Annotated in this window: 50 protein-coding genes (2 of these 50 only partly in view); 32 read left to right on the top strand and 18 right to left on the bottom strand. The window is 57.5% G+C overall.

Translation table 11 applies throughout. From position 1 onward, the window contains the following. The 17 genes from mtnA to AB4N53_RS11645 form a co-directional block, all read left to right on the top strand. On the top strand, positions 1 to 87 hold the end of the coding sequence (mtnA, locus tag AB4N53_RS11725; RefSeq protein ID WP_016770927.1) for an S-methyl-5-thioribose-1-phosphate isomerase. Its footprint begins 990 nt before the window's first position; only the last 87 of its 1,077 coding nucleotides appear in the window; its start codon lies off the left edge, out of view; it ends in the stop codon at positions 85 to 87. Between the two features lie 423 nt (positions 88 to 510). Beyond that, positions 511 to 3,165, top strand: a complete 2,655-nt coding sequence (gyrA, locus tag AB4N53_RS11720) for a DNA gyrase subunit A (RefSeq protein ID WP_095182243.1) — start codon at positions 511 to 513, stop codon at positions 3,163 to 3,165. Between the two features lie 254 nt (positions 3,166 to 3,419). Continuing rightward, positions 3,420 to 4,505, top strand: a complete 1,086-nt coding sequence (gene serC / locus AB4N53_RS11715; RefSeq protein ID WP_460120638.1) for a 3-phosphoserine/phosphohydroxythreonine transaminase — start codon at positions 3,420 to 3,422, stop codon at positions 4,503 to 4,505. Then, positions 4,505 to 5,599 carry a prephenate dehydratase gene (pheA, locus tag AB4N53_RS11710; RefSeq protein WP_016770924.1) on the top strand — a complete coding sequence of 365 codons (1,095 nt, stop codon included), beginning with the start codon at positions 4,505 to 4,507 and terminating at the stop codon, positions 5,597 to 5,599. Before serC ends, pheA begins: the two co-directional genes overlap by 1 nt. Before the next feature lie 13 nt (positions 5,600 to 5,612). Beyond that, positions 5,613 to 6,725 (top strand): histidinol-phosphate transaminase, encoded by a 1,113-nt coding sequence (gene hisC / locus AB4N53_RS11705; protein WP_207807778.1) that lies wholly within the window; start codon positions 5,613 to 5,615, stop codon positions 6,723 to 6,725. A gap of 28 nt (positions 6,726 to 6,753) precedes the next feature. Next, the gene (locus AB4N53_RS11700; protein ID WP_460125434.1) at positions 6,754 to 8,961 is read left to right on the top strand and encodes a bifunctional prephenate dehydrogenase/3-phosphoshikimate 1-carboxyvinyltransferase; all 2,208 of its coding nucleotides are present in this window, start codon (positions 6,754 to 6,756) and stop codon (positions 8,959 to 8,961) included. Next, complete coding sequence (gene cmk / locus AB4N53_RS11695) at positions 8,958 to 9,647, top strand: (d)CMP kinase (RefSeq protein WP_024013869.1); 690 nt, start codon at positions 8,958 to 8,960, stop codon at positions 9,645 to 9,647. Before AB4N53_RS11700 ends, cmk begins: the two co-directional genes overlap by 4 nt. A 119-nt stretch (positions 9,648 to 9,766) precedes the next feature. Next, on the top strand, positions 9,767 to 11,452 hold the full coding sequence (gene rpsA, locus AB4N53_RS11690; RefSeq protein WP_460120635.1) for a 30S ribosomal protein S1: 1,686 nt from the start codon (positions 9,767 to 9,769) through the stop codon (positions 11,450 to 11,452). Positions 11,453 to 11,644: 192 nt separating this feature from the next. Continuing rightward, positions 11,645 to 11,923 (top strand): hypothetical protein, encoded by a 279-nt coding sequence (locus tag AB4N53_RS11685; protein ID WP_110646032.1) that lies wholly within the window; start codon positions 11,645 to 11,647, stop codon positions 11,921 to 11,923. Between the two features lie 153 nt (positions 11,924 to 12,076). Further along, on the top strand, positions 12,077 to 12,373 hold the full coding sequence (ihfB, locus tag AB4N53_RS11680; RefSeq protein ID WP_007950920.1) for an integration host factor subunit beta: 297 nt from the start codon (positions 12,077 to 12,079) through the stop codon (positions 12,371 to 12,373). A 30-nt stretch (positions 12,374 to 12,403) separates the two neighbouring features. Further along, on the top strand, positions 12,404 to 12,643 hold the full coding sequence (locus AB4N53_RS11675) for a lipopolysaccharide assembly protein LapA domain-containing protein (protein ID WP_460120633.1): 240 nt from the start codon (positions 12,404 to 12,406) through the stop codon (positions 12,641 to 12,643). 223 nt (positions 12,644 to 12,866) lie between these two features. Then, positions 12,867 to 13,943 carry a dTDP-glucose 4,6-dehydratase gene (gene rfbB / locus AB4N53_RS11670; protein ID WP_460120631.1) on the top strand — a complete coding sequence of 359 codons (1,077 nt, stop codon included), beginning with the start codon at positions 12,867 to 12,869 and terminating at the stop codon, positions 13,941 to 13,943. After that, on the top strand, positions 13,940 to 14,833 hold the full coding sequence (rfbD, locus tag AB4N53_RS11665; protein WP_460120629.1) for a dTDP-4-dehydrorhamnose reductase: 894 nt from the start codon (positions 13,940 to 13,942) through the stop codon (positions 14,831 to 14,833). Before rfbB ends, rfbD begins: the two co-directional genes overlap by 4 nt. Beyond that, positions 14,830 to 15,720, top strand: a complete 891-nt coding sequence (gene rfbA, locus AB4N53_RS11660; RefSeq protein WP_460120627.1) for a glucose-1-phosphate thymidylyltransferase RfbA — start codon at positions 14,830 to 14,832, stop codon at positions 15,718 to 15,720. Before rfbD ends, rfbA begins: the two co-directional genes overlap by 4 nt. Before the next feature lie 50 nt (positions 15,721 to 15,770). Beyond that, entirely contained in the window at positions 15,771 to 16,694 is a 924-nt protein-coding gene (locus tag AB4N53_RS11655; RefSeq protein WP_460120625.1) for a glycosyltransferase, read from the top strand. Beyond that, positions 16,691 to 17,653: a UDP-glucose 4-epimerase family protein gene (locus AB4N53_RS11650; protein ID WP_460120623.1), complete on the top strand. Its 963-nt coding sequence runs from the start codon at positions 16,691 to 16,693 to the stop codon at positions 17,651 to 17,653. The genes AB4N53_RS11655 and AB4N53_RS11650 overlap by 4 nt, the downstream gene beginning before the upstream one ends. Next, the gene (locus tag AB4N53_RS11645) at positions 17,650 to 18,660 is read left to right on the top strand and encodes an MraY family glycosyltransferase (protein ID WP_460120621.1); all 1,011 of its coding nucleotides are present in this window, start codon (positions 17,650 to 17,652) and stop codon (positions 18,658 to 18,660) included. Before AB4N53_RS11650 ends, AB4N53_RS11645 begins: the two co-directional genes overlap by 4 nt. 81 nt (positions 18,661 to 18,741) lie before the next feature. Here AB4N53_RS11645 and AB4N53_RS11640 read toward each other — a convergent pair whose 3' ends face one another. The 10 genes from AB4N53_RS11640 to AB4N53_RS11595 form a co-directional block, all read right to left on the bottom strand. After that, positions 18,742 to 19,134, bottom strand: coding sequence for a GtrA family protein (locus AB4N53_RS11640; protein WP_460120619.1), 393 nt, complete (start codon positions 19,132 to 19,134; stop codon positions 18,742 to 18,744). 8 nt (positions 19,135 to 19,142) lie between these two features. Further along, positions 19,143 to 20,090: a WxcM-like domain-containing protein gene (locus AB4N53_RS11635; protein WP_460120617.1), complete on the bottom strand. Its 948-nt coding sequence runs from the start codon at positions 20,088 to 20,090 to the stop codon at positions 19,143 to 19,145. A 1-nt stretch (position 20,091) separates the two neighbouring features. Continuing rightward, the gene (locus tag AB4N53_RS11630; RefSeq protein WP_460125430.1) at positions 20,092 to 21,027 is read right to left on the bottom strand and encodes a glycosyltransferase family 2 protein; all 936 of its coding nucleotides are present in this window, start codon (positions 21,025 to 21,027) and stop codon (positions 20,092 to 20,094) included. After that, positions 21,024 to 22,130, bottom strand: a complete 1,107-nt coding sequence (locus AB4N53_RS11625) for a DegT/DnrJ/EryC1/StrS family aminotransferase (protein WP_460120615.1) — start codon at positions 22,128 to 22,130, stop codon at positions 21,024 to 21,026. Before AB4N53_RS11625 ends, AB4N53_RS11630 begins: the two co-directional genes overlap by 4 nt. Positions 22,131 to 22,149: 19 nt before the next feature. Beyond that, positions 22,150 to 24,042: a glycosyltransferase family protein gene (locus AB4N53_RS11620; RefSeq protein ID WP_460120613.1), complete on the bottom strand. Its 1,893-nt coding sequence runs from the start codon at positions 24,040 to 24,042 to the stop codon at positions 22,150 to 22,152. A gap of 26 nt (positions 24,043 to 24,068) precedes the next feature. Beyond that, a complete protein-coding gene (locus tag AB4N53_RS11615; RefSeq protein ID WP_460120611.1) occupies positions 24,069 to 28,358 on the bottom strand; it encodes a glycosyltransferase in 4,290 nt (1,429 codons plus the stop codon). After that, positions 28,345 to 29,715 (bottom strand): ABC transporter ATP-binding protein, encoded by a 1,371-nt coding sequence (locus AB4N53_RS11610; RefSeq protein ID WP_460120609.1) that lies wholly within the window; start codon positions 29,713 to 29,715, stop codon positions 28,345 to 28,347. The genes AB4N53_RS11615 and AB4N53_RS11610 overlap by 14 nt, the downstream gene beginning before the upstream one ends. Beyond that, positions 29,705 to 30,532, bottom strand: coding sequence for an ABC transporter permease (locus tag AB4N53_RS11605; protein ID WP_460120607.1), 828 nt, complete (start codon positions 30,530 to 30,532; stop codon positions 29,705 to 29,707). The genes AB4N53_RS11610 and AB4N53_RS11605 overlap by 11 nt, the downstream gene beginning before the upstream one ends. Continuing rightward, complete coding sequence (locus tag AB4N53_RS11600; RefSeq protein WP_460120605.1) at positions 30,532 to 30,960, bottom strand: cupin domain-containing protein; 429 nt, start codon at positions 30,958 to 30,960, stop codon at positions 30,532 to 30,534. The genes AB4N53_RS11605 and AB4N53_RS11600 overlap by 1 nt, the downstream gene beginning before the upstream one ends. Positions 30,961 to 31,456: 496 nt before the next feature. Continuing rightward, on the bottom strand, positions 31,457 to 32,443 hold the full coding sequence (locus AB4N53_RS11595; RefSeq protein WP_460120603.1) for a glycosyltransferase family 2 protein: 987 nt from the start codon (positions 32,441 to 32,443) through the stop codon (positions 31,457 to 31,459). Between the two features lie 534 nt (positions 32,444 to 32,977). Here AB4N53_RS11595 and AB4N53_RS11590 point away from each other — a divergent pair. From AB4N53_RS11590 to fabF, 3 genes are all read left to right on the top strand, one after another. Beyond that, positions 32,978 to 34,972 carry a polysaccharide biosynthesis protein gene (locus AB4N53_RS11590; RefSeq protein WP_460125427.1) on the top strand — a complete coding sequence of 665 codons (1,995 nt, stop codon included), beginning with the start codon at positions 32,978 to 32,980 and terminating at the stop codon, positions 34,970 to 34,972. 110 nt (positions 34,973 to 35,082) lie between these two features. Further along, complete coding sequence (locus AB4N53_RS11585) at positions 35,083 to 35,418, top strand: helix-hairpin-helix domain-containing protein (RefSeq protein ID WP_122603623.1); 336 nt, start codon at positions 35,083 to 35,085, stop codon at positions 35,416 to 35,418. Positions 35,419 to 35,623: 205 nt separating this feature from the next. Continuing rightward, positions 35,624 to 36,898: a beta-ketoacyl-ACP synthase II gene (gene fabF / locus AB4N53_RS11580; protein ID WP_460120601.1), complete on the top strand. Its 1,275-nt coding sequence runs from the start codon at positions 35,624 to 35,626 to the stop codon at positions 36,896 to 36,898. Here the strand turns inward: fabF and AB4N53_RS11575 are convergent. The 3 genes from AB4N53_RS11575 to eat all read right to left on the bottom strand — a co-directional run bounded on the left by AB4N53_RS11575 (position 36,895) and on the right by eat (position 39,341). Then, positions 36,895 to 37,452 carry a TetR/AcrR family transcriptional regulator gene (locus AB4N53_RS11575; protein WP_460120599.1) on the bottom strand — a complete coding sequence of 186 codons (558 nt, stop codon included), beginning with the start codon at positions 37,450 to 37,452 and terminating at the stop codon, positions 36,895 to 36,897. The genes fabF and AB4N53_RS11575 overlap by 4 nt on opposite strands. Before the next feature lie 137 nt (positions 37,453 to 37,589). Next, entirely contained in the window at positions 37,590 to 37,757 is a 168-nt protein-coding gene (locus AB4N53_RS11570) for a DUF2897 family protein (protein ID WP_016770901.1), read from the bottom strand. 219 nt (positions 37,758 to 37,976) lie between these two features. Further along, positions 37,977 to 39,341, bottom strand: a complete 1,365-nt coding sequence (eat, locus tag AB4N53_RS11565) for an ethanolamine permease (RefSeq protein ID WP_460120597.1) — start codon at positions 39,339 to 39,341, stop codon at positions 37,977 to 37,979. A 562-nt stretch (positions 39,342 to 39,903) separates the two neighbouring features. Here eat and kdpF point away from each other — a divergent pair. The 6 genes from kdpF (at position 39,904) to AB4N53_RS11535 (ending at position 47,965) form a co-directional block, all read left to right on the top strand. Then, positions 39,904 to 39,993 carry a K(+)-transporting ATPase subunit F gene (kdpF, locus tag AB4N53_RS11560; protein ID WP_007899818.1) on the top strand — a complete coding sequence of 30 codons (90 nt, stop codon included), beginning with the start codon at positions 39,904 to 39,906 and terminating at the stop codon, positions 39,991 to 39,993. An 8-nt stretch (positions 39,994 to 40,001) separates the two neighbouring features. After that, complete coding sequence (gene kdpA, locus AB4N53_RS11555) at positions 40,002 to 41,696, top strand: potassium-transporting ATPase subunit KdpA (RefSeq protein ID WP_460120595.1); 1,695 nt, start codon at positions 40,002 to 40,004, stop codon at positions 41,694 to 41,696. A gap of 10 nt (positions 41,697 to 41,706) precedes the next feature. Next, a complete protein-coding gene (gene kdpB, locus AB4N53_RS11550) occupies positions 41,707 to 43,764 on the top strand; it encodes a potassium-transporting ATPase subunit KdpB (protein WP_460120593.1) in 2,058 nt (685 codons plus the stop codon). A 127-nt stretch (positions 43,765 to 43,891) separates the two neighbouring features. Continuing rightward, positions 43,892 to 44,437 (top strand): potassium-transporting ATPase subunit KdpC, encoded by a 546-nt coding sequence (kdpC, locus tag AB4N53_RS11545; RefSeq protein WP_460120592.1) that lies wholly within the window; start codon positions 43,892 to 43,894, stop codon positions 44,435 to 44,437. 132 nt (positions 44,438 to 44,569) lie between these two features. Continuing rightward, positions 44,570 to 47,221 (top strand): DUF4118 domain-containing protein, encoded by a 2,652-nt coding sequence (locus tag AB4N53_RS11540; RefSeq protein ID WP_460120590.1) that lies wholly within the window; start codon positions 44,570 to 44,572, stop codon positions 47,219 to 47,221. 48 nt (positions 47,222 to 47,269) lie between these two features. Continuing rightward, the gene (locus tag AB4N53_RS11535; protein ID WP_460120588.1) at positions 47,270 to 47,965 is read left to right on the top strand and encodes a response regulator; all 696 of its coding nucleotides are present in this window, start codon (positions 47,270 to 47,272) and stop codon (positions 47,963 to 47,965) included. Positions 47,966 to 48,074: 109 nt separating this feature from the next. Here AB4N53_RS11535 and AB4N53_RS11530 read toward each other — a convergent pair whose 3' ends face one another. Further along, positions 48,075 to 49,112, bottom strand: a complete 1,038-nt coding sequence (locus AB4N53_RS11530; protein WP_039759961.1) for a patatin-like phospholipase family protein — start codon at positions 49,110 to 49,112, stop codon at positions 48,075 to 48,077. Positions 49,113 to 49,326: 214 nt separating this feature from the next. Here AB4N53_RS11530 and AB4N53_RS11525 point away from each other — a divergent pair, with 214 nt between their 5' ends. From AB4N53_RS11525 to AB4N53_RS11515, 3 genes are all read left to right on the top strand, one after another. Then, positions 49,327 to 49,605 (top strand): hypothetical protein, encoded by a 279-nt coding sequence (locus AB4N53_RS11525; protein WP_016770894.1) that lies wholly within the window; start codon positions 49,327 to 49,329, stop codon positions 49,603 to 49,605. A gap of 106 nt (positions 49,606 to 49,711) precedes the next feature. Then, positions 49,712 to 50,470, top strand: coding sequence for a CHAD domain-containing protein (locus AB4N53_RS11520; protein WP_460120585.1), 759 nt, complete (start codon positions 49,712 to 49,714; stop codon positions 50,468 to 50,470). A 234-nt stretch (positions 50,471 to 50,704) separates the two neighbouring features. Then, positions 50,705 to 51,499, top strand: a complete 795-nt coding sequence (locus tag AB4N53_RS11515) for an acyl-CoA thioesterase (protein ID WP_460120583.1) — start codon at positions 50,705 to 50,707, stop codon at positions 51,497 to 51,499. Between the two features lies 1 nt (position 51,500). On the opposite strand, the gene AB4N53_RS11510 is transcribed toward AB4N53_RS11515, so the two are convergent. The 3 genes from AB4N53_RS11510 to AB4N53_RS11500 form a co-directional block, all read right to left on the bottom strand. After that, positions 51,501 to 51,866: a DUF962 domain-containing protein gene (locus AB4N53_RS11510; RefSeq protein WP_201230886.1), complete on the bottom strand. Its 366-nt coding sequence runs from the start codon at positions 51,864 to 51,866 to the stop codon at positions 51,501 to 51,503. Between the two features lie 228 nt (positions 51,867 to 52,094). Continuing rightward, positions 52,095 to 53,576 carry a methyl-accepting chemotaxis protein gene (locus AB4N53_RS11505; protein ID WP_460120581.1) on the bottom strand — a complete coding sequence of 494 codons (1,482 nt, stop codon included), beginning with the start codon at positions 53,574 to 53,576 and terminating at the stop codon, positions 52,095 to 52,097. A 207-nt stretch (positions 53,577 to 53,783) separates the two neighbouring features. Continuing rightward, positions 53,784 to 54,590 carry a TatD family hydrolase gene (locus AB4N53_RS11500; protein ID WP_460120579.1) on the bottom strand — a complete coding sequence of 269 codons (807 nt, stop codon included), beginning with the start codon at positions 54,588 to 54,590 and terminating at the stop codon, positions 53,784 to 53,786. A 234-nt stretch (positions 54,591 to 54,824) separates the two neighbouring features. Here AB4N53_RS11500 and AB4N53_RS11495 point away from each other — a divergent pair, with 234 nt between their 5' ends. From AB4N53_RS11495 to AB4N53_RS11485, 3 genes are all read left to right on the top strand, one after another. Beyond that, positions 54,825 to 56,246 (top strand): MltF family protein, encoded by a 1,422-nt coding sequence (locus tag AB4N53_RS11495; protein WP_460120577.1) that lies wholly within the window; start codon positions 54,825 to 54,827, stop codon positions 56,244 to 56,246. Between the two features lie 113 nt (positions 56,247 to 56,359). Then, on the top strand, positions 56,360 to 56,794 hold the full coding sequence (locus AB4N53_RS11490; RefSeq protein WP_039759946.1) for a DoxX family protein: 435 nt from the start codon (positions 56,360 to 56,362) through the stop codon (positions 56,792 to 56,794). 249 nt (positions 56,795 to 57,043) lie between these two features. Continuing rightward, positions 57,044 to 57,352: a hypothetical protein gene (locus tag AB4N53_RS11485; RefSeq protein WP_041478394.1), complete on the top strand. Its 309-nt coding sequence runs from the start codon at positions 57,044 to 57,046 to the stop codon at positions 57,350 to 57,352. 6 nt (positions 57,353 to 57,358) lie between these two features. Here the strand turns inward: AB4N53_RS11485 and greB are convergent, their stop codons facing one another. Continuing rightward, positions 57,359 to 57,671 carry the 3' portion of a transcription elongation factor GreB gene (gene greB / locus AB4N53_RS11480; protein ID WP_016770885.1) on the bottom strand. The gene runs 185 nt beyond the window's last position, so only the last 313 of its 498 coding nucleotides appear in the window; the start codon falls outside the window, past its right edge; it ends in the stop codon at positions 57,359 to 57,361.

Raw genomic sequence — 57,671 nt, 5'->3', positions numbered from 1 at the left:
GATGCGATCGTCACCGAGAAAGGCATCGTCGAACGCCCGGATACCGCGAAAATGGCCCAGCTGATGTGTCGCAAGCGCCTGCATTGACAGGCTTTGGTCTTGCAGCGAGCCCTTCGCGAGCAGGCTCGCTCCCACAGGTTTTGTGATCGCCGCAGACCCGTGTGGGAGCGAGCCTGCTCGCGAAGAGGTCGGTAATGTCAATAAACATCGCTAATTCAGCCCCAGATTTCACATTCAAAGAAGCTCAGAGCTTCTGTCGTCCCCCTCAAGCCTGTCATCAGTCAACTAACTATGCTCCATGCGCATCTGGGGGATAGGTGCGTGGCGGCCTTTGTGATAACATCCGGCGTTTTCCGAGGCGGCTCCACGGAGCTGTCTTTACTGCGCAAATCCGCGATCCAATGTTGATTTGTCGTAAGTCGGCGCATGGCACTCGGCCGGCCCCGACGAGCTTCGTTGCTCCCACATGGATATGACGAAGTTTCACCAGAAAAAGGAATCAGGCTTCTCATGGGCGAACTGGCCAAAGAAATCCTCCCGGTCAATATCGAAGACGAGCTGAAACAGTCCTACCTCGACTACGCAATGAGCGTGATCGTCGGCCGTGCACTGCCGGATGCGCGCGATGGCCTCAAGCCCGTGCACCGTCGCGTACTGTTCGCGATGAGCGAGCTGGGCAACGACTACAACAAGCCGTACAAGAAATCTGCCCGTGTCGTCGGCGACGTGATCGGTAAGTATCACCCGCACGGTGACACTGCCGTGTACGACACCATCGTTCGTATGGCCCAGCCTTTCTCCCTGCGCTACCTGCTGGTCGACGGCCAGGGCAACTTCGGTTCGGTCGACGGCGACAACGCTGCGGCCATGCGATACACCGAAGTGCGCATGACCAAGCTGGCGCACGAGCTGCTGGCTGACCTTCACAAGGAAACCGTGGACTGGGTGCCGAACTACGACGGCACCGAACTGATCCCGGCGGTCATGCCGACCCGTGTACCGAACCTGCTGGTCAACGGTTCCAGCGGTATCGCCGTAGGCATGGCGACCAACATTCCGCCGCACAACCTCGGTGAAGTCATCGACGGTTGCCTGGCCCTCATCGACAATCCCGAGCTGACCGTCGATGAGCTGATGCAATACATTCCCGGTCCGGACTTCCCGACTGCCGCGATCATCAACGGTCGCGCCGGCATCATCGAAGCCTACCGCACCGGTCGCGGACGCATTTACATGCGTGCCCGCTCGATCATCGAAGACATCGACAAGGTCGGTGGCCGTCAGCAGATCGTCATCACCGAACTGCCTTACCAACTGAACAAGGCACGCCTGATCGAGAAGATCGCCGAGCTGGTCAAAGAGAAGAAGCTCGAAGGCATCACCGAGCTGCGCGACGAGTCCGACAAGGACGGTATGCGTGTCGTGATCGAGCTGCGTCGCGGCGAAGTGCCAGAGGTGATCCTCAACAACCTCTACGCCCAGACCCAGCTGCAATCGGTGTTCGGTATCAACATCGTCGCGCTGATCGACGGCCGCCCACGTATCCTCAACCTCAAGGATCTGCTGGAAGCCTTCGTCCGTCACCGTCGCGAAGTGGTCACCCGCCGTACCGTGTTCGAACTGCGCAAGGCGCGCGAGCGTGGGCACATTCTCGAAGGCCAGGCCGTTGCCCTGTCGAACATCGACCCGGTCATCGCCCTGATCAAGGCCTCGCCAACGCCGTCGGAAGCCAAGGAAGCGCTGATCAGCACGCCTTGGGAATCCTCGGCTGTGGTGGCGATGGTTGAGCGCGCCGGTGCCGATTCGTGCCGTCCGGAAAACCTCGATCCGCAATATGGCCTGCGCGAAGGCAAGTACTTCCTCTCGCCAGAACAGGCGCAAGCCATTCTGGAACTGCGCCTGCACCGCCTGACCGGTCTGGAGCACGAGAAGCTGCTGGCCGAGTATCAAGAGATCCTCAACCAGATCGGCGAGCTGATCCGCATCCTCAACAGCGCTGTGCGCCTGATGGAAGTGATCCGCGAAGAACTGGAAGTGATCCGCGCCGAATACGGCGACGTGCGTCGCACCGAAATTCTCGACGCCCGTCTCGACCTGACCCTGGGTGACATGATCCCGGAAGAAGAGCGCGTCGTGACCATCTCCCACGGTGGCTACGCCAAGACCCAGCCGCTGGCTGCGTACCAGGCTCAGCGTCGTGGCGGCAAAGGCAAGTCGGCCACCGGTGTCAAGGACGAGGACTACATCGCTCACCTGCTGGTCGCCAACAGCCACACTACGCTGCTGCTGTTCTCCAGCAAGGGCAAGGTGTACTGGCTCAAGACCTACGAAATTCCGGAAGCATCCCGCGCGGCCCGTGGTCGTCCGCTGGTCAACCTGCTGCCGCTGGATGACGGTGAATACATCACCACCATGCTGCCGGTCGAGGAATACACCGAAGGTCACTACATCTTCATGGCCACCGCCAACGGCACTGTGAAGAAGACCCCGCTGGAATCCTTCAGCCGTCAGCGCAGCGTCGGTCTGATCGCGCTGGAGCTGGACGAGGGCGACGTGCTGATCTCTGCGGCCATCACCGATGGCGAGCGCGAAGTGATGCTGTTCTCCGACGGCGGCAAGGTTACCCGCTTCAAAGAGTCCGATGTACGTGCGATGGGCCGTACCGCTCGCGGTGTGCGCGGCATGCGTCTGCCGGAAGGGCAGAAGCTGATTTCCATGCTGATCCCGGAAGAAGGCAGCCAGATCCTCACCGCTTCCGAGCGCGGTTATGGCAAGCGCACCGCGATCACTGAGTTCCCTGAGTACAAGCGTGGCGGCCAGGGCGTGATCGCCATGGTCAGCAACGAGCGTAACGGCCGTCTGGTCGGCGCGGTACAGGTGCTCGACGGCGAAGAAATCATGCTGATCTCCGATCAGGGCACCCTGGTTCGTACCCGTGTCGGCGAAGTGTCGAGCCTGGGCCGTAATACTCAGGGCGTGACGCTGATCAAGCTGGCCAAGGATGAAACCCTGGTCGGGCTGGAGCGGGTTCAGGAGCCTTCGGAAATCGAAGGCGAAGAGCTCGAAGGTGAAGAGGGCGAGGAAATCGCAGGCACCGTCGGTATCGACGAGGCCGCAGACGACCAGCAACTCGACGCCGCAGCAGACGAAGAACCGCAGGAATAAGCGGACAAACGAGGGGGCGGATGAGAATTCGCCCCCTTGTTATTTGTCCGGTATGAATTTTCGAGAGGTCCCTGTAGGAGCTGCCGAAGGCTGCGATCTTTTGATCTTGCTTTTCGGGGTGAAGATCAAAAGATCGCAGCCTTCGGCAGCTCCTACAGGCTAGATGTTCGGATGCCAGAATGTGCACATTCGCCTATGTGCAGCATCAGCGATTTACAGTTTTTGTGTATCACCAAATCAGAGCGAGATTGGATGTGAGCAAGCGAGCCTATAACTTCTGCGCCGGCCCGGCGGCGCTGCCTGAAGCTGTCCTGCAGCGCGCCCAGGGTGAACTCCTTGATTGGCACGGCAAGGGTCTGTCGGTCATGGAAATGAGCCATCGCAGCGATGAGTTCGTGTCCATCGCCACCCAGGCCGAGCAGGATCTGCGTGACCTGCTGAATATCCCGTCGAACTACAAAGTGCTGTTTCTGCAGGGCGGCGCCAGCCAGCAGTTCGCGCAGATCCCGCTGAACCTGTTGCCTGAAGGCGGCTCGGCCGACTACATCGACACCGGTATCTGGTCGCAGAAAGCCATCGAAGAAGCCTCGCGCTATGGCCACGTCAACGTTGCTGCCACTGCCAAGCCTTACGACTATTTCGCCATTCCCGGCCAGAACGAGTGGAACCTGTCGAAAGACGCCGCGTACGTTCACTACGCGCCGAACGAAACCATCGGCGGTCTGGAATTTCAGTGGATCCCGCAAACCGGTGATGTACCGCTGGTGGCGGACATGTCTTCGGACATCCTCTCGCGCCCGGTCGATATTTCGCGTTTCGGCATGATCTACGCCGGCGCGCAGAAGAACATCGGCCCGAGCGGTATTGTCGTCAACATCATCCGCGAAGACCTGCTCGGCAAAGCGCGCTCGCTGTGCCCGACCATGCTTAATTACAAGGTCGCGGCCGATAACGGCTCGATGTACAACACCCCGCCGACCCTCGCCTGGTACTTGTCCGGTCTGGTGTTCCAGTGGCTGAAAGAGCAGGGCGGCGTCGAAGCGATCGCCAAGCTCAACGACGTCAAGCAGCGCACCCTGTACGACTTCATCGACGCCAGCGGTCTCTACAGCAACCCGATCAACAAGTCGGATCGCTCGTGGATGAACGTGCCGTTCCGTCTCGCTGACGATCGTCTGGACAAGCCGTTCCTTGTCGGTGCCGACGAGCGCGGTCTGCTCAACCTCAAGGGCCACCGTTCGGTGGGCGGCATGCGCGCCTCCATCTACAACGCCGTCGACATCACTGCGGTCAACGCGCTGGTGGCGTACATGGCGGAATTCGAGAAGGAACACGGCTGATGTCCGAGCAAGAACTCAAGGCACTGCGCGTTCGCATCGACGCTCTGGACACCAAAGTCCTCGAGCTGATCAGTGAGCGTGCGCGTTGCGCCCAGGAAGTCGCCCGCGTGAAGATGGCCTCGCTGGCCGAAGGCGAAGTGCCGGTGTTCTATCGTCCCGAGCGCGAAGCTCAGGTGCTCAAGCGCGTGATGGAGCGCAATCAGGGGCCGCTGGGCAACGAAGAAATGGCGCGGCTGTTCCGCGAAATCATGTCCTCGTGCCTGGCTCTGGAGCAGCCACTGAAAGTGGCTTATCTCGGTCCTGAAGGCACTTTCACCCAAGCGGCAGCGATGAAACACTTCGGCCATGCGGTGATCAGCAAGCCAATGGCGGCAATCGACGAAGTGTTCCGTGAAGTCGCTGCCGGTGCGGTGAATTTCGGCGTGGTGCCGGTGGAAAACTCCACCGAAGGCGCGGTCAACCACACGCTGGACAGCTTCCTCGAGCACGACATGGTGATCTGTGGCGAAGTCGAGTTGCGCATCCACCACCATCTGCTGGTCGGCGAAAACACCAAGACCGACAGCATCAGTCGCATCTATTCCCACGCGCAGTCGCTGGCCCAGTGCCGCAAGTGGCTGGACGCGCATTACCCCAATGTCGAGCGCGTCGCGGTGTCGAGCAACGCCGAAGCGGCCAAGCGGGTCAAGGGTGAGTGGAACTCGGCGGCGATCGCTGGCGATATGGCTGCGGGGCTGTACGGTCTGACGCGGCTGGCGGAGAAAATCGAAGATCGTCCGGACAACTCGACGCGCTTCCTGATGATCGGTAACCAGGAAGTGCCGCCGACCGGCGACGACAAGACCTCGATCATCGTGTCGATGAGCAACAAGCCCGGCGCGCTTCATGAGCTGCTGGTGCCGTTCCACGACAATGGTATCGACCTGACCCGCATCGAAACCCGTCCGTCGCGCAGCGGCAAATGGACCTACGTGTTCTTCATCGACTTCGTCGGCCATCACCGTGATCCGTTGATCAAAGGTGTGCTGGAAAAGATCAGTCAGGAAGCAGTAGCACTCAAAGTGCTGGGTTCCTACCCGAAAGCAGTTCTCTAAGGGGCGGTAGCAAATGAGTGGTAACTTCCTCGCTCTGGCACAGCCGGGCGTGCAACAACTTTCGCCGTACGTTCCGGGCAAGCCGGTGGACGAACTGGCGCGCGAGCTGGATCTGGATCCGGCAAAAATCGTCAAACTGGCGAGCAACGAAAACCCACTGGGCGCCAGTCCGAAGGCGCTGGCGGCAATTCGCGATGAGCTGGCCGAGCTGACCCGCTACCCGGACGGCAATGGTTTCGCCCTGAAGTCGCTGCTCGCCGAGCAGTGCCGAGTCGAGCTGAATCAGGTCACCCTGGGCAATGGCTCCAACGATATTCTTGAGTTGGTCGCCCGTGCCTATCTGGCGCCGGGTCTGAATGCCGTGTTCAGCGAGCACGCTTTCGCGGTATATCCGATTGCTACCCAAGCCGTTGGCGCACAAGCCAAGGTGGTTCCGGCCAAGGATTGGGGGCACGATCTGCCGGCGATGCTTGCAGCCATCGATGCCAACACTCGCGTGGTGTTCATCGCCAACCCGAACAACCCGACCGGCACCTGGTTTGGCGCCGAAGCGCTGGACGAATTCCTGCAGGACGTTCCCGAGCATGTGCTGGTAGTCCTCGACGAGGCCTACATCGAGTACGCCGAAGGCAGTGATTTGCCGGACGGTCTCGACTTCCTCGCCGCATACCCGAACCTGCTGGTGTCGCGCACCTTCTCCAAGGCCTATGGTCTGGCCGCGCTGCGCGTCGGTTATGGCTTGTCGACGCCTGTGGTGGCGGACGTGCTGAATCGCGTTCGTCAGCCATTCAACGTCAACAGCCTCGCGTTGGCGGCGGCGTGTGCGGCGCTGAAGGACGAGGAATATCTGGCGCAAAGCCGTCAGCTCAACGAATCCGGCATGCAGCAGTTGCAGGCGGGTTTCCGTGAGCTGGGACTGGGCTGGATCGAGTCCAAAGGCAACTTCATCTGCGTCGATCTCGGCCAGGTCGCAGCGCCGATTTTTCAGGGCTTGCTGCGCGAAGGCGTGATCGTGCGTCCGGTGGCCAATTACGGCATGCCGAACCACCTGCGGGTGACCATCGGTCTGCCGGCAGAAAACAGCCGTTTCCTTGAGGCGCTGCGCAAGGTTCTGGCTCGTGGTTGATGTCACTGCGCTGCAACCTGCTGCACCTATGATCGGTCGCCTTGTGGTGGTTGGTCTGGGGCTGATCGGTGGTTCGTTTGCCAAGGGTTTGCGTGAAAGCGGCCTGTGCCGTGAAGTGGTCGGCGTCGATCTCGACCCGCAATCGCGCAAGCTCGCCGTCGAGCTGGGTGTGGTCGATCGCTGCGAAGACGACTTGGCGGCGGCTTGCGTCGGTGCCGATGTGATTCAGCTGGCCGTGCCGATTCTGGCCATGGAAAAACTGCTCGCGCGTCTGGCTGTCATGGATCTGGGGCAGGCGATTCTTACGGATGTCGGCAGTGCCAAAGGCAACGTGGTGCGCGCGGCGACCGAAGCGTTCGGCGGCATGCCGTCGCGTTTCGTCCCCGGGCACCCGATTGCCGGTTCCGAGCAGAGTGGGGTGGAAGCCTCGAATGCCGAGCTGTTCCGCCGGCACAAGGTGATCCTGACGCCGCTCGGGCAAACCGATCCTGCCGCGCTGGCGGTGGTCGATCGGCTCTGGCGCGAACTGGGCGCCGATGTCGAGCACATGCAGGTCGAGCGTCACGATGAAGTGCTTGCCGCGACCAGCCATCTGCCGCACCTGCTGGCCTTCGGTCTGGTCGATTCATTGGCCAAGCGCAATGAAAATCTGGAGATCTTCCGTTACGCTGCCGGTGGTTTTCGCGATTTCACAAGAATCGCCGGAAGCGACCCGGTGATGTGGCACGACATCTTCCTCGCCAACCGCGAGGCTGTCCTGCGCACACTCGATACATTTCGCAGCGACCTCGACGCCTTGCGCGACGCGGTCGATGCAGGGGATGGGCACCAATTGTTGGGCGTTTTCACGCGCGCCCGGGTTGCCCGCGAGCATTTCAGTAAAATCCTGGCCCGCAGGGCCTATGTGGACGCTATGAATTCCAACGATCTGATCTTCCTGGCTCAACCTGGTGGCCGCCTGTCCGGTCGGATTCGCGTACCGGGTGACAAATCGATTTCCCACCGTTCGATCATGCTCGGCTCGCTGGCCGAAGGCGTCACCGAAGTTGAAGGCTTCCTTGAGGGCGAAGACGCCCTGGCGACCTTGCAGGCATTCCGCGACATGGGCGTGGTCATCGAAGGCCCGCACCACGGCCGCGTGACCATTCACGGTGTCGGCCTGCACGGCCTGAAACCTGCGCCGGGCCCGATCTATCTGGGCAACTCCGGCACCTCGATGCGTCTGCTTTCCGGTCTGCTGGCGGCGCAGAACTTCGACAGTGTTTTGACGGGTGATGCCTCGCTTTCGAAGCGTCCGATGAACCGCGTGGCCAATCCTTTGCGGGAAATGGGTGCGGTCATCGAAACCGCTGCTGAGGGTCGTCCACCGATGACCATTCGTGGTGGCCACAAACTCAAGGGTCTGACCTATACCATGCCGATGGCCAGTGCTCAGGTGAAATCCTGTCTGCTGCTTGCCGGTCTGTATGCCGAAGGCAAGACCACCGTCACCGAGCCGGCACCGACCCGCGACCACACCGAGCGCATGCTGCGCGGCTTCGGCTACTCGGTCAGCGTCGACGGTGCCACGGCTTCTGTCGAGTCCGGCGGCAAGCTACGCGCAACTCACATCGAAGTGCCTGGTGATATCTCGTCGTCGGCGTTCTTCCTGGTCGCGGCTTCGATTGCCGAAGGTTCCGAACTGGTGCTTGAACATGTCGGCATCAACCCGACCCGCACTGGCGTGATCGATATCCTGCGCCTGATGGGTGCCGATATCACTCTGGAAAACCAGCGCGAAGTCGGTGGCGAGCCAGTGGCTGACTTGCGCGTGCGGGCAGCTAAACTCAAGGGTATCGAGATTCCGGAAGAACTGGTGCCGCTGGCGATCGACGAATTCCCGGTACTGTTCGTTGCTGCTGCATGCGCCGAAGGGCGTACCGTGCTGACCGGCGCCGAAGAGCTGCGGGTCAAGGAGTCCGACCGGATTCAGGTCATGGCGGACGGTTTGCTGGCGCTGGGCGTCAAGTGCGAACCGACCCCGGACGGCATCATCATCGACGGCGGCCAGATCGGCGGCGGTGAAGTGCACGGTCACGGCGACCACCGTATCGCCATGGCCTTCAGCGTCGCTTCTTTGCGCGCTACCGCACCGATCCGCATCCACGATTGCGCCAACGTCGCGACCTCGTTCCCCAACTTCCTTGCGCTGTGCGGGCAAGTCGGCATTCGTGTGGCACAAGAGGCTCAGTCGTGAAAAACATTGCACCGGTCATCACCATCGATGGGCCAAGTGGCTCCGGCAAAGGCACGGTCGCCGGGATTCTGGCCAAGCGTCTGGGCTGGAACCTGCTGGATTCCGGTGCGCTTTATCGCTTGCTCGCGTTCGCTGCGCACAACCATGGCGTCGACCTGACCAATGAAGAGCTGCTGAAGACATTGGCCGCTCATCTGGATGTGCAGTTCATCGCCGCGACGGAAGGTCAGCTGCAGCGGATCATTCTCGAAGGCGACGAAGTCAGCGATGTCATTCGCACCGAAAGCGTCGGTTCCGGCGCCTCGCAAGTAGCTGCGCTGCCCGCCGTGCGCGAGGCGCTGCTGCAGCGCCAGCGTGCGTTCCAGGAAGCGCCGGGGCTGGTGGCGGACGGTCGCGACATGGGCACGGTGGTATTTCCGGATGCACCGCTGAAGATTTTCCTCACCGCCAGTGCCGAGGAGCGGGCACGCCGTCGATATTTGCAGTTGAAGGGCAAAGTCGAGGGTGTTAGTCTGTCGAGTCTGCTAGATGAGATCCGTGCACGCGATGAGCGTGACACCCAGCGCGCAGTAGCCCCGCTCAAGCCGGCGGCCGACGCGATTCAGCTGGATTCCACGGAGCTTTCCATCGATCAGGTGCTTGAACGCATCATGAGCGAGATCGCCATTCGCGATATCGCCGGGTGACCAAGAGGGCCGCAGGGGACCAGTCATAGTCCTGCGGTGCTTCTTTTAAATGAAACTAACCCACACCGTCTGGGGTGTGGAGATGGGCGTTTACTTCGCCCTCATCTACAGGAATTAAAATGAGCGAAAGCTTTGCGGAACTCTTTGAAGAAAGCCTGAAAACCCTGAACCTTCAGGCAGGCTCCATCATCACCGGTGTTATCGTTGATATCGATTACCAGGCTCGCTGGGTAACCGTTCACGCTGGTCTGAAGTCTGAAGCACTCATCCCGCTTGAGCAGTTCTACAACGATGCTGGCGAACTGAACATCAACGTTGGTGATGAAGTTCACGTTGCTCTGGATTCGGTTGAAGACGGCTTTGGCGAAACCAAGCTGTCCCGTGAAAAAGCCAAGCGCGCTGAATGCTGGATCGTTCTGGAAGCAGCCTTCGCAGCCGAGGAAGTGGTCAAGGGCGTTATCAACGGTAAGGTTAAAGGCGGCTTCACTGTCGACGTTAACGGCATCCGTGCGTTCCTGCCAGGTTCCCTGGTTGACGTCCGTCCAGTGCGCGACACCACGCACCTGGAAGGCAAAGAGCTGGAATTCAAGGTCATCAAGCTGGACCAGAAGCGCAACAACGTTGTCGTTTCCCGTCGCAGCGTCCTCGAAGCCGAGAACTCCGCCGAGCGTGAAGCTCTGCTGGAATCCCTGCAGGAAGGCCAGCAAGTCAAAGGTATCGTCAAAAACCTCACCGATTACGGCGCATTCGTCGATCTGGGTGGCGTGGACGGCCTGCTGCACATTACCGACATGGCCTGGAAGCGCATCAAGCATCCTTCCGAGATCGTCAACGTTGGTGACGAAATCGACGTCAAGGTTCTGAAATACGATCGCGAACGCAACCGTGTTTCCCTGGGCCTGAAGCAACTCGGCGAAGATCCATGGGTTGCTATCAAAGCCCGTTACCCAGAAGGCACTCGCGTTACCGCTCGTGTTACCAACCTGACCGACTACGGCTGCTTCGCTGAGCTGGAAGAAGGCGTTGAAGGTCTGGTACACGTTTCGGAAATGGACTGGACCAACAAGAACATCCACCCTTCGAAAGTCGTACAAGTCGGCGACGAAGTGGAAGTCATGGTTCTGGACATCGACGAAGAGCGTCGTCGTATCTCCCTGGGCATCAAGCAGTGCAAGTCGAACCCATGGGAAGACTTCTCTGGCCAGTTCAACAAGGGCGACAAGATCTCCGGCACCATCAAGTCGATCACCGATTTCGGTATCTTCATTGGTCTGGACGGCGGCATCGACGGTCTGGTTCACCTGTCCGACATCTCCTGGAACGAAGTGGGCGAAGAAGCCGTACGTCGTTTCAAGAAGGGCGACGAGCTGGACACCGTCATCCTGTCGGTTGACCCAGAGCGCGAGCGCATCTCCCTGGGCATCAAGCAACTGGAAAGCGATCCGTTCTCCGAGTACGTCTCGGTTAACGACAAGGGCGCTATCGTGACCGGTACCGTGAAAGAAGTTGACGCCAAAGGCGCCATCATCGTTCTGGCCGACGACATCGAAGCTACCCTGAAAGCCTCCGAAATCAGCCGTGACCGCGTTGAAGACGCGCGCAACGTTCTGAAAGAAGGCCAGGAAGTTGAAGCCAAGATCATCAGCGTTGACCGCAAGAGCCGCGTAATCCAGCTCTCGATCAAGTCGAAAGACGATGCTGAAGAGAAAGAAGCCATCCAGAGCCTGAAAACCGCTCCGGAAGGCGAAGCAGCTGACACCACTATGGCGGCACTGCTGCGTCAAGCAATGGCCAAACAGAACTAAGTTCTGCTTGATCATGAAAAAGGGCGACTTCGGTCGCCCTTTTTTGTGTCTGCGATTTGTTCTTTGTACGTCCGTGCATGAAACCAATGCCGACGCCTGCGGGTCTGTTTCTTTAATCGGATCAATCGCCTATTCGCGACTAAGCTTGGTCTTGAGCATTAGTCGTCGGGCTTGCCTGGCATAAGGAAGTGGATGAACAAGTTACTTGTTGTTGCAGTGGTCTTGGCGTTGGCAGGTTGCACCACCAGTGCGAAAACCCATGCGGTGCGCGGCGTCAGTGGTATCGAGGTCGATTGCTCCGGGTTGGGGTCCGGTTGGGAAAAGTGCCAGAAGCGTGCAGCGAAGGAGTGCAAAGGCAAGGGCTATAAGGTCATCACCCGTTCTGACGATGCCAAAGATGAAGACGAATACCCGTTTGGCTTTAATCCGGCAGGCTTCGTAACTCGGACCATGCTGGTGATGTGTCGTTAGGCTCGTAGTGGTCCGACGCGCCAATGCGATGCCCTGAAAATGGGCGTTTTGACGCAGGGAAAGATATGTCAATCCCTGGGCTGTTCAAAATCTTCGGGGCATGCTAAAACCTTTCAAGCGCTGATCTAGCTGCTTGAAAAAGAAGGGAAAAATATGACGAAGTCGGAGTTGATCGAACGAATTGTCACCCATCAAGGGCTACTCTCATCCAAAGATGTGGAGCTGGCCATCAAGACCATGCTTGAACAAATGTCTCAGTGCCTCGCCACCGGTGATCGTATCGAGATCCGTGGTTTCGGCAGCTTCTCCCTGCACTACCGCGCACCGCGCGTCGGCCGCAATCCAAAGACCGGTCAGTCGGTAAGTCTGGACGGTAAATTCGTGCCGCATTTCAAGCCGGGCAAGGAATTGCGTGATCGCGTGAACGAGGAAGAGGAGGAAGGCGCTTGATCTTCGCTATTCAAATTCAAGGGGGCGTGAATGCGTAACCTGAAACGCATACTGCTTGGCGTTTTTCTTCTACTGATGGTTCTGATTGTTCTGGCGTTTGTTCTGGAGAACCAGCAATCGGTTTCGCTTTTGTTTCTGGGTTTTGCCGGCCCACAACTGCCGGTGTCGGTTGTTGCAGTGTTGGCGTTGCTGATCGGCATGCTCATCGGTCCAATTTTGGGCTGGTTTCTGGGGCGTACATCCAGAGCGGCTCGTAAACGACTGGTCTAAAAGCGACAGGCGCACGGCATCTGTCGAAATTGCGCCTCAGCCTGTCTTTATCCATTAGTAAAAGCATCATTAAGCTGTAAAATGCGTCCCTTGTTCGATCGTGCCTTAATGCATATCGATTCAGACTGACTCTGACGGATGCCAACTGATAGTGGCTTCTGCATTCATGGATTAGACCGCGCTCGCTGGCAGCGCTGTCCGCAGCTCAAGGGTATCGTTTCGCGTGAAAATTCTAGTTACCGGCGGCGCCGGCTTCATTGGCTCGGCAGTCATCCGTCACATCATCTCCAACACTTCCGATGCAGTCGTTAACGTCGACAAGCTGACGTACGCCGGCAATCTGGAGTCCCTGGCAGAAGTCAGCCAGAATTCGCGTTATGCCTTCGAGCGCGTCGATATCTGCGATCGTGATCAGATCGACCGCGTTCTGCGTGAACACCAACCTGATGCAATCATGCACCTGGCCGCAGAATCCCACGTTGATCGCTCGATCTCCGGCCCGTCCGAGTTCATCCAGACCAACATCATCGGCACCTACACGCTGCTCGAAGCCGCGCGTCACTACTGGGCTGCGCTGGATGACACGCGCAAAGCCAACTTCCGTTTCCACCACATTTCGACTGACGAAGTTTACGGAGACCTCGAAGGTCCGGAAGACCTCTTCACCGAAACTACGCCTTACCAGCCAAGCTCGCCATATTCGGCCAGTAAGGCCAGCTCCGACCACCTGGTTCGTGCTTGGGCCCGCACTTATGGCCTGCCGACACTGGTCACCAACTGCTCAAACAACTACGGCCCATGCCACTTCCCAGAGAAGCTGATCCCGCTGATCATCCTCAATGCACTGGAAGGCAAGCCGCTACCGGTGTACGGCAAAGGTAACCAGGTTCGTGACTGGCTGTACGTCGAAGACCATGCCCGTGCGTTGTACAAAGTCGTGACCGAAGGTGTGATCGGTGAGACATACAACATCGGCGGTCATAACGAAAAACAAAACATCGAAGTAGTGCATACCCTGTGTGCGTTGCTCGATGAATTGCGTCCTGATTCTGCTCATCGTCCGCATGCCAGCCTGATTACTTATGTCAAGGATCGCCCTGGCCATGACGTGCGTTATGCAATCGATGCGAGCAAGATTCAGCGTGAACTGGGCTGGACACCGGAGGAGACTTTCGAGACTGGCATTCGCAAGACTGTCGAGTGGTATCTGACTAACACCGAGTGGGTAGAGCACGTGAAGAGCGGTAGCTACCAGCAGTGGATTGATCAGAACTATGCGGATCGCTCGAGCAAAGCATGAAGATCCTGCTTCTAGGAAAGAACGGTCAGGTGGGCTGGGAGCTGCAACGTTCCCTGGCTCCGCTTGGCGACCTCGTCTCTCTTGATCGTTATCTTGTCGATGGTCTCTGTGGTGATCTGTCCAATCTAGAAGCCTTGCGCGCGACAATTCGTCAGGTGAAGCCCGACGTTATTGTTAATGCCGCTGCCTATACGGCGGTTGACAAGGCCGAGTCGGAAACCGAGCTGGCGGATCGCGTGAACGGTTTTGCAAGTGGCGTGATGGCGGAAGAAGCCGCATCGCTGGACGCATGGCTGATTCACTACTCAACCGATTATGTTTTCAATGGCCAAGGCGTCATGCCATGGCAGGAGACAGACGCTGTTGCGCCGGTGAACCATTACGGCGCCAGCAAGCTCGCCGGCGAGCAGGCAATTATCGCGTCGGGTTGTAAGTATCTGATCTTTCGCACCAGTTGGGTGTACGGCTCACGCGGCAACAACTTCGCCAAGACCATGCTGCGCTTGGCCAAAGATCGCGAAACGTTGAGCGTGATTGCGGATCAGATTGGAGCACCTACCGGAGCGGATCTGATTGCTGATGTAACAGCGTTGGCTATCCAGCAGGTTACCAAGCGTCCAGAGTTAGCCGGCCTTTATCACTTGGCTGCTGCGGGCGAAGTGTCCTGGCATGGCTATGCCAGTCATGTCATTGACTTCGCAAAAGCCCAAAGCGAGGAATTGGCTGTGACGACGGTCAATCCGATCGAAACAACTGCTTATCCGACACCTGCGCAACGCCCTCTGAACTCGCGCTTAAATACTCAGAAGCTGCGCGACAATTTTTCTCTACACTTGCCGGACTGGCAAAGTGGTGTAACCCGAATGCTTAGGGAAGTTCTGAACAAATGACCACGACAAATCGTAAAGGCATCATTCTCGCTGGAGGTTCGGGCACTCGCTTGCACCCGCTGACACTTGGCGTATCGAAGCAGATGCTGCCGATCTATGATAAGCCGATGATCTTCTATCCGCTGTCAGTGCTGATGCTGGCGGGTATGCGCGAGATCCTGATCATCTCTACCCCTGATGATCTTCCGTGCTTTCGCAAATTGTTGGGTGATGGAAGTCAGTACGGCATCAAGTTGACCTACGCCGAACAGCCTAGCCCCGATGGTCTGGCTCAAGCCTTCATCATTGGCGAACAGTTCATCGGCGATGATGATTGCTGCTTGATTCTGGGTGACAACATTTTTTATGGTCAGCACTTTTCCGATAATCTGCGTTCTGCGGCCGAGCAGAAAAGCGGCGCGACTGTTTTCGGTTATCACGTGTCCGATCCTGAGCGTTTCGGTGTGGTCGAATTCGATGCTACCGGCCGCGCGCTCAGCATTGAAGAGAAGCCGCTGAAACCAAAATCCAACTACGCAGTAACTGGCCTGTATTTTTACGACAACGATGTTGTCGAGATCGCGAAGAACATCAAGCCTTCCGAGCGCGGGGAGCTGGAAATTACTGACGTCAATCGGGCTTACCTTGAGCGCAAGTCGCTCAGCGTTGAAATGCTTGGACGCGGCTTCGCCTGGCTGGATACCGGTACTCACGACTCGTTGCTCGAGGCCAGTCATTTCGTACATACCATTGAACAGCGCCAAGGGCTGAAGGTGGCCTGCCTGGAAGAGATCGCCTATCACAATGGCTGGATCACTCCTGAGCAGTTGGCTGCGCAAGCTGAAGCGTTGAAAAAAACCGGCTATGGCCAGTATTTGCAAAAGCTTCTGGACTCGCCTTCCTACTGAGATGTCCGTAGCGTTCGGACGACAAGGTGAGCGTCGTAAGCAGGAATGGAATGCCAGTAAAACATCCCAAAGTTGCGGTTTTGCTGGCAGCCTTCAATGGCATGCGGTGGATCGAGGAGCAGTTGGCCTCGATTCTCTGCCAGGCAGACGTCAACGTCAGTATCTTCATCAGCGTTGACCCCTCTAACGACGGTACCGAAGCTTGGTGCGCGTCCTATGCGGCGTGTCACCCACGCATCACCGTACTACCGGCCGTTGGACGTTTTGGCGGGGCGTCCCGTAACTTCTTTCGATTGATTCGTGATGTCGACTTCGCCAGCTACGACTACGTAGCATTCTGCGATCAGGATGACATATGGCACCCGGACAAACTTCAGCGCGCAATCCAATCCCTCTCCGCTCAACAGGTAGATGCTTACTCCAGTAACGTCAGGGCGTTTTGGCCCGACGGCAAGGAATGCGTGCTCGACAAGGCTCAGCCCCAGGTTGAGTGGGACTTTCTTTTCGAGGCCGCAGGGCCCGGTTGCACCTATGTCTTGAGCAAGCGATTGGCCTTTGCGATTAAAGCCAGAATGCTTGCCAACTGGCAGCAATTGCAGCAGGTAAGCCTGCATGATTGGTACTGCTACGCGTTCGCGCGCAGTCATGGTTATCGGTGGTATATCGATCCACAACCGTCCATGGACTATCGTCAGCATGAAAACAATCAGGTTGGCGCCAATACCGGTTTGAGGTCCCTGGTATCCCGTTATAAAACCATTCACGATGGTTGGTGGTTCAACCAGGTGCAATTGATCGCAATATTGGTCGGGCAGGATAACGAATCGTTTGTCCAGGCCTGGCTATCATTGGGACGCAGGCAAATGATCAAACTGTCATTCAGTGCCGGCAGGTGTCGCCGTCGGACGCGTGACAAAGTCTTCTTTTTCTTGATCTGCTGGGCCACCGCATTATTAGGAAAAAAAAACAGATGACCCCGCCAAAAGTATTGGTCACAGGGGCAAACGGGTTCGTCGGTGAGGCGTTGGCGTTCCGGCTGCTGGTAGACAAGGTGTACACCGTGATCGCAGCCGCCCGGGGCGCGACGCGTTTGCAAGGTTTGTGTCAGGTTGAACCCTTTGATCTGAATCAGCCGTTGCTCTTGTCATCCCTCAGAAACGTTGAGGTGGTGGTGCATTGCGCTGCACGCGTACATGTCATGAATGACAGTTCGGCAGATCCCCTTAACGAATTTCGCGAAGTCAACGTTCAGGGAACTTTGCGTCTGGCCAGGAGCGCGGCGGCATCAGGAGTCAAGCGTTTCATATTCATCAGCTCAATCAAGGTGAACGGTGAAAGCACTCAGGCGGGAAAACCCTTTACAGCTCTGGATCAGCCAAATCCATCAGACTCCTATGGCGTCTCCAAGTACGAAGCGGAGATTGCTTTACAGCAATTGGCGTGCGAAACCGCTATGGAGGTCGTGGTTATCCGTCCGCCGCTGGTTTATGGGCCCGGTGTGAAGGCAAATTTCCTTAATATGCTGGATTGGCTCGATAGAGGTGTTCCTCTGCCGCTAGGATCAATTTACAACCGGCGTAGTCTCGTCGCCATCAACAATCTTATAAGTCTGATCGTTAGGTGTATTGATCATCCCGCAGCAGCCAACCAGACATTTTTGGTAAGTGATGGAGAAGACCTGTCTACGAGCCAACTTTTACGGCGCCTGTCCGAGGCCTTGGGCAAGCCCGCCCGTCTTCTGCCAGTGCCCGAGTGGATATTGAAAGTGTCGGCTTCAATCGTGCGCAAATCGGCTGTCATTCAACGTCTGTGCGGATCGCTTCAGGTCGACATCCAGAAAAATCGCGATTTACTCGGGTGGACTCCGCCGGTCAACGTAGACACAGCCATGCGCCAGACCGCAGGCTTTTATAAGGAAAGAAGAGCGAAATGACTGTTTGGTGGTTGTTACTCGTGGTTATCGTGGCTTCGTGGGGAATGACGTTTTTATTGCGACGTTATGCATTGGCGAAGAACTTGATAGACATTCCTAATGAGCGCAGCTCCCATTCGATAGCCACACCGCGAGGCGGCGGCGTTGCTATCGTTGTCTCTTTTCTGCTAGCACTGCCCCTGCTCACCGGTCTCGACGTGCTGAGCCCGGCAGCGCTAGCCGGACTGTTCGGCGCAGGCCTGCTTGTCGCACTTGTAGGATTTGCCGATGATCACGGTCACATCGCTGCAAGGTGGCGTCTGCTCGCACACTTCATCGCTTCGGCTTGGGTGCTTTACTGGCTGAACGGGTTTGCACCCGTTGAGTTTTTCGGAGCCACGATTGATCTCCTGTGGTTCGGAGATATTATTGCGCTGGTTTACTTGGTCTGGATGCTCAATCTCTACAACTTCATGGATGGAATCGACGGGTTGGCCAGCTCCGAAGCCATTAGCGTCAGTCTCGCGATCTGCTCTATTTATTGGCTGAACGGGTTCTCTGAGCTTGTTTGGTTACCGTTGCTGCTAGCGGCTACGGTCATGGGTTTTCTCTTCTGGAATTTCCCACCCGCAAAGATTTTCATGGGCGATGCCGGCAGCGGCTTTCTTGGAATTTTGTTGGGCGCGCTGGCGATCCATGCAGCTTGGATTGCACCGCAATTGTTATGGAGCTGGATTATTTTATTTGGCGTATTTATCGTCGATGCCACTTGGACCCTCATTCGCCGGTTGATCAGAGGCGATAAGGTGTATCAGGCTCACCGAAGTCATGCCTATCAACACGCGTCACGGCAATTTGATAGCCACAAAGTCGTCACTCTCGCCGTTGTTGTGATCAACGTCGTATGGTTATTGCCTTTGGCAATGTGGGTGGCCGCGGGGGGCTCCTGGTTGATCGGATTGCCCGTGGCCTATTTGCCGCTGTGTTGGTTAGCCTGGAAATTCAAGGCGGGTACGACGCAGGATTGACGACAGTCATTTGAGGCAGCTACTGATGAGCAATAGCTGCCTGAAATACCGGACTTGTGTAAGCGAGCGGACTATTTCTCTCTATGCTTTTTTGGCGAAGATCAATCTGGACAGCGCGAAAGTCATCGGGATGGTAATCATGATCGCGATCAGCGGCGCAAACCGTTGATCATATCCAAGCTTTTCTACCCACAACCAAAGGATCAGTAGACTGCATAGATACTGTGCCAGATAGACGAATGGCAGCAACGCCACCGACTTGGCGCCTTGATGGGCATTAAAAACGAAATAGCGATTCAGCGCGTACGCGATGCCAATCCCGACTATGTAAGAGATGGTGTAACTGATCTTGTAAGGCAAGAACAGAAGCAGGAACAGATAGATGCAGTATGTCAGGGCGGTGTTTAATCCGCCTGACACCAAAAACCGTGCAATCTCCAATCTCAGGATCCGCGAAAGTACCTGATTAATCATCACTAGGCTCAGTTCGATCGGATCAAGTGAGTAAACTCGTCGTAGTTTCGGACGTAGTCGTCGGCGTCGTAGTAATGGGATGCGAACACCAGCAATACGGCATCCGAAGAGTATCTGTACTGGATGCCCCACGTCATTGGCGGCAGATGAAGCCCTTTGTCCGGGCTGTCCAGAATGATTTCCTCGCGGTTGCAGCCATCGTCAGCGACTACGTGCACAGACCCCTTGACCGCAACCAGAAACTGGTGACATTCCTTGTGCGCGTGTTCTCCGCGTGTCTCTGCGGTGGGTACGTTGTACACCAGAAAATAACGTTCGGCCCTGAACGGTACTGAACGTTCGAATTCGCCGGCCGAAAGGCTTCCGCGTATGTCGGTTACCTCCTTCAAGGTGTGAATGGTCACACCTTTGACCGAAGTGCTGACAATGTGGGGGTAATCGCCTTTGCCTTGGCTTTCAAGGGCTATATTGACGGGTTTGGCATCTACATAGCCAATGATCTTCGCAGGATTGCCGACAACGATGGCATTTGGCGGAATCGAACGCGTGACGACAGCGCCTGCGCCAATCATTGCATTCATGCCGATCGTCAGACCTGGCAGGATGGTGCAATTGGCACCCAGCGATGCGCCCTTTTTGATGATGGTCCTGGCAAAGATGGTCGGGTAGACCTTACTTCGTGGAAATATGTCGTTGGTAAACGTCGCATTGGGGCCAATGAAAACATCGTCTTCGATGGTAATGCCGTCCCACACCTGAACACCGCATTTCAACGTTACGCGGTCCCCGATGATGACATCGTTTTCGATGAAGACATTATCGCAGACATTGCATTCCGCCCCTAGACGAGCCCCTGGCAGAATGTGAGCAAATGCCCATACTCGAGAATCTTTGCCGATCTTTTCGGATTCGCACAGTGCATGACTGTGAACAAAGTAATTTTTAGTGTCCGCCATATCAGTCTCCAAACCCCTCAACACGCATCGGAATGGCCAGCGGTCGATTTTTTGTATTTTCGTAAGTGCGCCATGCGTAGGAGCCGACGATACCCAAGCCCGTCAGGTTCAGGCAGCCGAGGAAAGTAATCGCCAGCACGATCATTGCGTAGCCGGGTACTTCGATCATTCCGTGCATTTTAGCGAACAGTGTAAATACGCCAAAAAATGCTGCCAGCCCGGCGCCGGTTGCGCCAACTCTGATGAGCAGTCGGATGGGCAAGTCCGTGAACGAGAAAACGCTGTCCATCAAATAATTTACTTTTTTGCGAAACGTCCATGCTGACGTACCGTGCACTCTTTCCTGACGCGTGTAAGTAACAACTTCACGCCGGTAACCCAGCCAAAATAGTTGCGCGATGAGCGAGCTGTGACGCTCATCCAGCGTCAGCAGCGAGTCGCGGAACGTTCTGTTGCATGCGAACATATCGACGCCCCCGGGCGGTATTTCGGGTATGACATAACGGCGATAGAGGCCCCAAAATATTTTCGAGGCCGTTCTTGACGGCCAAGGGTCCTGGCGCGATTCCCGTACGCCAACGACAACATCGCTTTTTTGTGCACACAGAATGGCATTCATTTTCAATACCAGCTCCGGAGGCTCCTGCAAATCAGCGGCCATGACCGCGAAGCGATCCCCTGTGCCGTGTTGCAAACCGGTTCTGATCGCCATGAACGACCCGAAGTTTTTCGACAGTAGGATCAGTTTCGAACGAAACGGTTGAGCGGGAAGGGCATCGCGAAGTATCTCGTAGCAGCGGTCGGGGCTGCCATCGATGACAAATACCACTTCAAGTGCCTTATCCAGCTCATCGTTCAGCGCGCAAACAGCCGCTAGCAAATCGGGCAGATTGCTTTCATTGCGATAGACCGGAATGACTAGCGTGAGCAAAATTATTTCTCCTTGGAGAAGTAGGCTGTAACCGCTTCGATGACTCGGCTGACTTCCTCATCGGTCAGGCCAGGGAAGCAGGGCAGAGATATAACGGTCTCACAGGCGCGTTCAGTTTCGCTCAACGGCAACGGGCTATCAATTAGGTAAGCCGGTTGACGGTGGTCGGCGATTGGATAGTGGATATCCGTACTGACCATTTTGTCTTTCAGCGAAGCTGCGAAACCGCTGCGATCCACCACTCGAACCACGTAGAGGTGAGCAACGTAATCTTCCGCGACGGAGAAAGGTAGCTGAAGGTCCAGCCCGGTAAATGCCTCATTGTAACGTTTGGCAATAGAACGTCGATCAGCATTCCATTTGTGCAGATGCGGAAGTTTGATCCGCAGGATCGCTGCCTGCATCTCATCGAGGCGGCTATTTCGCCCGCCCGGAATGGCTACCTGATATTTCTGCGACCAGCCGTATTGGCGAAGCTGGCGGATTTTTCCAGCAAGCTCGCTATCATCGGTCACGACAGCGCCTCCATCTCCGAGTGCGCCAAGGTTTTTTGTCGGGTAAAAACTGAAGCAGGCAATGGTGCCGAAACTACCGGCCTGTTTTCCGTTTCGAGTAGCACCGTGGGATTGGGCGCAGTCTTCGAGTACTGGAATGCCTGCAGCGGAAGCCATATGGACGATTTCTTCGATGTCGGCGAGTTGGCCATACAGGTGCGTGACTATGATGACGGCAGGCTTCGCATCGATCGCTTGAGCAAGAGATTTTGTGCAAAGCGTCATCGAGGCCGGATCAATGTCGACGTAGAGCGGTTCGGCGCCTACGGCGTGGATGGCGGTGCTGCCATAAAAACCGGCGTTCGCTACGGCGACAATTTTATCCCCGTGTTGGACACCAAGGCCGCGAAGCGCCAGCTCAAGAGCATCAGAGCCATTGGCCACGCTGATACATTCTTTAACGCCTACGAAGTCGGCGAATTCTTCCTCGAACTTTCTCACCTCGTTACCCAAGATGTACCAATGACTGTCCAAGACAGATTTCAGAGGGGACAGAAAATTCAGCCCGGCATTTACTTTCGCGGCAGAAAAAAGGGGGATCAATTCATTGTTCATCTACAGGCTCCAGTATTTTTCAGAGTTTGCCGAGTTTTTCGCAAACATCTGGCATGGAATAAAGTTTGAAGTCGTCAGTCAACGTGTAGAGCTTGATGGCACAGGGGGCCTGGTCAAAAGCGAAAGGAATATTGACCTGGTAGCCTGAGCGAACTGCGTCGGGCGCTTTCAGCGACTTGGCTACATCCGGTCGGGGCAGAGTAATATCCGCAACCGCCTTGATCTTTGTCCCCTCAAGAATCACGACAAACTGACCATGAGCTTGAGAGTTCGAGATGTGGGTCCAGCCGCGAACTGAAAAACCTCCATTGATTTTGTGGATTTCATCAATGGTGCCATTGGCCACTTCATCAATAAACGGAACTGTCAGACTCAGCTGGTTTGCAGTAACTTTCAATCTCGAAATCAGAGAATCTTTCTGGAAAGAACTGACAGTGTTCATTTGGTTGAGACTATTGATCAGACGGTTAAACGTCGCGATCAATGGTGTTTTACGGGTGTCTGTTGAAGAAAAAGTCTGCCCCCATGCGAATAAGTTTGTCCAGCACATCCACGCTGCGACGATCAGCAATAGCAGGCCGTGCAACTTCAGAGAGTTTTGGGTAGTTGTTTCAGTCGACCGATGTACGGTTCTAAAGATCAATTGCTGCGCTGCGCATGCGAGTAATACCCCCAGGAACGGGATGGTGACAAACAGGTATCGTCCTTGTGGTTGGGGCAAACTTTTTTGTGAGGCCAGCAAACTGAGAATGAATATGGAGGGGAACAACCCCAAAATCATTATCAGCGGAATGATGTAATCAACAGCGTACTGTTTTTTCTCAAACAGTTGCCGGTTGGCGAATGCCTGATACAACGAAAAAATAATCAAGCTGAGAAACAATAGCCCCGCCACCCTGTAGTAGCCGGTGGGGAGGATGACATTCATCCATCCTGTGATAGAGAAATAGCTTTTCAGCGTGAGCTCTGTCCACGGTATCAGCGACTCAACATTTAGCAGGTGATCTGCGCATCCGACAAAACAGGTGCCGTAGCCTGCTGCCGGATTGGCTTTGTGAAGCTGGACGAAGGCGGCTTGTCCCGCAAACCCTGACACTTCTCCATAATGGGCGTAGGTTATAATCAGCAGAGGAGCCGCAACAGCCAGTGCGGCTGTGATTATCACGATTGAATGTTGTTTTCCTGCGCTTCTTTTGAAGTAGTGGTTGCTCAGCAACAAAAGAATAACGAACACTGCGGCAGGCAAAAAGTAAGCCTTGGCTAAAAACAGTGCGCCGAGTGCCATCCCCTGGAAAATTGCTCTTTTGCGAGTAGGCTGAGCCACATAGGCAAATAGCGCGCTAAGAGTCAGCGCTACGCTCATCAGGCCGTAGCCATCACTATTAAAGTAAGAAAATACAAACGTTACTTGAGGGATCAAGGCCACGGTCGCGCTGATCAATACCGACGTTGTATTTCCCAGACCAATGGTTCGAGCGATGCGAAACATTGCGCAGACAAAAACACTGCCAAATATCCAGTTGATACTTCTCGCCGCGATGTAGAGAAAACTGTCAGGCACAAGCCAGCCGAACAGGTTCGTCGTCAATAACGCGCCCAGTACATGGGGAAATGGCAGGCCGTGGTACCAAAACTCTCCTGGCTGCCAAGTGCGTCCGGAAATAGGCCCTTTGAAGGCTTGCAAGGGCGCGCTGGCTTCAGGCAAGGAGTGGTATGAATTCAGATACTCCAGCAGGAAGAAGTGAGTCGATTCATCAGGGGCGCCATTGAATGCTATGCCGTTTGACCAGAACGCGACCACAAAGAAATACAGTACTGCCAGCATGAGCTGGCAGTACTTGTCCGAGGCGAGTCTTGGTCCTCGATTAGCATTATTTCCAATCACTGATGTGCCCTGTATTTTCAGCGTCATGATATTAATCTTGCGGCCCCTGAAAGCTAGATTTTAACTCTAGGCGGCCACGCCAAACCGAAATCCTCATGGTCCAGTGTCAGGTTCGGACTGTAGGCATAATCGCATTCGATGTTCGGCCAGCGAGATTTTATATACATGACTTCATTTTTGAAGCGCTCTTTCTTCTGCGGAGTGTCTTCCAGCCCGCGCGTTGCTGACTCATGGTGATAGAGCTCGGCAAAAGGAGTCCAGACGTTCAAATACCCGGCCTCCTGTACCCGCAGGCAGAAGTCTACATCGTTGAATGCGATTTTGAGGTTCGTTTCATCCAGGCCCGCGACTTCGTTAAAGATGCTCTTGCGGATTATCAGGCAAGCGGCGGTGACTGCCGAAAGTTCCTGAATCAACCCGGCTCTGCAGAAATATCCGTAATCGCCTTTTGGCAAATACTTATGTGAGTGCCCAGCAACACCTCCCACGCCGACGATTACCCCACCATGCTGCAGGCGATCATCGGGATACCACAAGCGCGCGCCTACTGCACCAACCTTGGGCTGTAGCGCAATAGAGACCATTTCGCTCAGCCATTGCGGGGTGATAACTTCGATGTCGTTGTTAATCAGGCCAATGAGCTCTCCACGCGCTTCTTTTACGGCCTTGTTGTTGAGTGCTGAATAGTTGAAGGGGCCATCATCACGCATCACCTTGATGTTGGGCAGCCGCTTGATTTCTTCGAAATATTTCAAAGACTCCGGATCATCCGAACCATTATCGATCAAGATGATTTCGTAGTTGCTGTAAGTGGTAAGTGAGTGGATGCTGTCGATGCATTGTTTTACCAAGGCATGGGCATTGCGGGTCGGAATGAGCAGGCTAACCATCGGCAGTGCTTCGGGCAATTTGTAGTGCACGCGGTACATCCCCATTGGCAGCAGCTCGGTGTGACCAATATTGCCTTGGCGATGCAGGTGTTCATCAAGCGCCTTTACACCTGCTAGTGCGGCATATGGTTTCTCATCACCGGCCATTGCTGTACTGCCACTGTGCATCCGCCAGTGGTAGAGGACTCGCGGAATGTGGATGATTTGATCGCGACGCAACTTTTCGACACAGCGCAAGGCAAGGTCATAGTCCTGCGCACCTTCGAACCCGGCGCGGAATTGGCCCACTTCAGTGACCAAATCCCGGCGGTAGACGCCCAAATGACAAATCATGTTCTGCGAGCGGAACAGGTATTCATTCCAGTCGGGTTTGAAATAAGGAGTGCTGCGTTGACCCTGGATATCGATTTTGTCTTCGTCGGAGAAGATCAAACCAACCGACGGATTCTCGATAATCGTACGAGCAACCCAATACAAAGCGTTTTCCGCTATCAGGTCGTCGTTGTCCATCAACGCTACATAATCGCCTGTGGCAATTTCCAGGGCAGAGTTGCTTGCTCGAGAGATGTGCCCGTTTTCCCCTCTGAAAATAACTTCGATGCGCTTGTCTTCGCTCGCCAGTGATTTCAAGTAGGCGCTGACTTCAGTGTCTGTGGAGGCGTCATCGGCCAGGCACAGTTGCCAGTTGGGATAGAGTTGAGCCTTTACACTATCGACGGCTTCGCGCAGGAGATTCAGTGGTGGGTTGTACACCGGCATGATGATTGAAATCAGTGGTGCATTGGTCCAGCGGCTGATCTCTTTCGCCATGCGCATGCGCGCATCTGCGTCAAGGGTGTCGTAGTACCTGACCCACAGCGAATAGTCATGGCGATCAGGAACGTCCCGTGTTTCCTGCCCCGCAAACTCCAGATTTTCAGGTCGACTTAGCCAGCGCAGGCGAGCCACGATCCCGGCAGCACCTTGTGCTTTCCAAATGCTATGAACTTTCTTCAGAGTATTGCCCAAGCCGCCACCGCGATTGATGAGCTTCGGAATAAGCCTGAGCGCTTTTTCCGCGCGCCGTCCCCATACAATGGATTTGCGAAGTGGCGCAGTTATCAGCCAGCTCGTCGACCCTTGCAGAGCCTGGATCGTCAGATTCAGGTTGTGAATGTGAGTGTCTTTCTCGTGCACAACCAACGCCAGTTCCTTCGCAACCGAGTCCAACTCGTTCGTAGCCAACTCTAACTCGTTGGTAACCAACTCGAGATTCTGGCGAAGTTTGCTGTTCAATCCGAGCAAGACGGGCAAGGGATCTTGGCCGTCGAACCGTTGCTGTTCTAAGCCTGGTTCAAGTTTCAAACCGAACTTTTCAAAAACCTGACGATTGTCGTAAACCTGAAGTTTCAGTTCCAGTACTGACTTGTCAGGATTTGCCAGTTGATCAGTCGTAACCGGCAGGATGGCATACACATCGTCAGTAGTACTGAGCAATACGTTGCTTTTCTCACATCCATTGAGAAGATTGACCATTCCTGCGTACTGGGAAAAATCAAGGTCGCCGCTCCATTCCCACTCGACGCTGTTTTCGTTGAGTATGCGCAATGAAGTTATTGAGAAATAGGCCCGTGTGTTTACCGGGTCCAGGCGCAAATATCTTGATGTCGCAGGCACAATGCCCAACGGAAATGTTAGAGTCTGCTGACCAAACTTGATCTCGCGGTGGATGACGTCTTTTTCGTTAAAACCATTATCTTTTTGCGCGTAATACAGCGATGCGCAAGGGCTCGAAACGGTTTCCAAAGGCACCGGGTTGACGGATTCTTCCGGTAACCAGTTTATGAACATGTCACGGTTTCGACCCGTTACCTGTTCTTGAAAGAGAGACTCTACGTCAATGTACCGATCAAGTTGTGCAGCGGTGACGGACGAGCCCGCAGCATTGATCAGCGCAGATACAAATTCCCGTCGAGTAAACTGTCGCGGTCCCTTCGGTAGAGGGCCGGCGTTCGCCAGAAGCAATAGCAGCCCGCGCATCAATAGATGGCCGAACTCGATGCCCGTGGTTGCTTCCCACTCCAGATCGATCAGATGTGGGGTGCCGTCGCGTTGCAATACGATGTTCTGCGGAACCGCATCAATAAACCTCCCGGGCAGGCGCTCTTCGACGCTCACCAGTGGAAGCTTCACTCCTTGCGCGGTCAGAAGGTAGCGTAGATGTTCGGTGTAGGTTCGCATGAACGCTGAAAACTGCTCAATTGACCAATGCGGATCTCTGGCGATTGCCAGGAAGTCCATGCTCAATACGCGACCTTGAACATAGCGATCTGATTCAGGAAGGATGAAATTGAAACCGCTTGCATCGCTTCGTAGCGCTGGCGCGCCCAGGCGAGTGTATTGGACGCTGATACCTTCAGGGGTCTCAACGAACAGAGCTTGTTTACAGTAAGCTGCTTTTCGGTTTGTGCTGAAATGATAGGCCAGAACATTATCGTCAATCGCTTTGTCATCGGTGCAGGACGCTGCAATCAGGAACGAATTGGCCAGTTCCAATCCCAAGTCATTGCCAGTAATTACAGGCCATGCCTTCTCGAGGTTGAAGGACAGGTCCGATGGTAGCTGCGGATCTTTTTTGACATTCTGGACACTCAGGCTGCCTGAGTCGAAGTTAGCCGTCAGGGCGCCGCGCTCGGTGATAATGGAATTCGGAATTTTGTAGTCAGGGCTCGGCGACAGGAACTCCGATTGCTTGTAACCGGCGCGGGATAGCAGTTCTGCAAGTTCCTTGCGGCCGTAGGTTTGCGGTTGCCCCGCATTGTACCGACCCTCGATGCCATACATCTTGATGCCAAGGTGATCTTCTGGGGCTCCGGCGAAGTATTTCAGGCCGAGCTGATTTTCGATCGCGATGAATACTCGACCTTCCGGCGTGAGCAGCTCGCGAATGCGTTTGAGCATCGCGCAGGCCGGGTCCGGGTCGGCACTGAACATGCTGGCGTATTCCAGTACGCCGATCAGCGTAATGGCATCGAAGCGCTCTTCCGTTTTAAAGTCATCGAATCGTTCGGAGAGAACCGTGACATTTCCGAGATCCCGGGTTCGGCTGGCGGCGATGGCTGCCCGACGCGGGCTGCCTTCCAAGCTTAGAATGTCGCCACCACACTCACCAAGGTAACGGCTTATTGCACCGCACCCTGCGCCAATCTCGAGGACGCGTCCCTTGAGGTAAGCTTCGAACGGACGAAGGATATTTCCACGAGCTGAGCTGAGGTGGTAAAGGGTGGCCCAGTCCTGACAGTACTTCGGAAGCTCCTGTGAAAAAACCGAGACGTCACTGGCGTTGCGAACAATCCGAGCCAGATGGTTTTCCGCATGGTCGCCGTCGCTATAGGCGATGCCTTCATAGTCGGAGCGTAGCCATACGCCAGTTTCCGGGTTGCGGGAGTATCCGTTGCGCTCAAGCTCGAGCATTGTTATCTACCTGATCAAAATCCATGGAAACAGCCAAATCTATCAAGCCATGATGGTGAGGTGTTGGCGAGACGATGAAGTGGATGGAGTCATACCGGCGGTCATGCGGAACGATCTCTTCGCCTTGGCGAGAAGCGATCCCGACGGAGATGAAATAGTCACCCGAAGCCAGTTTGTTCTGAAAACTCAGACGAGCCTTGGCGTGCGTGCCCGGGGCGCCCATCTGGTTAATCTCATTGCAGTCAAGCAAAACCGAATTGGTGCCGTAAATGGTCACGCCTTCTTTCGTCTTAATCGTGAAGCCTACGATGGGATTGACGACGAGATGATTGAACTTGATTGCCAGCGATAATGAGATATGGTCGCCCGCATCTATGGTGTTCGGAAAGTCGCGGCCGTTGGCGCTTAGGTGGAAATCGAGTAGTGTCGCCGCCCCATCGCCCCATCGGTATTCGTGAGGATTGTAACCCGTCTGCATTGAAAATCTGTCTTCACTGAAGCTCAAACTTTCGCTCGCATCGACTGGCGCAATTGCCTCGTTGGTGACAACTGACTCCTCAGGCTGCTGCTTTTCAAGCGATTGGCGTTTGTCTTTGCCGAACAATATATCGAGGTAGCGATTGATGACAGGGCGAGACTTGTCAATCATTTCGACTCGGCTACGATCCAACAAAATAGCGCGTGAGCAATGAGTCACCACTTGTTCGCTGGCGTGAGTCACCAAGAGAATGCTGGTGCCGTTGTCTTTCAACTGACGCAGACGCTCGAAACACTTTGCCTGGAACCTGGCGTCGCCTACAGACAGGGCCTCGTCGACGATCAAAATATCGGGGTCCACCTGTGCTTGTACAGCGAATGCCAGCCTGACGGCCATACCGCTTGAATAAGCTTTGACGGGTTGGTCGATGAATTCGCCAATGTCTGCGAAGCTGGCGATGGCATCGAACCGTTGATCGACTTCATCGCGGCTAAGTCCGAGGACAGCTGCGTTAAGATAGATATTCTCGCGTCCGGAAAATTCTGGGTTAAAGCCCGAGCCCAATTCAAGCAGCGCAGCGATTCGACCGCGGGTCTCCACGACGCCGGTAGTAGGCGTCAGAGTTCCACTGATGATCTGCAGCAGAGTCGATTTTCCTGAGCCATTTCTACCGACGATACCAACCGTTTCCCCTCTTTGGACGCTGAAATTGACGTCTCGCAACGCCCAGAATTCTTTGCCATAGGTAGTGACAGGGCGCCCGGTCATTCTTTGCAATCGTGGTACGAAAGTCTGTTTGAGTCGATCCTGAGGCTTTTCATAGGAATAAAAGCATTTGGAGACGTTGTTTACGCTGATTGCGAAATCATCAGAGGACATCAGCAAATCCTTTCCGTGTTTTTTGGAATACCCAATAGCCTGCAGCCGATATCAGAGCTCCGATAACGATGGCCAAGCAGAGATTGCTCCATTGAGGCAGTTGCCCGAACAACAGTACGTTCCGGCTTTCCTCGATGATATAGGTGAGCGGGTTGAGTTTCATCCAGGGTTGATAGGCAGCTGGAAGTGCCGCTACCGGATACATGACAGGCGAGAGAAATAGTAATACGGTTGTAAGGACACCGATGACATGGCTCACGTCTCGCAAAAACACACCAAGGGATGCCAGGAACCAGCTGACCCCTAATGTGCCGAGAACCAGCGGCAACATAATCAGCGGAAGCATGATCGCGGTCCACGGTAAGGCATGAGTCAGAATTAGCTGTGCCAAGAGCAGCACGATTAAGCTGATGCCGGTATGAAACAGTGCCGATCCGAGGGTGATCAACGGCAGAATTTCCAATGGGAACACGACTTTCTTCACATAGTTGCTGTTTGCAAGAACCAGCGAAGGTGAGCGATTTGCACACTCGGCGAATAGCCCATGCATGATCATGCCTACGAAAAGCAGGACTGCAAATTGTCCCTTACCGGCGTCTTCGCCCACCCATCGAGCCTTGAAGATCTCCGAAAAGACAAATGTGTAAACAGCCAGCATCAGGATCGGGTTGAAGAAGGACCATGCCAGTCCCATGACCGACCCTCGATAGCGGCCGATGACTTCCCTTCTGGTCATCTGGGCGATTAACTGTCGATTGTGCCAGAGGCTTCGCAGCAGGCTGACAGGTCCACTTGCCGGAGAAAGATGTGGGTTCACTATGCAAATACCTCGGCGTTTTGCAGCAATACGGCCGCTTGGTCTTTAATGAATCGGGCGGGATGGATATTCAGTGGCCAGTTGAATTCGATCGCTGGATCGTTGTACGCCCAGTTCCGCCCGCTGGAAGACGCGCGATAATCCGCTGATTTGTAGAAGAAGAACTCGGATGACTCTGGCAGTGCATCAAGTCCGCGGGCGAAACTGGCCTTCTCGAAAGATTTTTGATTGAAACGCTCATCAATGAAACCACCCTCATCCCCAAAAACCGGTGGCTCGAATAAACTGACATCTGGAGTGGAAAGAGGTGTGGCTTTCATCGTTGTAGAGTCTTCACCAGAAAAAAGAGAAATCTTCACACTAGCCTGGATGAACCGGCCGGAATGCAAAGTCATAAGACTATTGGCGGGGCACCTGGCACGGCGCATGGCCAATTCTTCTGCGGGTCAGGGGAGTCATAAACGCTCGATTGACTGAGGCTGCATTAAACAACCCGCCGCACCAGTAGCCTTAGAGCGCATTGATCGGCCTCGAGAGGTTTTCCATTCTGTTTCATTCGTTCCCTCTTTTTTCTCAGGTCTTTTTTTGCTCTACAGCCTGAGCCGTATTTCTGTCTGATTTCTCAGGCTGGCAGTCATGCTCGTAGCCTGGTTGCGTAAACAGATGAAACAGAATGTGGATGCGATGCCGTTCTCATCAACCAAGGCCCGAAACAAGCTTTAAATGGCTTCATGCGCCTTAGCCTCCAGTGAAACAAGCAGACCCTCTGTCTAGTGATATTCCACAGAAATGACTGATAGTCAGTCATCCTTCGCCCGAGGCGCGCGGCACCTTACCATATCTGCTGCATGGGGGCATCTCGGTAGAGCATCATCTGGAAAATGGCGTCGGGATTCAGGCTGGAGATGGAACGATAGTGCGATCTCAAATTTTGTTCATGCAGGTAGCAACGAAGAGGCTGATATTGCCTTTGTGAGTTTGACGGTAGACGCCGGATTTCCGCATCAGGGAAAGTCTTCGCAGCAGCGGGCTTTGGCGAGCCCACTCAAATCTTTCAAGTGTCAAGCGATTGTCGGGCGTCAGTTTTTTCTTGAAGTCGGCCAGTATGATCAGGTTCTGATCGCTCCATACATTGAACCGTCCAGAACACATTTTGCGTAAGCGAGTCACGCGCTGCTTCAATCCGGAATTGGCACCAATCAAATTGCCACCATGCTGTCTGTAGTCAAGCGTAGGGATTGGGTCATAAATGACCTCGCCCCCGCATCCGCTGACAAGAATGTAGGTCAACCAATCGTGGGCAACAATAACCGCGTCATCGGGCGTTTCTGCCAGCAATGCTCTTGCCTTGCGATTGATAAGCATGGTGTTGGCCCCTGCAATGCTTTGTACCAAAGCATTGCGGAAACCCGGCGGAGCCATGAAGAACGGAGAATGTCCGATGACTTTGCAATCCGCAGAAACAAGGCGGGTCCTCGAGCAGTAGAGCGCAGGAACTTCTCCGACTTTGGCCAGGCTGGCAATGCTTCGCTCCAACTTGTCCGGGTACCAGACGTCATCTTGGTCACTGAATGCAAAATAGTCGGCTTGTAATGCCGGATTTTTGATTAATGAAAGAAAGTTTTTTGCGAAGCCCTGACGTGGCCCTTCGAGGAGGACCAGCCGATGTTCGCCATGTTTATGCTGGAAGTCTTGAAGATAATTGATGGTTTCGTCACTTGAGCCATCATCCGAAGCATAGATTACCCACTCATCATGAGTTTGCTTGGCAAAGGAATCCAGTTGCTCTTCGATAAAAGCAGCGCCGTTGTAAGTGCAGAGCAAAATCGCAACTTTAGTGCCACCGGTCGCAAGCGCATTGTTTCCCTTAACGCAGGAATTCAAATGGGTGGTGTCGTGTAGCGTGGTCATTTTTTAATCTCAAGAATGCCGAGTTAAATACAGCGACTGGGACTAAGCTTGTGGCTTCACCGCTCGGGAGGTATGCAAATCAGAGGTCGGCCTTCCGAGAGAAGGCTGTGACCGGGACGTTGGTAGATATTGCACAGTACACATACGCAGCTCGGCATTTTAAAGGGAATTGCCCGAAAAGTCTGTTGATACGGCACTGTCGGGCACGAAAGTGTTCCTATGCAGCAGGGCTCCCTTTAGCTGCCTCGGATTGTGAAGTCTCTGACGATTGCGAAGACGGTGGGCACAGGCCCACGCTGCCGCCTCAACGGTGCCCCGGGGTGAGAGGCGGAGGTGAAATGTGACATAAGCGTCTCTGGTGGGAGGATTTGCCATTGAAAACGTTATGGGAAACAGGCTTTCAGCTACCTTTATCCGAAATCATCTGCTCATTCGTGTCCATTGATCAATCGCATGTATGTGCCCAGCGCTTTCCGGGGCGTACAATCCATCCGCGCATTCAGGTGAGGGAGCGATAAAGTGGCGGATGATGTTATGGACAGACTCAGGGGCTTTCTTGTAGGCCTGCCGCGTCGAAAAAAACGGCTGATCCAGGTCTTCACCGACGTCGTGCTTGTCTGGATCTCTCTCTGGCTAGCTTTCATCGTGCGGCTCGGCATCGATGATATGTATAACCCGTTGAAAGTCCACTTCTGGCTATTCGTAAGCGGGCCTGTTATCGCGATCCCTCTTTTCATTCGCTTCGGTATGTACCGCGCCGTCATGCGTTATTTTGGCAATGATGCCTTGGTCGCAATCATTAAAGCCGTCAGCCTATCGTCTTTGATCCTTGCCCTTGTAGTTTACTGGTACAGTAATCATGAGGCGATCGTCCCGCGTTCGATTGTCTTTAACTATTGGTGGCTCAGCTTGGTCATCATCGGAGGCTTGCGTTTATGCATGCGCCAATACTTCATGGGCGACTGGTTTACCGCCGCACAGCATGTGCCGTTTACCAATCGGGATGACGGTCTGACCAAAGTTGCCATCTATGGTGCTGGCGTAGCGGGCAATCAGTTGGTTGCGGCATTGCGCATGGGGCGCGTATTGCGGCCCGTTGCGTTTATCGATGATGACCCGGGGATCTCCGATCGGTCAATTTCGGGCCTTCAAGTCTACAAGCCTAAACACATTCAACAAATGATCGACGAAACCGGCGCTCAGGAAATTCTTCTTGCGCTACCGTCGTCTACGCGCGCTCGGCGCAGGGAAATCCTGAATCTGTTGGAGGCTTTTCCGCTTCACGTCCGCAGCGTTCCTAATTTTACCGATCTGGCCAGTGGTCGAGTGAAAGTTGAAGATATCCAGGAAGTAGATATTGCCGACCTCCTCGGTCGCGATGCAGTACCCGCGCAGGAAGACCTGCTGGAGCGCTGCATCAAAGGCAAGTCAGTAATGGTTACCGGGGCCGGAGGGTCAATCGGCTCGGAGTTGTGTCGACAGATCTTCGCCTTGGGCCCGACATCTTTGATTTTGTTCGAGCACAGCGAATTTAACCTCTACAGCATTTTGTCTGAACTTGAGCAGCGCGGAACTCGCGACTCGACGCCTGTGCGTTTGTTACCGATCCTCGGTTCGATCCGCCATCAGGAGAAGCTGCTGGATGTGATGAAAACCTGGAAGGTTGACACTGTTTATCACGCGGCAGCATACAAGCATGTACCGATGGTCGAGCACAACATTGCGGAGGGTGTGCTGAATAATGTGATCGGCACGCTTAATACGGCGCAAGCAGCATTGCAGTCAGGAGTTTCCAATTTCGTGCTGATCTCGACCGACAAAGCGGTCCGCCCGACCAACGTTATGGGGAGCACCAAGCGTCTGGCGGAATTGACGCTTCAGGCCCTGAGCCGTGAAATCGCCCCTGTTTTGTTTGGCGATAAAGCCAACGTTTCCAGAGTTAACAAAACCCGTTTCACCATGGTCCGTTTCGGCAATGTGCTCGGCTCTTCCGGCTCTGTCATCCCGCTGTTCCATAGCCAAATCAAAGCCGGCGGACCACTGACCGTCACTCACCCAAAAATCACCCGCTACTTCATGACCATCCCCGAAGCCGCGCAGTTGGTCATCCAGGCTGGCTCAATGGGGCAGGGCGGCGACGTCTTCGTGCTGGATATGGGCGAGCCGGTGCGGATCGTTGAGCTGGCGGAAAAGATGATTCACCTGTCCGGACTGAGTATCCGATCGGAGCGCAACCCGCAGGGCGACATCTCCATCGAGTTCACCGGTTTGCGTCCAGGCGAGAAGCTGTACGAGGAATTGTTGATCGGGGATAACGTCGCAGCCACGTCGCATCCGATGATCATGAGCGCAAATGAAGATCACCTTCCGTGGGACGTTCTGAAAGCCCGCTTGGATGAACTGCTGAAAGCCGTGGAAGCCGACGACTACACCCGCGTCCGCCAGCTCCTGCGCGAAACCGTCTCCGGCTACACTCCCGATGGCGAAATCGTCGACTGGATCTACCAGCAACGTCGTCTTGAGCCCTGATTGTTTCACATCCTGTAACGCTCGCATTTTTGACTTCCCTCCGTCATGACCTACGTTTGGAGAGCAGCTTGGGAAAAGCTGCTTTCTAAAACGATGATGGAGCGTCACTTATGCGTACCGGTTATTTCTACTCGCTGATCTTTGCTTTCCTCACCAGCGCCTCGATTGCTGCGATTGCTGCCCCTGTAGCGCCCACCGAGACAACAAAGGCGCCTTTGCTGATGGATGCGGCTGCGCCCTCGGCAAGCGCGAAGGTCGATCTCAATGGCGCGGATGCGGCAACGTTGCAGAAGGAGTTGGCGGGTGTGGGGGAGGCGAAGGCGCAGGCGATTGTTGCGTATCGGGATACAAATGGTCCGTTCGCGTCGGTGGATGAGTTGCTGGAAGTGAAGGGGATTGGTAAGGCGATTCTGGATCGCAACCGCGACAAGCTGGAAGTGAACTAAGCTGACAGTTCAACGCCGAGAGGCCGGTCATTGACCGGCCTTTTTATTGAGTGCCGATCTGGTGGATGCCTGAACGCTGAAAATTACGGCTATCATATTGTGGTTTGATTATGCCTATAATAACTTCGCTCGGGACTGATTCAGCAGCCGAATCGCAGCACACCGATGCACGTCGAATTTTGAATTGATAAGGGGTAACCATGGTATGAACCAACGTCGAGTCGTCGTCACGGGCATGGGCCTGGTTTCACCTTTGGGCAGTGATGTTGAAATCGTCTGGCAGCGTTTGCTGGCCGGTCGTTCCGGGTTGCGCAACCTGCCCGATGCGGTTGTGGCTGATCTGCCGACCCGGGTCGGCGGGAGTGTGCCGACGGTGGAGGAGGATGCCGAGGCCGGGTTTGATCCGGATCGCGCCACGCCGCCCAAGGAACAGAAGAAGATGGATCGCTTCATCATGTTCGCCATGGAAGCGGCGCGGCAGGCGCTGGAGCAGGCTGGCTGGCATCCTTCAGAAAGCAAAAGCCAAGAGCGTACCGCAACGATCATCGGTTCCGGTGTCGGTGGTTTCGGTGCGATTGCCGATGCGGTGCGTACCACCGACAGCCGTGGTCCCCGGCGTTTGTCGCCGTTCACCATTCCATCGTTTCTAGTCAATCTCGCGGCCGGTCATGTGTCGATCCAGCACGGCCTCAAAGGGCCATTGGGTGCTCCGGTTACCGCATGTGCCGCCGGGGTTCAGGCGATCGGCGACGCAGCGCGGTTGATTCGCGCAGGTGAGGCGGACATCGCCGTATGTGGCGGTGCGGAGGCATCGATCGATCGCGTCAGTCTCGCTGGTTTCGCGGCGGCGCGGGCGTTGTCCAGCGGCTACAACGACACCCCTGAGAAAGCCTCACGTCCTTTCGACAGTGGGCGTGATGGTTTCGTGATGGGCGAGGGCGCTGGTTTGTTGGTGATCGAATCGCTCGAGCATGCGATGGCACGCGGTGCGACGCCGTTGGCCGAACTGGTCGGTTACGGCACGACCGCTGATGCATATCATCTTACCGCCGGGCCGGAAGATGGCAGTGGCGCTCGCCGGGCGATGCAATTGGCACTGGCTCAGGGCGGTGTAAAGCCGGAGCAGGTGCAGCATCTCAACGCCCATGCGACGTCGACGCCGGTTGGCGATTTGGGCGAGTTGGCGGCGATCAAGGCGTTGTTTGGCACGCAGAACAAGATCGCCGTAACGTCGACCAAATCCGCTACCGGTCATTTGCTCGGCGCGGCCGGCGGGCTGGAGGCGATTTTCACGCTCCTGGCGATTCGGGATCAGGTAGTGCCACCAACGCTCAACTTCGAAAACCCGGATCCGGCGAGCGAAGGGGTAGACATCGTGCATGGCGAGGCGCGCTCCATGTCGATCGAATATGCCTTGTCCAACGGCTTCGGTTTTGGCGGGGTCAATGCGAGCGTGTTGTTCAAGCGCTGGAAAGCTTAATCGCTCGATTGCTTGAGATGTTCGCGGGTGACGTCGAGGATGCGCTGGGCGAAGTCGGCATCTGCGACGCTGCGTGACAGCAGCAGTGCACCGGCCAGGGTCGCCATGATGACAATGCTGCGATCGGCGCTGTTCTCGCCTTCGAGCGTGGCCTGAATTTGTTCGAGGCGAGCATTGAGGACTTCGTCGCTGGTGGGGCTTGGCTGGCCGCGCAGGCCCAGCTCGGAGGAAATGGTCAGCAGCGGGCAGCCTTCGTGGGGCGAGGTCTGATGCCACTCCGACAGGTAGGTGTCGATAAAGACTTGCAGCGGGTTTTCCTGCGCGAAGATCTCTTCGCACAGGCCCGCGACTTGCTCGCCGGCCTCTTGCAGGGCTTTTTCGACCAGCTCTTCCTTGGATTTGAAGTGCGAGTAGAAACCGCCATGGGTCAAGCCCAGGGCTTTCATCAAAGGCTGCAGGCCGGTGGCGCCGATACCGTCCTTGCGAAATCGGGCGGAAGCTTCCTTGATGATGCGCTGATGGGTCTGGGCTTTGTGATCTGGCGAGTAACGCATGTGGAGCTCTCCGCGACGATGCTGCCATCTTAACCACGGAAGATTAAATGGTGACTGTACTTCTAAAATCTAAAAAGCCTGCGATTAAGTCCGATTGCCCTGGAAAAACAAACCCCGCCATTGCGGCGGGGTTCGTATCAGCGGTCCTGTGCGTCCTTGGCATCCGCTTCAGCATTGCGCTGCGCAACGCGCTTGCGTTCTTCGTCGGTCAGTTCGACCTTGTTGGCGGTGTCGCGCAACATCATCAATCCGCCAACAATCGAGCCGATCGCAACGACCAGAATCAACCAGGCATACCAGGGCATAACGGCTCTCCTTAATGGCAGCTCGACGGGCGAGGACTTCGCCGTGCGATGCTGCATACCACCTTTGAGCGAAACGACTTCGCAGTGGTTCCATTCTAGGCCGCTTGCTACCGGTGCATCCGAAATTCCTGTGAGCTGCTGAAGGCTGCGATCTTTTGATCATGAAAAGCAAAGATCGCAGCCTCGTTTCACTCGTCAGCTCCTACGGGGTACGGGTCGTTACAGGCCTGTGAGCATGGCATCCGCTGGCGCATCGGCGCGCAGTTGCCCGGTCAGCATGAAGTAGCAGAAGCCGACCGCCATGAAACCGAGGAAAATCAGCCCTATTAGTGTGTTGAACCACGCCATCGCTACCAGGCAAACCACGGCCAATATCAGTGCAATCAGGGGCACCAGCGGATAGCACGGCGCGCGAAACGTGCGTTCCAGATTCGGTTCCGATTTACGCAGTTTGAACAGGCTGAGCATGCTCATGATGTACATCACGATTGCGCCGAACACGGCCATGGTGATCATCGCGGCGGTGAGCGTCATGCCGCCGAGGTTGATCAGGCCGTCGCTGTAGATCGCCGCGATGCCGATGAGGCCGCCAGCGATGATTGCGCGGTGCGGGGTCTGGAAGCGCGACAGTTTTGCCAATGAGGCCGGCAGGTAACCGGCGCGGGCGAGGGCGAAGAACTGTCGTGAGTAACCGAGGATGATGCCGTGGAAACTCGCGACCAGGCCAAACAGGCCGATCCACACCAGCATGTGCAGCCAGCCGGAGTTGTCGCCGACCACGGTTTTCATCGCTTGCGGCAGTGGGTCGTTGATGTTGGCGAGGGTGCGCCAGTCACCGACGCCGCCGGCGAAGAACATCACGCCCATCGCCAGCAATACCAGGGTCAGGATGCCGCTGATGTAAGCCTTGGGAATCGTGCGTTTCGGGTCCTTGGCTTCCTCGGCGGCCATCGCTGCGCCTTCGATGGCGAGGAAAAACCAGATGGCGAATGGAATCGCCGCGAACATCCCGGCAATCGCCGGCGCGCCGAAGACGTCGGAACCGGCCCAGCCATTCAGCGCGAAGTTGCTGAAGCTGAACGCTGGCGCGACCACGCCCATGAACACCAGCAACTCAGCCACCGCCAGCACGCAGACGATCAGCTCGAACGTCGCGGCCAGTTTCACTCCGAGAATGTTCAGGCCCATGAACACGATGTACGCGCCGACCGCCGCGTGTTTCGGGTCCAGCGCCGGAAATTGCACATTCAGATAAGCGCCAATCGCCAGAGCAATCGCTGGCGGGGCGAAGACGAATTCGATCAGCGTGGCCAGTCCGGCGATCAATCCGCCTTTTTCGCCAAACGCGCGGCGGCTATAGGCAAACGGCCCGCCGGCATGGGGAATAGCGGTGGTCAGTTCGGTGAAACTGAAGATGAAGCAGGTGTACATGGTCGCGACCATGAATGAAGTCACGAGAAAACCCAGCGTACCGGCCACGCCCCAGCCGTAACTCCAGCCGAAATATTCCCCGGAAATCACCAGCCCCACGGCAATGCCCCACAGGTGCAACGTGCCCAGCGTGGGTTTGAGTTGTGTGTTCATGCGCTTGCTCCCTGAACGGTTTGGAAAGCTCAGGGAAGGGCGTGTGCAGTGGGCGTGCCATCGCCGTGAAACAAGTCGTAATAAGTTGAAAACTGTCGCAGAGGGGATGATTCACGCTGAATGTGCAGGGAAGGTGCGCCAGTTGGGTGCGATGTTGGTTGTGCTGCCGTCTTCGCGGGCAAGCCCGCTCCCACAGTTGGAATGCGTTCGTTCGGATAACCATGACACATGTGGGAGCCGGGCTTGCCCGCGAAGAGGCCTGTTCGAACAGCACAAGAATCAGCTCGGCCAAGTGCGATGTTGGTTGTGCTGCCGCCTTCGCGAGCAAGCCCGCTGCCACATTTTGAAATGCGCTCGCCCAAACAACGCCTACACCTGTGGGAGCGAGCCTGCTCGCGAATAGGCCCGCCCATACAACGCAAAACCCACCTGTAAAGCCCGCATAAACCCACTCTTTACGCTTTCTTTATGCCCCGCCACACCCCTCGCTCTCGTTCCTTTACAGCCTCCTTCCCGACAATCGCTGCACACACGGCAATACGCCGTTACACGGAGATCTTCCATGAGCGTTCTGGACGGGGTGTCACTGCTGTTGGCAGTGGGGCTGTTCATTTATCTGTTGGTTGCGCTGTTGCGCGCGGACCGGAACTAGGAGCGGCTATGCACAGTTATGACTATTGGCTGATCCTCGGGTTTTTTGCGTTGGTCTTGCTGCCGGCGCCGTTCCTCGGGCGCTTCTACTACAAAGTGATGGAAGGCCAGCGCACCTGGCTGACACCGATTCTCGGCCCGGTCGAGCGCGGTTGCTATCGTCTTGCCGGGGTCGATGCGCAGGCGGAGCAGAGCTGGCAGAAGTACACGCTGGCACTGCTGGCTTTCAACCTCGCCGGTTTCCTGCTGCTGTTCGCGATCCTGTTGTTTCAGGATCACTTGCCGCTGAACCCGCAAAACCTGCCTGGCCAGGAATGGACCCAGGCGTTCAATACCGCGGTCAGTTTCATGACCAACACCAACTGGCAGTCCTACAGCGGCGAAGCGACTCTCAGCTATCTGAGCCAGATGGTCGGTCTCACCGTGCAGAACTTCGTCAGCGCCGCCACCGGCCTGGCCGTGCTGGTCGCGCTGTGCCGTGGCATTGGGCGCAAATCGGCGCAGACCCTCGGCAACTTCTGGGTCGACATGACTCGCGCCACTCTCTATGGCCTGCTGCCGCTGTGCCTGCTGCTGGCGCTGTATCTGGTCTGGCAGGGCGTGCCGCAAACCTTCGCCCAGTACGTAAATGCCGTGACCCTGCAAGGCGTCGATCAGGTGATCCCGCTCGGCCCGGCCGCCAGCCAGATTGCGATCAAGCAACTCGGCACCAACGGTGGCGGTTTCTTCGGGGTCAACTCGGCGCACCCGTTCGAGAACCCGACCGCGTGGAGCAACCTGTTCGAAGTCGCTTCGATCATCCTGATTCCGGTGGCGCTGGTGTTTACTTTCGGCCACTACGTCAAGGACCTGCGTCAGAGCCGGGCGATCATCGCCTGCATGCTGGCGTTGTTCCTGATCGGCGGTGCGACATCGTTGTGGGCCGAGTATCAGCCGAATCCGACCCTGAACAACGCCGCCGTCGAGCAGACCGCGCCGCTGGAAGGCAAGGAAGCGCGCTTCGGTACCACCGCGACGGTGCTGTGGTCGGTGACTACCACGGCGGCCTCGAACGGTTCGGTCAACGGCATGCACGACAGCCTCAACCCGCTGAGCGGCATGGTTGCGCTGGTCAACATGATGGTCGGCGAAGTGATCTTCGGCGGTGTCGGCGCCGGGCTATATGGCATGTTGCTCAACGTGCTGATCGCGGTGTTCCTCGCCGGTCTGATGATCGGTCGTACGCCGGAATACCTCGGCAAAAAACTCCAGGCCCGCGAGGTGCAATTGCTGGTGGTGACGCTGCTGGTGATGCCGGTCGGTGTGCTGGTGCTCGGCGCGATTGCCGCCACGGTTCCCAGCGCTGCGGCAACCATCAGCAACCCCGGCCCGCACGGTTTCAGTCAGTTGCTCTATGCCTACACCTCGGCCAGCGCCAACAACGGCTCGGCGTTCGGTGGCCTCAGCGCGAACACGCCGTTTCACAACCTGATGCTGGGCCTGGGCATGTTGATCGGCCGCTTCGGCTACATCCTGCCGGTGCTGGCACTGGCCGGTAGCTTGGCGATGAAGAAAAGCGCACCGGTTGGCCAGAACAGCTTCCCGACTCACGGCCCGCTGTTCGTGACCCTGTTGACCGTGACCATTTTGCTGGTGGGCGGCCTGACGTTCTTGCCGACACTGGCGCTCGGTCCTGTCGCCGAACATTTAAGTATGGGCTTCTAAGGAATCCATCATGAATATGCCTGCAATCAAACCCGCCGCCGTCAAAGCGCCGGAACAAGCCAAAACCGCGATCTCGGCCCTGTGGCGCCCGGCGCTGGTGCAAGCCTTCGTCAAGCTCGACCCTCGGCAATTGGCGCGTTCGCCAGTGATGTTGGTGGTCGAACTGACGGCGATTTTCACCACCGTGCTGTGCTTCCTTCCGAATGCCGATGTGCCGACCTTCGTCGCCGCACAAATCGCCCTGTGGCTGTGGTTCACCGTGCTGTTCGCCAACTTCGCCGAGGCCTTGGCCGAAGGTCGTGGCAAGGCTCGCGCCGACAGCCTCAAGGCCGGCAGCGAAGGCCTCAGCGCCCGTTGCCGTCAGGCTGATGGCAGCTTCAAGATTGTCCCCGCCGCCAATCTGCGCAAGGGCGATGTGGTGCGTGTCGAAGCAGGGGAGATGATCCCCGGGGACGGCGAAGTCATCGAAGGTATCGCGGCAGTCAACGAAGCGGCGATCACTGGCGAATCGGCGCCGGTGATCCGCGAGTCCGGCGGCGACCGTTCCGCTGTCACCGGCAACACGCGGCTGGTGTCCGACTGGCTGCTGGTGAAGATCACCGCGAACCCCGGTGAATCGACCCTCGACCGCATGATCGCGCTGGTCGAAGGCGCCAAGCGCCAGAAGACCCCCAACGAAGTCGCGCTGGATATCCTGCTGATCGGCCTGACCCTGATCTTTCTGCTGGTGGTCGTCACCCTGCAACCGTTCGCGCATTTCGCCAATGGCAGCCTGCCGCTGGTGTTTCTTGTCGCGTTATTGGTCACGCTGATCCCGACCACCATCGGCGGTCTGCTGTCGGCCATCGGTATCGCCGGGATGGATCGGCTGGTGCGTCTCAACGTCATCGCCAAATCCGGCCGCGCGGTGGAAGCGGCGGGTGATGTGCACGTGCTGTTGCTCGACAAGACCGGCACCATCACCTTCGGCAACCGTCGCTGCAGCGCGGTGTACGCCGCTCCGGGTGTAACCGGTCGTGAGTTGGCCGAAGGCGCGTTGTTCGCTTCGCTGGCCGACGAAACCGCTGAAGGCAAATCGATTGTCGAGTTCCTCCGTGGCCTGCATCCACAACCGGAGCCGGCCCCGGAAACCCTGACCGCCGTGCCGTTCAGCGCGGAAACCCGCTTGTCCGGCGTCGATTATCAGGGCCGCGTGTATCGCAAAGGCGCGGTGGATTCGCTGCTGGCGTTTCTCGGTCAGCAGCGCACCGATCTACCCCCGGCGCTGGCGCGCGAGATCGACAAGATTGCCCAGAGCGGCGGCACGCCGTTGCTGGTCTGCGCTGACGGCAAGCTGCTTGGCGCGATCCATCTCAAGGACGTGGTCAAACCAGGCATTCGTGAGCGCTTTGCCGAGTTGCGCAAACTGGGGATTCGTACGGTGATGGTTACCGGCGACAACCCGCTGACCGCTGCTGCGATCGCCGCTGAAGCGGGCGTCGATGATGTGCTTGCCGAAGCCACGCCGGAGAAAAAACTCGCGCGGATTCGTCACGAGCAGAACGACGGTCGCCTGGTCGCCATGTGCGGCGACGGCGCCAACGACGCCCCGGCCCTGGCCCAGGCAGACGTCGGCATGGCGATGAACGACGGCACGCAAGCGGCGCGCGAGGCGGCGAACATGGTCGACCTCGACAGCGACCCGACCAAGCTGCTCGACGTGGTGCAGATCGGCAAGGAATTGCTGGTGACCCGTGGCGCACTGACGACGTTTTCCATCGCCAACGACATCGCCAAATACTTCGCGATTCTGCCGGCGCTGTTCGCCTCGATTTACCCGCAGTTGGGCGTGTTGAACATCATGCACTTGAGCAGTCCGCAGAGCGCGATTCTCTCGGCGATCGTGTTCAACGCACTGATCATCGTTGTGCTGATTCCACTGGCATTGCGCGGCGTGCGCGTGCAGGCGGCGAGTGCGGCGGCGTTGCTGCGGCGCAATCTGCTGATCTATGGCGTCGGCGGGATTGTCGTGCCGTTCGTGGGAATCAAGGTGATCGACATGCTGCTTACGGCGTTGCATCTGGTGTAACGCTTTCGCCAGCAGGCTCGCCCCACCTGTAATTGCATTCCCCTGTGGGAGCGAGCCTGCTCGCGAAGAATGTGCCACTGCTTATCTGACTCAACACAGTACCGGTTTCTGAATCGAGGATTCTGCAATGTCCACAATGATACGCCCAGCTCTGACCCTGTTGGCGCTGATGACCCTGATCACCGGCGTCGCCTATCCGCTGGCAGTGACTGGCATCGCCCAGGTCGCTTTCCCGGCTCAGGCCAACGGCAGCCTGATTCACGACGCCGACGGCAAAGTCCGCGGCTCGGCGCTGATTGCTCAGGATTTCAGCGGCGACAACTGGTTCCACCCGCGCCCGTCCGCCGGGGCTTTTGCCACGGTCGCCAGCGGCGCCAGCAACCTCGCGCCGAGCAATCCGGCCCTGGCGACCCGCGTAATCGAAGATGCGCAAAAACAACAAGTCGTTGGGCAGGGGCCGGTGCCCCTGGCCTTGCTGACCACCTCCGCCAGCGGTCTCGATCCGCACTTGCCTCCGGCGGCAATTGCCTATCAACTGGCGCGTGTCGCGGCAGCGCGCAATCTGCCGGTGTCGACCTTGCAGCAATTGCTCGATAAGCACATCGAACAACCGCTGGTGGGGCCGCCGGTGGTGAATGTGCTGGAGCTGAATCTGGCACTGCAAAACCTGTAATCGGCGGCGCGACCATTCGCGAGCAGGCTCGCTCCCACCTTTGGAATGCATATCCATGTGGGAGCGAGCCTGCTCGCGAAGGCGCCCTGACAATCACCGCATAAACATCAGAAGAAAGAGAGCATCCCCAGCATGAGCGACTCCGGCCGCGCCGACGCATTGTTAGCAGACCTGCCCCGCGATGGCCGTGGCCGGCTCAAGGTTTTTCTCGGCGCGGCGCCCGGGGTCGGCAAGACCTACGCCATGCTTCAGGCCGCGCATACCCAACTACGCCAGGGCGTGAAAGTCCTTGCCGGCGTGGTCGAAACCCACGGCCGCGCCGAAACCGAAGCCCTGCTCGGCGGCCTGCCGCAGCAACCGTTGGTGCGCAGCGAATACCGTGGCGTGCTGCTTGAAGAAATGGACCTCGACGGCTTGCTCGCGGCCAAACCGAAGCTTGTGCTGGTGGATGAACTGGCCCACAGCAACGCCCCCGGCAGTCGCCACGCCAAGCGCTGGCAAGACATTCAGGAACTGCTCGCCGCCGGCATCGACGTGTTCACCACGGTCAACGTCCAGCATCTGGAAAGCCTTAACGATCAGGTGCGCGGCATCACCGGCGTACAGGTGCGCGAAACCCTGCCGGACTGGGTGTTGCAGGAAGCTTTCGAGCTGCTGCTGATCGACCTGCCGCCACGTGAATTGCTTGAGCGTCTGCGCGAAGGCAAGGTCTACGTGCCGGAACAGGCCCGCGCTGCGATCGACGCTTTTTTCACCCAGACCAATCTCACCGCACTGCGCGAACTGGCGATGCAGACCGCCGCCGCGCAGGTCGACAACGATCTCGCCCAGGGCTATCGCCAACTCGGCCAGGCCGCGCCGGCGGTGCGCGGGCGTTTGTTGGTCGGCATCGATGGCGATGCGCAGGCCGAACGTCTGGTGCGTCACGCCAGTCGCGTCGCCCAGCGTCGGCATCTGCCGTGGAGTCTGGTGCACGTCGACAACGGCAGCGCCCGTGACGAGCAATCGCGGTTGCGTCTGCAAAGCGCCCAGCAACTGGCCGAACGCCTCGGTGGCGAAGTGGTGCTGTTGCGCGCTGGCGAAGTGGCGAAAACCCTGATTCAACACGCCGCCGAACGCCGCGCAAGTCTGTTGTTGGTCGGCCAGTCGCGGCCACGTTTGCGCCGTCGATTGTTCGGCGGTGGCTTGGCGGCGCGCCTGCTGCGTCAGGCTCACGGTCTGGAAATCAACGTGCTCGACAGTGACCACGAACAGCATCAACCGCGCCCGCGCAATTCAGTCACGCTGGTGTGGTTCGACTACGCGCTGGCGCTGGTGGCGACGTTGTTGGCCAGCGCGTTGGCCTGGGCGGTGTCGAGCGTGTTGCCGCTGCCGAACATCTCGCTGGTGTTTCTCGCGGCGGTGTTGCTGGTGGCGGTGCGCAGCAGCCTCGGCCCGGCGCTGGCCTGTGCGGCGCTGTCGTTCCTCACCTACGATTTTCTGTTCATCCCGCCGAATTTTTCTTTCAGCATTCAGCGCGAAGAAGACGTGCTGACGCTGCTGTTCTTCCTGTTGATGGCGGCGCTCACCGGCAACCTTGCGGCGCGTCAGCGGCGGCAGTTGCAGGCCTTGCGCGATACCCAGGAAGAAACCAGCGAACTGCTCGACCTGTCGCGCAAACTCACCGCCGCGACCGACCGCCAGGCCGTGATCAGCGCCGCCGCGCAGCACCTCGAAGGTTGGAGCGATGTGCAATTGTGCCTGCTCAACCGCGACGGCCACGGCGGCTGGAAAGTCGAAACCGGCGGGCCGCTGCAATTCACCGAGGCCGAACGCGCCGCCGCCGATTGGGCCTGGCAACACGATCAACCGGCGGGCAAGGGCACCGGCACCTTGCCGCTGGGACGTTGGTGGTGGTGGCCGTTGTCGGTCGAGGACGGGCCGCTGGCGTTGCTCGGTGTTTGCGCCAAGGAAGGCCAGAGCTTGAGCGGTCAGCGTCGACGTTTGCTCACCGCGTTGAGCCAGCCGCTGGCGCAAGCCCTGGCCCGCGCGCAGTTAGCGGATGACCTAGAAGCGGCGCGTCTGCACGGCGAAACCGAACAGTTGCGCAGCGCCTTGCTGGCCTCGGTATCCCACGATTTGCGCACGCCGCTGACGGCCATGCGCGGTAGCATCGACAGCCTTTTAGCGCTCGGCGAAGCGATCCCGCTGGAGGATCGCCGCGAGTTGCTCGAAGGCACCCGCGATGAAGCCGAACGCCTCGACCGCTACATCCAGAACCTGCTCGACATGACTCGCCTCGGCCACGGCGCCCTGAAGCTGGCGCGGGACTGGGTGTCGCCGGCGGACATTGTCGGCAGTTCGCTCAATCGCCTGCGCGCGGTGCTGGCGCCGCTGCACGTCAGCACCGAGGTGCCGGCCGAGTTGCCGTTGCTCTATGTGCACGCGGCGTTGATCGAGCAGGCGCTGGTCAATGTGCTGGAAAACGCCGCGCGTTTTTCTCCCAGCCACGGTCGCCTGGAACTGCGCGCCGGTGCCGATGAACAGGAGATTTTTTTCGCGGTGAGCGATGAAGGTCCGGGGATTCCCGAAGAAGAGCGCGCGAAGATTTTCGATATGTTCTACACCGCCGCGCGCGGTGATCGCGGCGGGCAGGGCACGGGTTTGGGACTGGCGATCTGTCAGGGCATGGTCGGCGCCCACGGTGGGCGTATTTCTGTGGCTGACGGCATCGACGGGCGCGGCACCTGTATCACCTTGCACCTGCCGTTGCAGGCGCAACCGGGGATGGACGGTGAAGCTTGAAGTCGACTGCGCTACTCTCTTGCCACTCTTTTGTGTTGATGTGAATTCATGAGCCAGACCGCGACCATTTTGGTCATCGACGACGAACCGCAGATCCGCAAATTCCTGCGCATCAGCCTCGCTTCACAAGGCTACAAAGTGCTCGAAGCGGGCACCGGCGCTGAAGGCCTGGCGCAAGCCGCGCTGAGCAAACCGGACCTGGTGGTGCTCGACCTCGGGTTGCCGGACATGGACGGGCAGCAGGTCCTGCGCGAGTTGCGCGAATGGGCGACCACGCCCGTGCTGGTGCTGTCGGTGCGCGCCAGTGAAGGGCAGAAGGTCGAAGCGCTGGATGGCGGCGCCAATGACTATGTGACCAAACCGTTCGGCATTCAGGAGTTTCTCGCCCGGGTTCGCGCGTTGTTGCGCCAGGCACCGGCGGGGGAGGCGCAACCGGCGGCGCTGAGTTTCGGCCCGTTGACTGTGGATCTGGCGTATCGGCGGGTGATGCTCGACGGCGTCGAAGTTGCCCTGACCCGCAAGGAATACGCGGTACTGGCGCAACTGGCGCGGCATCCGGGGCGGGTGATCACCCAGCAGCAATTGCTCAAGGATATCTGGGGGCCGACGCACACCGAGGACAGTCATTACCTGCGCATCGTGGTCGGGCATCTGCGGCAGAAACTGGCGGACGACCCGACCCGGCCACGGTTTATCGTAACTGAGGCGGGGGTTGGGTATCGGTTGTTGAGTGAAGCTGGCTGAGCTGACGCCTTCGCGAGCAGGCTCGCTCCCACAGGGGAATGCATTTCAAATGTGGGAGCGAGCCTGCTCGCGAATAGGCCATCAAATACTCTGAAAAGTTCGTATCAGATCAACCCTGCTCCTGCTCATACCGATCCAGCGTGTCACTGGCAATTTCCCGACCCAGCGCGATCAATTCCGGCGCCTTGTAGAACTCGAAAAACCGGCACACCCGCTTCGGCACGTTGATCAGGATGTCCGGCGGATACCCGGCAATCTTGTACTGCGCCAGTGAGGTCTGCATCACCTCGAAACTCTGGTTGATCAGATCCAGCAGCGACGCCGGCCCGACGTTATCGATGATGAACGAACCGGTAGCGGATTTCGGCGCGCCTTCGCGTTCAGGGGCGGCGGCCGGTTGCTGGCTTTCCGGCTCGACGCCCTCAAGCCACGGATTGATCTCCGCCGCCTCTGCGCGCAGGGCTTCCTGTTCGAGCTTCAACAATTGCTCGGCCTGTTTACGGCGGAACGGCAACTTCGAACCCATGGATTTGATCAGGCTGTCGAAACGCGAACGAAACGCTGCTGGCCGCTCGATCACTGGCAGCTTGTACTGCCGCTGGTTGGTGGCGTTGAGGTTGACCGCGATGATCAGGTCGCAATGGCTCGATACCACCGGAACGATCGGCAACGGATTGAGAATGCCGCCATCGACCAGCATGCGGTTGCCCTGCATCACCGGGGTAAACAGGCTGGGAATCGCCGCTGAGGCGCGCATGGCCTGATGCAGGCAGCCTTCCTGAAACCAGATTTCCTGCTGGTTGGTCAGGTCGGCGGCGACGGCGGTGTAGGGGATTCGCAGGTCTTCGATGTTGATCTCGCCGACGATCTTGCGAATCTGCCCGAAGACCTTTTCACCACGAATCGCGCCGAGACGGAAACTCACGTCGACCAGACGCAGCACGTCGAGGTAATCAAGGCTTTCGATCCAGCGCCGGTACTCATCCAGTTTGCCGGCGGCATAGATCCCGCCAACCACCGCGCCCATCGAACAACCGGCAATGCAGGCGATGTCGTAGCCGCGTTTTTCAATTTCTTCGATAACGCCGATATGGGCATAGCCCCGGGCGCCACCTGAGCCCAGCACCAGTGCGACACGCTTTTTCATCAAACTTCCTCCGGACAAGCCTGCACAATGCACGCATCGGCCAAGCGCCTCAATCGCCAAGGTCGTTGCGCGAGTCAGTGACGTCGTTTTTCACTCGCTTCGCACGCTTCAGCGCTATGCTCTGCGCCACGGGATTTGCCCGGCTGGCGAGGCACTTTTTCGCCGCTTGACCGTCTTACCTGCACGACTGTTGACCTACCTTGAGGTGTGATTGATGAAAGCCTGGATCTGTGTACCGTTGATGGCTCTGGTTCTGGCCGGTTGCGCCGGCAAAACCGCGTACCGCGACAGCTGCGGCAGCCAACTCGACGCGGCCTGGCACGAGCTGGACCTGGCCAAGGCTGAAGGCTTCGCCGGCACCGTCAGCTATTCCAAAGCGCTCTCGCTGCTGACCGCCGCCAAGACCCAGCAACAATTCGAAGGCTTCGAAGGCTGCAGCAAGAAAGCCGAAAAAGCCCGCTTCTACATTCGCGAATCCCGCGCAGGACGTTAAAAAAGCAGCTGCAAGTTTCAAGCTGCAAGCGGCAAGCCTTGAAGCAAACGCGTTCAACTTGAAGCTTGTAGCTAGAAGCCTGTAGCTGTCTACGGAGTAGACCCCCATGATCGATCGCTTGGTGGCTCATGTGTTGAGCCTGGATGTGCGACTGCTGGCGTGTCAGGCGCGGTTGGCTGCGCGGACCGATTCCGAGGCGTTGCACGATTTGCGCACCACGGTGCGGCGCTTGCGCAGCCTGTTGCGACCGTTGCGCGGCTTGCCGGGTGTCGAGCAACTGGAGGCGGCGGCTTCAGCGGTGGGCGATCTGACCACACCGTGGCGTGATCGCGAAGTGCTGGCGGCGTATCTGCTCGAGCATGACCAGCCTGAGGCTGCGCAGCGGCGTCTGACGCAAATGGCCGAGGCGTATCCGGCGCTGGCAGCGAGTGCGGAATTGGCTTCGTTGCTGATGATCCTCGACGCCTTCCCGCGTTTCCTCCGTGCTTCCCAGCGTCAGGGCTTGCTCAAGGATCTGGACAAGCGCATCGAAAAACGTCTGGGCAAACAATGGCAGAAGCTCGACGCGGCGCTGCACGATCCCGCCCATGACCGCCATCGTCTGCGCCTGCTGATCAAGCGCGTGCGCTATGGCATCGAAGCCTATCCAGAACTCGATCGCCTACCGAAACCGGCATACAAACGCCTGAAGTCCGCGCAAGGCGCACTGGGCGATTGGCACGATTGCTGGCAATGGCTGGCGCGCGCCGAGCAGGAGGCCGATCTGCAACCGTGCGTGGCCACTTGGCAGGCAGGGTTGATCAAGGCAGAGCTGAAGGCCGATCAAGTGCTGGAAAAACTCAGCGCGACGTGTTTCAAATCCTGAAGCTTACGCGTCCCTCTGTAGGAGCTGCCGAAGGCTGCGATCTTTTGATTTTGATTTGCAAACAGATCAAAAGATCGCAGCCTCGTTTCACTCGACAGCTCCTACAAGGGTTTTGCGGCGAAATCGAAAAGTGCCAAGGCCTATCTGTCAGCCCATTTGACCGGAATAGACGCTGCGCCGCCGCCCGGGGCTGGTTAAGATCCGCGCATTCCATTTACGCTTTCCGAGGTTGCCATGCGCTTTTGCGATCTGCTCGATGCTGTCCGCCATCAACCTGAAGTGACTATCCCCGCCGAATGGGGGCAGGGCCGGGCCAGTTTTGGCGGACTGGTGGCCGCGCTGCAATTTGAAGCCATGCGCGCCAGGGTGCCGTCGGGGCGCCCGGTGCGATCGCTGGCGATTACCTTTGTCGGCCCGGTCGAGCCGCAAGTGCCGGTGAGTTTCGAAGTCGACGTGCTGCGTGAAGGCAAAGCGGTCAGCCAGGTATTGGGCCGCGCCATGCAGAATGGTCAGGTGGTGACGATCATTCAGGGCAGCTTCGGTGCCTCGCGCGCCTCGGAAGTCGCCGTCGAAGCTTACCCGGCGCCAACCATGAAACACTGGGACGAATGCCAGGAATTGCCCTACATCAAAGGCGTGACCCCGGAATTCATGCGTCATCTAGCCATGCGCTGGAGCGTCGGCGGCATTCCGTTTTCCGGCACGGCCTCGCGCTTGATGGGCGGCTGGGTGCGGTTGCGTGGGGATGTCAAAGAGGAGCCGGTCAACGAGGCGCATCTGCTGGCGCTGGTGGATGCCTGGCCTCCGGCGCTGTTGCCGTATCTGAAGAAACCGGCACCGGGTAGCACGCTGACCTGGACCATCGAATTCGTGCAGCCATTACACGACTTGAGCACGCTGGATTGGTGCCAATACCTGGCCGACATCGAATACGCAGCCGACGGCTACGGCCATGTCGCCGCGAAGTTGTGGAGTGCGCAGGGCGAGTTGATTGCCATGAGTCGGCAGACCGTGACGATCTTCGCCTGACTCAATGCCGACGGTGGCGCTCACGCCAGGCGCGCCACCAGCCACCGCTGAGAATGAACCGCGGAAAGGTCAGAAATTGCTCGACCAGTAAACGTGACACGGCATCTTTGCGATCACTGAACGGCTCGGAGGCTTGCGCCTCCAGGCTGTGGCCGTGGCGCTGCAGACCCAGCGCCGCGACAATCCCGATCACACCGATGGCGACGCTGGCCAGACTCAGGCTGAACACCCCCGACACGATCAGCAGAAACGCCACGATGAACAGCGGCACGGCAATCAGGTGCAGAACCAGATTGGTCGGATGCTGATGATTGCCCGGGTAGGCGCGCCATTGCCACGCGGGAAGGTTGGGGTGACGTTTGCCCATGTTTGCTACTCCTCGATCCATGTTGAACACATGCTTGAAGAATAGGCCCGGGCGCGGAGGGCGGCGAATCAAGGTTGGCTATTGAGTTGATAGCGGCAATGGCAAAATTTGATGTCGCCTGAGCGGACGCCATCGCGGGCAAGCCCGCTCCCACAGTGTGCTCGGTGTACGCACAATTGTTGATTGTAGAAAATCCCTGTGGGAGCGGGCTTGCCCGCGAAGAGGCCATCAGAGTTTCAACTGCCCTATCGCCTTGTTCAGCTCCCCGGCCAACGTCGCCAGCTCGTTACTGGTCGTCGCCGAATCCACCGTCTGCTGCACGGTGTTCTCAGTCACATCACGAATACTCACCACGGCGCGATTCATCTCTTCGGCAACCTGGCTCTGCTGTTCTGCGGCCACGGCAATCTGCGTGTTGCTTTCGCGCATCTGCGCCACCGCCCCGGTGATTTCCGCCAAGGCCGCGCCAGCCTCCTGCGCCTGCTGCACGCAGTCGTCGGCCTTGTACGAACTCTCCTGCATGAAATCCACCGCATCGCGGGTGCCGGCCTGCAGCGCGGCGATCATGCCGGTGATCTCGTCGGTGGACGCCTGCACGCGCTTGGCAAGGTTGCGCACTTCATCGGCGACCACGGCAAAGCCGCGACCCATCTCCCCGGCGCGCGCCGCTTCGATCGCGGCATTGAGCGCGAGCAGATTGGTCTGTTCGGCAATGCTGTGAATCACGCTGACCACGCCGTTGATCTTCTGGCTGTCCTCGGCCAGACGTTGAATCATTTGCGCAGTTTGCTGCACGCCGCTGGACAGCCCGGCAATCGACTGTTGCACCCGCGCCACCACTTGCTGACCGCTGCCGGCGAGGCCGTCGGCGGTTTTCGACAGATCGCGCGTGGCGCCGGCGTGTTGCGCGATGTGATAAACGGTGGCGGTCATTTCGTTGATCGCGGTGGCAGCCTGATCGGTTTCGCTTTGCTGGCCGAGCATGCCGTGGCGCACATCGTTCATGCTCGAGGCCAGCCGCGCAGCACCGTCATCCAGTTGTCGCGCGGTGTTGGCAACGGTCGTCACGACGCGCTGATAACCGGCCTGCATGGCGTTGAAGGCATTGGCCATCTGCCCGACTTCGTCCTTGCCTACCAGCGGCACACGAGCGGAAAGGTCGCCGGTTTTTTCAACGTGCAGCATTACGTCTTTCAACGTGTTGAGCTGGCTGAGCAGAAAGCGGATCAGCAGTTGCGAAGCGCCGAGCATCGCCAGCATCAGGACGAAGACCGCCAGCGCATAGTTGGCAAAACGCTCGCTGAACACCTGGCTCAGGCTCGGGGCATAGGCGATGACCGCCACTTGCTCACCGTCAGCACGGCTGAACACTTCGGCGCCCATCAACGGGTCGTCACCGAACAGTGGCATTTCATTGATGGCGTTCCAGCCGTTGCTGCCGCTGATTTCCAGCAGCGGTTGATCACTGAGACGCGGCGCTTCACCGCGCTTGAAGGTCAGCACTTGAGCGGATTTGGGCAGCGCTTGCCCGGACGGCCAGGCCTTGAGCAACTGTGCCTGCGCCTGAGCGGAGGCTTGCGCGGCGTGGCTGCGGGCCTGCTGTTCGAGATGTACGGCGTACAAAACCAACAACAGGGTGGTGACAAAGGCGACCGCGTTGACCGCCCAGAATTTGTATTTCAGCGAGATGTTGCTAAGCCAGGCACCCATGGAGGTCTTCTCTGATAGCGGAAACAGTTTTGGCAAGGTGCCATTATTGTGCCGCTATGCAGATTCGGGAGTTTTGATATGAATCAACAGATGCCGAGATCTATTGTGGGAGCGAGCCTGCTCGCGAAAGCGTTGCGTCATTCAGCCCATTTGTAGCTGATCCACCGCCTTCGCGAGCAGGCTCGCTCCCACGGGGGACGTGTGCAGTCAGGGGAGAATGGGGAGTTTAAAAAACGCCCGGGCACACGCGGTTGTATGCGCGGCCAGCGCTTCCTCGGTCTCGCCACGGTGCAACGCCACCTCGCGCAACACGTCGGTCAGATACGCCGGCTCGTTACGGCCGTTTTTCGGCTTCGGCCGCAGCGTACGCGGGAGCAGATACGGCGCGTCGCTTTCCAGCATCAGCCGTCCCGCTTTGATCTCTTTGACCAGCGGATGCAGATGCGTGCCACGGCGTTCGTCGCAGATCCAGCCGGTGATGCCGATGTGCAGATCCAGATCGAGGTAGCTGAACAGGGCTTTCTGCTCGCCAGTGAAGCAATGCACCACCACCGCCGGCAGTTGATCGCGGAAGTCCTTGAGGATCTCCAGCAGGCGCTGGCTGGCATCGCGCTCATGCAGGAACACCGGCAACTGCAGCTCGACGGCCAGCGCCAGATGTTCTTCGAGAACCTTTTCCTGTTGCGGGCGCGGGGAGAAATCGCGGTTGAAATCCAGCCCGCATTCGCCCACCGCGACGACATTGGATTCGTTCAGCAGACTGCGCAGGCGACGAGCACTGTCAGCGTTCCAGTCGCTGGCCGAATGGGGGTGAATACCGGCGGTGGCGAACAGTCGTTGGCCGCTTTCATCCAGTTGCTGGCAGAGTTCCAGCGCCTGCTCGCTACCCTCGACGCTGGTGCCGGTCAGCACCAATTGGCAAACGCCTGCGGCATAAGCGCGGTCGAGCACAGTCTGGTGTTTGTCGGCGAAACTGGGGTTGGTCAGGTTGACGCCGATATCGATGAGTTGCATGGTGCTACCTCGGGCCGAAGGCCGGAAAGCATATCAGAGCTGTAGATTTATAAGAAAAGCCAAGAACTACAAAGACTTATGGCTGTCTGTTGAGGCCGCGGGGGACTCCGGGGTGGCGACAATGCCATCACTGTGCCAGTCTCACGCACTTTATCAGCGCTCAAAGCGCTCTGTTTTCGTCGGTGATGTCGTCTCTTTTGCGACGAATCGCCCCGTATTCTTTTCGGAGAGTGGATGCATCGTCCCTCGGTTCTGCTGCTGTTGTGTGCTGCGTTGCTGCTGCCGATGACGGCGGCCGCGCGCCTGCCCGGGCCGTTGCAAGCCGTGCCGGCGAGCAAGGTTCGCGACCTCTCGGACATTCGCAGCAGCCGCGTGTTGCGGGTGTTGGTCAATCAGAGCCGCAACAGCTCCGGCGAAGTTCAGGGCCAGGCCATCGGTGTCGAGTACCACCGACTGCGCGCGTTCGAGCAATACCTCAATGGCCATGCTCGTGACGGCCAGGAAGTCACCCTCAAGATCATTCCCAAAGCCAAGGATCAATTGCTCGGCGCTTTGCAGCGCGGCGAAGGCGACATGGTCGCGCCCGGTGAACTGCTCGATCTGCCATCGGGCTATGCAGTAGCCAGCAGTGAGCCGATTGCCAGCAACGTGCCGCTGGTGCTGGTCGGCATCAAGGGCCAGCGCCGGTACACCAAGGTCGAGCAACTGTCCGGCAAGACCTTGGCCTTGCCTACCGGCAGTGCGGCGGGGGAGGTGGTCAGTCAGCTCAACCAGAAGCTCGCACTGCACAAACTGGCGCCGATCAACATCGAGTGGGTCGATCCGACGCTGGCGGTCGAAGACGTGCTGGAGATGGTCCAGGGCGGGATTTTCCACCTGACCATTGTCGAGCAACCGATTGCCGAGCGTTGGGGCAAAATCCTGCCGAAGCTGCGCCTCGATCGGCAACTGAGCCTCGGCGAGCCGGGCGAAGAACATTGGTTTGTCCGGCGCGATGCGTCGATGTTGCGCGCGAGCATCGATCGCTTCCTCACCGGCTACAAGAAGCCGTCGGACGAAGACGCCGCGTTCCTGCGCATTTATCGCCGTCTCTATCAAGTGCACAATCCGCTGGCCAAAGGCGATCGCCAGCGGCTGGAAAAACTTCGTCCGACCCTGCAAAAGCACGCCGACGCGCAGAACATGGACTGGCTTAACCTGGCGGCGCTGGCGTTCAAGGAATCGCGTCTGCAGCCCAATGCCCGCAGCGGCAGCGGCCCGACCGGGTTGATGCAGATCACCCCGTCTGCCGCGCAGCGGGTCGGCGTGAGCAATATCCAGAATCTCGATGCGAATGTGCAGGCCGGCGCCAAGTACCTGGCGATGATCCGCCGCAAGTTCTTCAGCAGCCCGAAACTCAACGAGCGTGAGCGCATGGCGTTCACCCTCGCCGCTTACAACATCGGCCCCGAGCGCGTGCAGGGCATGCGCGCTGAAGCCCGCCGCCGTGGTCTCAATCCCAACCAGTGGTTCTTTCAGGTCGAGCGCATTGCCATGGAGCAGGTGGGGATGGGCGCCGTCAGCTATGTTAATAGCGTGAACAAGTATTACCTGGCATTCGACCGGGAGCGTGAGTCGCTCGAGCCCCGGCAGCAGAAAGTGGTCACACGTAAATAATCTAATAATCCGATTGTTATGGCGAAATTTTTGCGCTTTAAACATGAAATAAACTGATTAATATAGCGACCAACCCAAACACACAAACACTTCTGCACAACAAGGAATGCACCATGAGCTCTCTGATCAACAAGGTTCTGTTCACCCGCGCCGGTTACGGCCTGACTGTCCTGCGCATTGCTGTCGGCGTGATCTTCGCCGCCCACGGTTCGCAGAAACTCTTTGGTCTGTTCGGTGGTTACGGCCTGGCCGGCACCGCGCAATGGATGGAAAGCATTGGCCTGACCCCGGGCTATCTGATGGCCTCGCTGGCCGGCGGTACCGAGTTCTTCGCCGGTCTGGCGCTGATCATCGGCCTGTTGGTACGCCCGGCGGCACTTGGTCTGGCGTTCCTCTCGCTGGTGGCGATCTTCTCGGTGCACATCGGCAACGGTCTGTTCATGGCCAACAACGGTTATGAGTTCGCTCTGGCTCTGCTGGCCGGCAGCATCGCGGTACTGATCGAAGGTGCCGGCAAGCTCTCGGCGGATCGCGCCATCGCCGGTTGAAGGCTCTGGCTCAAGGCAAAGGCCCGCATTGCGCGGGCCTTTTTTTGTTGCGGGGGATTCTTGACACTGATCGGTCACGTTCTCTAGGATGTTGCCCATGCGCCGATTTAAACAGCTACTTGCGGGGCGCCAGGTGACTTCTACAGTTACCGTCAGAAGCCGGAACAGGGCTTCGAAATACCGCTAAAGCGCTGGTTCGGTGTTGCCTCTCACCTGCCATGCAGACTTTTGAGGCAGAGACACGACACGATGAACGCACTACGCCCTCCAGCACGTCCCGCGCCGATCACGGCACATGTCACCCAGCGCAACCCGAAAATCCTTCTTGGCGGCAAACACCAGCCGACGCTGTTACGTTATCTCGATGGCTGGCCACGTCGCAGCGGCGGTCCTGCCGCGTTCCTGATCCAGTTTGTCGATGACGGCGAGTCGCTGGCGCGTTTCGCCACTGACAGCTTTGATCTGGCGGTGATTCAAGCGCCGAGCGCAGAAGATGCGCCGGAAATGATCAAGCAGCTGACCCGCGTAGCGCGGCAGGGCCTGATCACTCGGCGCTGATCGGTCTTACGGATATTCAATCGCGACGATGTAAACGAACTGCTCGCCGGTCGGCGTCTGCACCCGCACTTCCGCGTCCAGTGCCTTGCCGATCAAGGCGCGGGCCAGCGGCGAGTCGATGCTGATCAAGCCGAGTTTGAGGTCCAGTTCATCGGGGCCGACGATGCGGTAGCGCGATTGCTTGCCGTCTTCGTCTTCGATGGTGACCCAGGCGCCGAAATAGACCTTGTTCGGATCGCTGGGTTTTTCGCTGACCACCTTCAGCGCTTCCAGGCGTTTGGTGAGAAAGCGCACGCGGCTGTCGATTTCGCGCAGCATC

Source organism: Pseudomonas sp. H3_E04 (genome assembly GCF_054668915.1).
Note: the sequence above shows the minus strand (reverse complement) of the source record. Positions and strands in the feature narration are given on the sequence as shown.

Excerpts from the sequence above, each read along its gene's own strand:
- gyrA (WP_095182243.1), top strand. The coding sequence starts at position 511 with ATGGGCGAACTGGCCAAAGAAATCCTCCCGGTCAATATCGAAGACGAG.
- pheA (WP_016770924.1), top strand. The coding sequence starts at position 4,505 with ATGTCCGAGCAAGAACTCAAGGCACTGCGCGTTCGCATCGACGCTCTG.
- hisC (WP_207807778.1), top strand. The coding sequence starts at position 5,613 with ATGAGTGGTAACTTCCTCGCTCTGGCACAGCCGGGCGTGCAACAACTT.
- AB4N53_RS11700 (WP_460125434.1), top strand. The coding sequence starts at position 6,754 with ATGATCGGTCGCCTTGTGGTGGTTGGTCTGGGGCTGATCGGTGGTTCG.
- rpsA (WP_460120635.1), top strand. The coding sequence starts at position 9,767 with ATGAGCGAAAGCTTTGCGGAACTCTTTGAAGAAAGCCTGAAAACCCTG.
- AB4N53_RS11685 (WP_110646032.1), top strand. The coding sequence starts at position 11,645 with ATGAACAAGTTACTTGTTGTTGCAGTGGTCTTGGCGTTGGCAGGTTGC.
- ihfB (WP_007950920.1), top strand. The coding sequence starts at position 12,077 with ATGACGAAGTCGGAGTTGATCGAACGAATTGTCACCCATCAAGGGCTA.
- AB4N53_RS11675 (WP_460120633.1), top strand. The coding sequence starts at position 12,404 with ATGCGTAACCTGAAACGCATACTGCTTGGCGTTTTTCTTCTACTGATG.
- rfbD (WP_460120629.1), top strand. The coding sequence starts at position 13,940 with ATGAAGATCCTGCTTCTAGGAAAGAACGGTCAGGTGGGCTGGGAGCTG.
- rfbA (WP_460120627.1), top strand. The coding sequence starts at position 14,830 with ATGACCACGACAAATCGTAAAGGCATCATTCTCGCTGGAGGTTCGGGC.
- AB4N53_RS11655 (WP_460120625.1), top strand. The coding sequence starts at position 15,771 with ATGCCAGTAAAACATCCCAAAGTTGCGGTTTTGCTGGCAGCCTTCAAT.
- AB4N53_RS11650 (WP_460120623.1), top strand. The coding sequence starts at position 16,691 with ATGACCCCGCCAAAAGTATTGGTCACAGGGGCAAACGGGTTCGTCGGT.
- AB4N53_RS11645 (WP_460120621.1), top strand. The coding sequence starts at position 17,650 with ATGACTGTTTGGTGGTTGTTACTCGTGGTTATCGTGGCTTCGTGGGGA.
- AB4N53_RS11640 (WP_460120619.1), bottom strand. The coding sequence starts at position 19,134 with ATGATTAATCAGGTACTTTCGCGGATCCTGAGATTGGAGATTGCACGG.
- AB4N53_RS11635 (WP_460120617.1), bottom strand. The coding sequence starts at position 20,090 with ATGGCGGACACTAAAAATTACTTTGTTCACAGTCATGCACTGTGCGAA.
- AB4N53_RS11625 (WP_460120615.1), bottom strand. The coding sequence starts at position 22,130 with ATGAACAATGAATTGATCCCCCTTTTTTCTGCCGCGAAAGTAAATGCC.
- AB4N53_RS11620 (WP_460120613.1), bottom strand. The coding sequence starts at position 24,042 with ATGACGCTGAAAATACAGGGCACATCAGTGATTGGAAATAATGCTAAT.
- AB4N53_RS11615 (WP_460120611.1), bottom strand. The coding sequence starts at position 28,358 with ATGCTCGAGCTTGAGCGCAACGGATACTCCCGCAACCCGGAAACTGGC.
- AB4N53_RS11610 (WP_460120609.1), bottom strand. The coding sequence starts at position 29,715 with ATGTCCTCTGATGATTTCGCAATCAGCGTAAACAACGTCTCCAAATGC.
- AB4N53_RS11600 (WP_460120605.1), bottom strand. The coding sequence starts at position 30,960 with ATGCGCCGTGCCAGGTGCCCCGCCAATAGTCTTATGACTTTGCATTCC.
- AB4N53_RS11595 (WP_460120603.1), bottom strand. The coding sequence starts at position 32,443 with ATGACCACGCTACACGACACCACCCATTTGAATTCCTGCGTTAAGGGA.
- AB4N53_RS11590 (WP_460125427.1), top strand. The coding sequence starts at position 32,978 with ATGGACAGACTCAGGGGCTTTCTTGTAGGCCTGCCGCGTCGAAAAAAA.
- AB4N53_RS11585 (WP_122603623.1), top strand. The coding sequence starts at position 35,083 with ATGCGTACCGGTTATTTCTACTCGCTGATCTTTGCTTTCCTCACCAGC.
- fabF (WP_460120601.1), top strand. The coding sequence starts at position 35,624 with ATGAACCAACGTCGAGTCGTCGTCACGGGCATGGGCCTGGTTTCACCT.
- AB4N53_RS11575 (WP_460120599.1), bottom strand. The coding sequence starts at position 37,452 with ATGCGTTACTCGCCAGATCACAAAGCCCAGACCCATCAGCGCATCATC.
- AB4N53_RS11570 (WP_016770901.1), bottom strand. The coding sequence starts at position 37,757 with ATGCCCTGGTATGCCTGGTTGATTCTGGTCGTTGCGATCGGCTCGATT.
- eat (WP_460120597.1), bottom strand. The coding sequence starts at position 39,341 with ATGAACACACAACTCAAACCCACGCTGGGCACGTTGCACCTGTGGGGC.
- kdpF (WP_007899818.1), top strand. The coding sequence starts at position 39,904 with ATGAGCGTTCTGGACGGGGTGTCACTGCTGTTGGCAGTGGGGCTGTTC.
- kdpA (WP_460120595.1), top strand. The coding sequence starts at position 40,002 with ATGCACAGTTATGACTATTGGCTGATCCTCGGGTTTTTTGCGTTGGTC.
- kdpB (WP_460120593.1), top strand. The coding sequence starts at position 41,707 with ATGAATATGCCTGCAATCAAACCCGCCGCCGTCAAAGCGCCGGAACAA.
- kdpC (WP_460120592.1), top strand. The coding sequence starts at position 43,892 with ATGTCCACAATGATACGCCCAGCTCTGACCCTGTTGGCGCTGATGACC.
- AB4N53_RS11540 (WP_460120590.1), top strand. The coding sequence starts at position 44,570 with ATGAGCGACTCCGGCCGCGCCGACGCATTGTTAGCAGACCTGCCCCGC.
- AB4N53_RS11535 (WP_460120588.1), top strand. The coding sequence starts at position 47,270 with ATGAGCCAGACCGCGACCATTTTGGTCATCGACGACGAACCGCAGATC.
- AB4N53_RS11530 (WP_039759961.1), bottom strand. The coding sequence starts at position 49,112 with ATGAAAAAGCGTGTCGCACTGGTGCTGGGCTCAGGTGGCGCCCGGGGC.
- AB4N53_RS11525 (WP_016770894.1), top strand. The coding sequence starts at position 49,327 with ATGAAAGCCTGGATCTGTGTACCGTTGATGGCTCTGGTTCTGGCCGGT.
- AB4N53_RS11520 (WP_460120585.1), top strand. The coding sequence starts at position 49,712 with ATGATCGATCGCTTGGTGGCTCATGTGTTGAGCCTGGATGTGCGACTG.
- AB4N53_RS11515 (WP_460120583.1), top strand. The coding sequence starts at position 50,705 with ATGCGCTTTTGCGATCTGCTCGATGCTGTCCGCCATCAACCTGAAGTG.
- AB4N53_RS11510 (WP_201230886.1), bottom strand. The coding sequence starts at position 51,866 with ATGGGCAAACGTCACCCCAACCTTCCCGCGTGGCAATGGCGCGCCTAC.
- AB4N53_RS11505 (WP_460120581.1), bottom strand. The coding sequence starts at position 53,576 with ATGGGTGCCTGGCTTAGCAACATCTCGCTGAAATACAAATTCTGGGCG.
- AB4N53_RS11500 (WP_460120579.1), bottom strand. The coding sequence starts at position 54,590 with ATGCAACTCATCGATATCGGCGTCAACCTGACCAACCCCAGTTTCGCC.
- AB4N53_RS11495 (WP_460120577.1), top strand. The coding sequence starts at position 54,825 with ATGCATCGTCCCTCGGTTCTGCTGCTGTTGTGTGCTGCGTTGCTGCTG.
- AB4N53_RS11490 (WP_039759946.1), top strand. The coding sequence starts at position 56,360 with ATGAGCTCTCTGATCAACAAGGTTCTGTTCACCCGCGCCGGTTACGGC.
- AB4N53_RS11485 (WP_041478394.1), top strand. The coding sequence starts at position 57,044 with ATGAACGCACTACGCCCTCCAGCACGTCCCGCGCCGATCACGGCACAT.